The 54,457-nt window shown below is 64.4% G+C and carries 59 protein-coding genes (1 of these 59 running past the window's edge); 20 read left to right on the top strand and 39 right to left on the bottom strand.

The window, feature by feature from the left end; translation table 11 throughout:
- On the bottom strand, positions 1-178 hold the 5' end (the start) of the coding sequence (gene hemH / locus ASG57_RS21060; RefSeq protein ID WP_024337359.1) for a ferrochelatase. 860 nt of this gene lie to the left of the window's left edge; the window shows 178 of its 1,038 coding nt (coding positions 1-178); the start codon lies at positions 176-178; its stop codon lies off the left edge, out of view.
- A gap of 83 nt (positions 179-261) precedes the next feature.
- Here hemH and ASG57_RS21055 point away from each other — a divergent pair, with 83 nt between their 5' ends.
- The gene (locus ASG57_RS21055) at positions 262-660 is read left to right on the top strand and encodes an MAPEG family protein (RefSeq protein WP_024337358.1); all 399 of its coding nucleotides are present in this window, start codon (positions 262-264) and stop codon (positions 658-660) included.
- Between the two features lie 10 nt (positions 661-670).
- Here ASG57_RS21055 and ASG57_RS21050 read toward each other — a convergent pair whose 3' ends face one another.
- The 4 genes from ASG57_RS21050 to ASG57_RS21035 all read right to left on the bottom strand — a co-directional run bounded on the left by ASG57_RS21050 (position 671) and on the right by ASG57_RS21035 (position 5,075).
- Positions 671-1,108, bottom strand: a complete 438-nt coding sequence (locus tag ASG57_RS21050) for an acyl-CoA thioesterase (protein WP_024337357.1) — start codon at positions 1,106-1,108, stop codon at positions 671-673.
- A 117-nt stretch (positions 1,109-1,225) separates the two neighbouring features.
- Positions 1,226-2,359 carry a nickel/cobalt transporter gene (locus ASG57_RS21045; protein WP_200948574.1) on the bottom strand — a complete coding sequence of 378 codons (1,134 nt, stop codon included), beginning with the start codon at positions 2,357-2,359 and terminating at the stop codon, positions 1,226-1,228.
- Positions 2,356-2,994, bottom strand: a complete 639-nt coding sequence (locus tag ASG57_RS21040; RefSeq protein WP_024337355.1) for a DUF1007 family protein — start codon at positions 2,992-2,994, stop codon at positions 2,356-2,358. The genes ASG57_RS21045 and ASG57_RS21040 overlap by 4 nt, the downstream gene beginning before the upstream one ends.
- Positions 2,994-5,075, bottom strand: a complete 2,082-nt coding sequence (locus tag ASG57_RS21035) for a M3 family metallopeptidase (RefSeq protein WP_057197481.1) — start codon at positions 5,073-5,075, stop codon at positions 2,994-2,996. Before ASG57_RS21035 ends, ASG57_RS21040 begins: the two co-directional genes overlap by 1 nt.
- Positions 5,076-5,208: 133 nt before the next feature.
- Here ASG57_RS21035 and ASG57_RS21030 point away from each other — a divergent pair, with 133 nt between their 5' ends.
- From ASG57_RS21030 to ASG57_RS21010, 5 genes are all read left to right on the top strand, one after another.
- Positions 5,209-5,463, top strand: coding sequence for a hypothetical protein (locus tag ASG57_RS21030; protein ID WP_024337353.1), 255 nt, complete (start codon positions 5,209-5,211; stop codon positions 5,461-5,463).
- Between the two features lie 659 nt (positions 5,464-6,122).
- On the top strand, positions 6,123-7,265 hold the full coding sequence (locus ASG57_RS21025; protein ID WP_057197304.1) for a type III PLP-dependent enzyme: 1,143 nt from the start codon (positions 6,123-6,125) through the stop codon (positions 7,263-7,265).
- Between the two features lie 144 nt (positions 7,266-7,409).
- Positions 7,410-7,997 carry a GNAT family N-acetyltransferase gene (locus tag ASG57_RS21020; protein WP_024337351.1) on the top strand — a complete coding sequence of 196 codons (588 nt, stop codon included), beginning with the start codon at positions 7,410-7,412 and terminating at the stop codon, positions 7,995-7,997.
- Between the two features lie 146 nt (positions 7,998-8,143).
- A complete protein-coding gene (locus ASG57_RS21015; RefSeq protein ID WP_057197302.1) occupies positions 8,144-8,533 on the top strand; it encodes a RidA family protein in 390 nt (129 codons plus the stop codon).
- Between the two features lie 66 nt (positions 8,534-8,599).
- Positions 8,600-10,042, top strand: a complete 1,443-nt coding sequence (locus ASG57_RS21010) for a homospermidine synthase (RefSeq protein WP_024337349.1) — start codon at positions 8,600-8,602, stop codon at positions 10,040-10,042.
- Between the two features lie 130 nt (positions 10,043-10,172).
- On the opposite strand, the gene ASG57_RS38400 is transcribed toward ASG57_RS21010, so the two are convergent.
- The 11 genes from ASG57_RS38400 to ASG57_RS20955 form a co-directional block, all read right to left on the bottom strand.
- Positions 10,173-10,502, bottom strand: a complete 330-nt coding sequence (locus ASG57_RS38400; RefSeq protein ID WP_024337348.1) for a hypothetical protein — start codon at positions 10,500-10,502, stop codon at positions 10,173-10,175.
- A gap of 101 nt (positions 10,503-10,603) precedes the next feature.
- Complete coding sequence (locus tag ASG57_RS21000) at positions 10,604-11,320, bottom strand: MgtC/SapB family protein (RefSeq protein ID WP_024337347.1); 717 nt, start codon at positions 11,318-11,320, stop codon at positions 10,604-10,606.
- 30 nt (positions 11,321-11,350) lie between these two features.
- The gene (locus ASG57_RS20995) at positions 11,351-12,370 is read right to left on the bottom strand and encodes a WD40 repeat domain-containing protein (protein ID WP_057197300.1); all 1,020 of its coding nucleotides are present in this window, start codon (positions 12,368-12,370) and stop codon (positions 11,351-11,353) included.
- The gene (locus ASG57_RS20990; RefSeq protein WP_057197298.1) at positions 12,370-13,410 is read right to left on the bottom strand and encodes a CobW family GTP-binding protein; all 1,041 of its coding nucleotides are present in this window, start codon (positions 13,408-13,410) and stop codon (positions 12,370-12,372) included. Before ASG57_RS20990 ends, ASG57_RS20995 begins: the two co-directional genes overlap by 1 nt.
- A gap of 53 nt (positions 13,411-13,463) precedes the next feature.
- Positions 13,464-14,327 carry a metal ABC transporter solute-binding protein, Zn/Mn family gene (locus ASG57_RS20985; protein ID WP_024337344.1) on the bottom strand — a complete coding sequence of 288 codons (864 nt, stop codon included), beginning with the start codon at positions 14,325-14,327 and terminating at the stop codon, positions 13,464-13,466.
- Between the two features lie 2 nt (positions 14,328-14,329).
- Positions 14,330-15,199, bottom strand: coding sequence for a metal ABC transporter permease (locus ASG57_RS20980; RefSeq protein ID WP_057197296.1), 870 nt, complete (start codon positions 15,197-15,199; stop codon positions 14,330-14,332).
- A gap of 6 nt (positions 15,200-15,205) precedes the next feature.
- Complete coding sequence (locus ASG57_RS20975) at positions 15,206-15,961, bottom strand: metal ABC transporter ATP-binding protein (RefSeq protein WP_057197294.1); 756 nt, start codon at positions 15,959-15,961, stop codon at positions 15,206-15,208.
- Positions 15,962-15,963: 2 nt separating this feature from the next.
- Complete coding sequence (locus ASG57_RS39265) at positions 15,964-16,188, bottom strand: hypothetical protein (protein ID WP_035728841.1); 225 nt, start codon at positions 16,186-16,188, stop codon at positions 15,964-15,966.
- A gap of 43 nt (positions 16,189-16,231) precedes the next feature.
- Positions 16,232-16,732, bottom strand: a complete 501-nt coding sequence (locus ASG57_RS20965; RefSeq protein ID WP_024337341.1) for a hypothetical protein — start codon at positions 16,730-16,732, stop codon at positions 16,232-16,234.
- Positions 16,729-17,334, bottom strand: coding sequence for a permease (locus tag ASG57_RS20960; protein WP_024337340.1), 606 nt, complete (start codon positions 17,332-17,334; stop codon positions 16,729-16,731). The genes ASG57_RS20965 and ASG57_RS20960 overlap by 4 nt, the downstream gene beginning before the upstream one ends.
- Positions 17,335-17,587: 253 nt before the next feature.
- Positions 17,588-18,184 carry a superoxide dismutase gene (locus tag ASG57_RS20955; RefSeq protein ID WP_057197292.1) on the bottom strand — a complete coding sequence of 199 codons (597 nt, stop codon included), beginning with the start codon at positions 18,182-18,184 and terminating at the stop codon, positions 17,588-17,590.
- Positions 18,185-18,430: 246 nt separating this feature from the next.
- On the opposite strand from ASG57_RS20955, the gene ASG57_RS20950 reads away from it, so the two are divergent.
- Both ASG57_RS20950 and ASG57_RS20945 read left to right on the top strand, forming a co-directional pair.
- Positions 18,431-18,958 (top strand): GNAT family N-acetyltransferase, encoded by a 528-nt coding sequence (locus ASG57_RS20950; protein ID WP_057197290.1) that lies wholly within the window; start codon positions 18,431-18,433, stop codon positions 18,956-18,958.
- Between the two features lie 81 nt (positions 18,959-19,039).
- Positions 19,040-20,425 carry an MATE family efflux transporter gene (locus ASG57_RS20945; RefSeq protein ID WP_024337337.1) on the top strand — a complete coding sequence of 462 codons (1,386 nt, stop codon included), beginning with the start codon at positions 19,040-19,042 and terminating at the stop codon, positions 20,423-20,425.
- A 146-nt stretch (positions 20,426-20,571) separates the two neighbouring features.
- Here ASG57_RS20945 and ASG57_RS20940 read toward each other — a convergent pair whose 3' ends face one another.
- A complete protein-coding gene (locus tag ASG57_RS20940) occupies positions 20,572-21,723 on the bottom strand; it encodes a DUF3095 domain-containing protein (RefSeq protein WP_024337336.1) in 1,152 nt (383 codons plus the stop codon).
- 214 nt (positions 21,724-21,937) lie between these two features.
- On the opposite strand from ASG57_RS20940, the gene ASG57_RS20935 reads away from it, so the two are divergent.
- Entirely contained in the window at positions 21,938-22,336 is a 399-nt protein-coding gene (locus ASG57_RS20935; protein WP_024337335.1) for a hypothetical protein, read from the top strand.
- A gap of 4 nt (positions 22,337-22,340) precedes the next feature.
- Here the strand turns inward: ASG57_RS20935 and ASG57_RS38955 are convergent, their stop codons facing one another.
- The 11 genes from ASG57_RS38955 to ASG57_RS20880 form a co-directional block, all read right to left on the bottom strand.
- Entirely contained in the window at positions 22,341-22,550 is a 210-nt protein-coding gene (locus tag ASG57_RS38955; RefSeq protein WP_035697809.1) for a hypothetical protein, read from the bottom strand.
- A gap of 126 nt (positions 22,551-22,676) precedes the next feature.
- Positions 22,677-23,399: an SDR family NAD(P)-dependent oxidoreductase gene (locus ASG57_RS20925; RefSeq protein WP_024337334.1), complete on the bottom strand. Its 723-nt coding sequence runs from the start codon at positions 23,397-23,399 to the stop codon at positions 22,677-22,679.
- Positions 23,392-24,774, bottom strand: coding sequence for a class I adenylate-forming enzyme family protein (locus tag ASG57_RS20920; RefSeq protein WP_024337333.1), 1,383 nt, complete (start codon positions 24,772-24,774; stop codon positions 23,392-23,394). The genes ASG57_RS20925 and ASG57_RS20920 overlap by 8 nt, the downstream gene beginning before the upstream one ends.
- Positions 24,761-25,006: an acyl carrier protein gene (locus tag ASG57_RS20915; protein ID WP_057197479.1), complete on the bottom strand. Its 246-nt coding sequence runs from the start codon at positions 25,004-25,006 to the stop codon at positions 24,761-24,763. The genes ASG57_RS20920 and ASG57_RS20915 overlap by 14 nt, the downstream gene beginning before the upstream one ends.
- A 143-nt stretch (positions 25,007-25,149) precedes the next feature.
- On the bottom strand, positions 25,150-26,955 hold the full coding sequence (locus ASG57_RS20910) for a long-chain-acyl-CoA synthetase (RefSeq protein ID WP_156402760.1): 1,806 nt from the start codon (positions 26,953-26,955) through the stop codon (positions 25,150-25,152).
- A gap of 216 nt (positions 26,956-27,171) precedes the next feature.
- Positions 27,172-27,465, bottom strand: coding sequence for a DUF3551 domain-containing protein (locus ASG57_RS20905; RefSeq protein ID WP_057197286.1), 294 nt, complete (start codon positions 27,463-27,465; stop codon positions 27,172-27,174).
- A gap of 10 nt (positions 27,466-27,475) precedes the next feature.
- Positions 27,476-27,754 carry a DUF3551 domain-containing protein gene (locus ASG57_RS20900; RefSeq protein WP_024337330.1) on the bottom strand — a complete coding sequence of 93 codons (279 nt, stop codon included), beginning with the start codon at positions 27,752-27,754 and terminating at the stop codon, positions 27,476-27,478.
- A 179-nt stretch (positions 27,755-27,933) separates the two neighbouring features.
- On the bottom strand, positions 27,934-29,811 hold the full coding sequence (gene htpG, locus ASG57_RS20895) for a molecular chaperone HtpG (RefSeq protein WP_057197284.1): 1,878 nt from the start codon (positions 29,809-29,811) through the stop codon (positions 27,934-27,936).
- Between the two features lie 113 nt (positions 29,812-29,924).
- A complete protein-coding gene (locus tag ASG57_RS20890; RefSeq protein ID WP_024337328.1) occupies positions 29,925-30,347 on the bottom strand; it encodes a hypothetical protein in 423 nt (140 codons plus the stop codon).
- Between the two features lie 249 nt (positions 30,348-30,596).
- A complete protein-coding gene (locus tag ASG57_RS20885) occupies positions 30,597-31,196 on the bottom strand; it encodes a nuclear transport factor 2 family protein (protein WP_057197283.1) in 600 nt (199 codons plus the stop codon).
- Between the two features lie 133 nt (positions 31,197-31,329).
- The gene (locus ASG57_RS20880) at positions 31,330-32,136 is read right to left on the bottom strand and encodes a response regulator (RefSeq protein ID WP_024337326.1); all 807 of its coding nucleotides are present in this window, start codon (positions 32,134-32,136) and stop codon (positions 31,330-31,332) included.
- A 220-nt stretch (positions 32,137-32,356) separates the two neighbouring features.
- On the opposite strand from ASG57_RS20880, the gene ASG57_RS20875 reads away from it, so the two are divergent.
- Complete coding sequence (locus tag ASG57_RS20875) at positions 32,357-32,590, top strand: NepR family anti-sigma factor (protein WP_024337325.1); 234 nt, start codon at positions 32,357-32,359, stop codon at positions 32,588-32,590.
- Positions 32,590-33,138 carry a sigma-70 family RNA polymerase sigma factor gene (locus tag ASG57_RS20870; RefSeq protein WP_018316216.1) on the top strand — a complete coding sequence of 183 codons (549 nt, stop codon included), beginning with the start codon at positions 32,590-32,592 and terminating at the stop codon, positions 33,136-33,138. The genes ASG57_RS20875 and ASG57_RS20870 overlap by 1 nt, the downstream gene beginning before the upstream one ends.
- A gap of 83 nt (positions 33,139-33,221) precedes the next feature.
- Here the strand turns inward: ASG57_RS20870 and ASG57_RS20865 are convergent, their stop codons facing one another.
- The 8 genes from ASG57_RS20865 to ASG57_RS20830 all read right to left on the bottom strand — a co-directional run bounded on the left by ASG57_RS20865 (position 33,222) and on the right by ASG57_RS20830 (position 42,206).
- A complete protein-coding gene (locus tag ASG57_RS20865; protein ID WP_057197281.1) occupies positions 33,222-33,935 on the bottom strand; it encodes a nitroreductase in 714 nt (237 codons plus the stop codon).
- A gap of 109 nt (positions 33,936-34,044) precedes the next feature.
- The gene (locus ASG57_RS20860) at positions 34,045-35,289 is read right to left on the bottom strand and encodes an acyl-CoA dehydrogenase (protein WP_057197279.1); all 1,245 of its coding nucleotides are present in this window, start codon (positions 35,287-35,289) and stop codon (positions 34,045-34,047) included.
- Between the two features lie 9 nt (positions 35,290-35,298).
- Positions 35,299-36,546, bottom strand: coding sequence for an acyl-CoA dehydrogenase (locus ASG57_RS20855; RefSeq protein WP_024337322.1), 1,248 nt, complete (start codon positions 36,544-36,546; stop codon positions 35,299-35,301).
- Between the two features lie 118 nt (positions 36,547-36,664).
- Positions 36,665-37,792, bottom strand: a complete 1,128-nt coding sequence (locus ASG57_RS20850) for an acyl-CoA dehydrogenase family protein (protein WP_024337321.1) — start codon at positions 37,790-37,792, stop codon at positions 36,665-36,667.
- A 97-nt stretch (positions 37,793-37,889) separates the two neighbouring features.
- Positions 37,890-39,761 (bottom strand): AMP-binding protein, encoded by a 1,872-nt coding sequence (locus ASG57_RS20845; RefSeq protein ID WP_057197277.1) that lies wholly within the window; start codon positions 39,759-39,761, stop codon positions 37,890-37,892.
- A gap of 44 nt (positions 39,762-39,805) precedes the next feature.
- Positions 39,806-40,612: an enoyl-CoA hydratase/isomerase family protein gene (locus ASG57_RS20840; RefSeq protein ID WP_057197275.1), complete on the bottom strand. Its 807-nt coding sequence runs from the start codon at positions 40,610-40,612 to the stop codon at positions 39,806-39,808.
- A gap of 190 nt (positions 40,613-40,802) precedes the next feature.
- Positions 40,803-41,561 carry an SDR family NAD(P)-dependent oxidoreductase gene (locus tag ASG57_RS20835; RefSeq protein WP_024337318.1) on the bottom strand — a complete coding sequence of 253 codons (759 nt, stop codon included), beginning with the start codon at positions 41,559-41,561 and terminating at the stop codon, positions 40,803-40,805.
- 66 nt (positions 41,562-41,627) lie between these two features.
- The gene (locus ASG57_RS20830) at positions 41,628-42,206 is read right to left on the bottom strand and encodes a TetR family transcriptional regulator (protein ID WP_230646534.1); all 579 of its coding nucleotides are present in this window, start codon (positions 42,204-42,206) and stop codon (positions 41,628-41,630) included.
- A gap of 233 nt (positions 42,207-42,439) precedes the next feature.
- Between ASG57_RS20830 and ASG57_RS20825 the strand changes: the two genes are divergently transcribed.
- Both ASG57_RS20825 and ASG57_RS20820 read left to right on the top strand, forming a co-directional pair.
- Complete coding sequence (locus ASG57_RS20825) at positions 42,440-43,612, top strand: acetyl-CoA C-acetyltransferase (RefSeq protein ID WP_024337316.1); 1,173 nt, start codon at positions 42,440-42,442, stop codon at positions 43,610-43,612.
- A gap of 114 nt (positions 43,613-43,726) precedes the next feature.
- Positions 43,727-45,271 carry an acyl-CoA synthetase gene (locus ASG57_RS20820; protein WP_057197272.1) on the top strand — a complete coding sequence of 515 codons (1,545 nt, stop codon included), beginning with the start codon at positions 43,727-43,729 and terminating at the stop codon, positions 45,269-45,271.
- A 62-nt stretch (positions 45,272-45,333) separates the two neighbouring features.
- Here ASG57_RS20820 and ASG57_RS20815 read toward each other — a convergent pair whose 3' ends face one another.
- The gene (locus tag ASG57_RS20815; RefSeq protein WP_057197271.1) at positions 45,334-45,876 is read right to left on the bottom strand and encodes a methylated-DNA--[protein]-cysteine S-methyltransferase; all 543 of its coding nucleotides are present in this window, start codon (positions 45,874-45,876) and stop codon (positions 45,334-45,336) included.
- A 132-nt stretch (positions 45,877-46,008) separates the two neighbouring features.
- On the opposite strand from ASG57_RS20815, the gene ASG57_RS20810 reads away from it, so the two are divergent.
- Positions 46,009-46,827 (top strand): alpha/beta fold hydrolase, encoded by an 819-nt coding sequence (locus tag ASG57_RS20810; protein ID WP_057197269.1) that lies wholly within the window; start codon positions 46,009-46,011, stop codon positions 46,825-46,827.
- Positions 46,828-46,829: 2 nt separating this feature from the next.
- Positions 46,830-47,642 (top strand): alpha/beta fold hydrolase, encoded by an 813-nt coding sequence (locus tag ASG57_RS20805; protein WP_024337312.1) that lies wholly within the window; start codon positions 46,830-46,832, stop codon positions 47,640-47,642.
- Positions 47,643-47,690: 48 nt separating this feature from the next.
- Here ASG57_RS20805 and ASG57_RS20800 read toward each other — a convergent pair whose 3' ends face one another.
- Positions 47,691-48,146 (bottom strand): carboxymuconolactone decarboxylase family protein, encoded by a 456-nt coding sequence (locus ASG57_RS20800; protein ID WP_024337311.1) that lies wholly within the window; start codon positions 48,144-48,146, stop codon positions 47,691-47,693.
- A 99-nt stretch (positions 48,147-48,245) separates the two neighbouring features.
- Between ASG57_RS20800 and ASG57_RS20795 the strand changes: the two genes are divergently transcribed.
- From ASG57_RS20795 to ASG57_RS20775, 5 genes are all read left to right on the top strand, one after another.
- Positions 48,246-49,103, top strand: coding sequence for a sigma-70 family RNA polymerase sigma factor (locus ASG57_RS20795; RefSeq protein ID WP_057197267.1), 858 nt, complete (start codon positions 48,246-48,248; stop codon positions 49,101-49,103).
- 184 nt (positions 49,104-49,287) lie between these two features.
- The gene (locus ASG57_RS20790; protein ID WP_024337309.1) at positions 49,288-49,965 is read left to right on the top strand and encodes a GntR family transcriptional regulator; all 678 of its coding nucleotides are present in this window, start codon (positions 49,288-49,290) and stop codon (positions 49,963-49,965) included.
- A 141-nt stretch (positions 49,966-50,106) separates the two neighbouring features.
- Complete coding sequence (locus tag ASG57_RS20785; protein WP_024337308.1) at positions 50,107-50,907, top strand: phytanoyl-CoA dioxygenase family protein; 801 nt, start codon at positions 50,107-50,109, stop codon at positions 50,905-50,907.
- Positions 50,908-51,068: 161 nt separating this feature from the next.
- Positions 51,069-52,382 (top strand): NAD(P)H-dependent oxidoreductase, encoded by a 1,314-nt coding sequence (locus tag ASG57_RS20780; RefSeq protein ID WP_057197265.1) that lies wholly within the window; start codon positions 51,069-51,071, stop codon positions 52,380-52,382.
- Positions 52,383-52,558: 176 nt separating this feature from the next.
- Entirely contained in the window at positions 52,559-53,647 is a 1,089-nt protein-coding gene (locus ASG57_RS20775) for a TRAP transporter substrate-binding protein (protein WP_024337307.1), read from the top strand.
- Positions 53,648-53,793: 146 nt separating this feature from the next.
- On the opposite strand, the gene ASG57_RS20770 is transcribed toward ASG57_RS20775, so the two are convergent.
- On the bottom strand, positions 53,794-54,390 hold the full coding sequence (locus ASG57_RS20770; RefSeq protein ID WP_024337306.1) for a hypothetical protein: 597 nt from the start codon (positions 54,388-54,390) through the stop codon (positions 53,794-53,796).
- Between the last annotated feature and the right edge of the window lie 67 nt (positions 54,391-54,457).

The raw sequence follows: 54,457 nt of genomic DNA, 5'->3' as shown, positions 1-54,457 counted from the left end.
AGATCAGGCCCTGATCCTCGATGACGCGGGCGTCACTGAGGAACTCCTTGAGGTAGACCCGCACGCCTGGCGCATCGGCCGTGTCAGGCGTTCCGAGATTGACCAGGAGTACGCCGACGCGCGGCAGGGCGGATCGGGTGACCGGCTTCGCAGTCTCGGGGGGGGCGACGCTGTTCATGGCTGGTTGGGTCGCGCGTTGGTCCGAACTTGTCAAGATGAGCCGGGGTTCGCTAGGGTCGCACCCCGGCGGGGGGAGGAACGATGACGCTCGCAGAATGGTGCGTATTCGGAGCGCTGCTGCTTTATCTCGTAACGATCGCCTCGATCAAATGGATCAGGTTCGGCCGCTTCGATAATTCCCGGCCGCGCGACCCAGCCTTCTATGAGGATGCCATCGCGCAGCGCGCGCTCGGCGCTCACCAGAACGGCATCGAGGCTTTCCCGTTCTTCGCCTTCGCGGTGCTGCTCGCCGAGTTCAGAGATGCGCCGCAGCGGCTGATCGACGAGCTCGCGGCGCTGTTCCTGATCGTGCGGATCGCGTATGTGCTGACCTATCTCGGCAATCGCCCGACGCTGCGCTCGATCCTCTGGAGCGTCGGCTTCGCGATCAATCTCGGCATCTTCTTCCTGCCGGCTTTGAAGCGGTTCCTGCCGGTGTGAGGCGCCGGCCTCACGCCGTCAGATGACGCTCCCGCGTCGCGATCAGCGACCGCATCGATGCCGGGATCGTGACCGGACGATGGGTCTTCTGGTCAGTGTAGACCCAGACGATCTCGCCGGTCACCAGCGCGTCCGCGCCGCCCTTCAGGAAGATGGCGAGCTCGAACACGAGGCTGGAATTGCCGATCCGCGCTACGCGCACGCCGACATCGAGCTCCCAGTCGAAGCGGACCGGCGCCTTGTATTCGATGACGGACTTGACGACGTGGAAATCGATGCCGCTCGCCTGCGCGTCCGCATACTGGTCAAAGCCGAGCGCGCGAAAGTACCCGGTGATGGCGGTGTCGAAATAGGTCAGGTAATGGGCGTTGAAAACGACGCCCTGGCCGTCGATCTCGGAATAACGCACCCGAAACGGATGAAAGAACCAGAAATCCTCGCGCGACATGGAGACCCCCCGATAGGAACCTTCTTGTCTCAATAGCGGCCGGAGGGAGGTTCGCAAAGCGGCTATCACGCCGCGACGGGGTAGCTCTTAGCCCGTGGAGGAAGGGTCAGAACGAGCCTAGAAGCACGTGGTCCGTTCGGCGGCGATGTAGCCGAACAAGAGACCGACGCCGAACAGCAGCACGAAGCCTGCGGCGGCGAACTCGATGCCTCGCATGAACAGCGCGCCGCCGCCGTCGCGCCCCGCGCTGAGGCGGGCGGCGATGTCCTTGGCGGAAACGGCGACGACAGCGATCGCCGCGACCGTGATCGCGGTACCCAAACCCATCAGGAAGGTCGCGGCGATGCCGGCCCAGAACAGGCCCTGCGCCAGCGCGAATACCAGGACCAGGATCGCACCCGAACAAGGGCGGATACCGACGGTCAGGATCGCAGCGAAGCCGCGCCGCCAGCCGCCCGGACCGGCGAGCTCGCTGGGGGTGGGGCCGTGGGAGTGGCCGCAATGCTCGTCGTGGACGTGATCGTTCCCATGATGATGAGCGTGGTGATGATGGGCGTGTGCATGGCCCTGATCGTGGCGATGATGATCATGGCCGTCATGGTCATGCGCATCATGATGATGGTGATGACCGTGATCATGATCGTGCGGCACGCCCGCAATCGCCGGCACCGGTTGGGCGACCTGGAGCGCGCGGATGAAGGCGCCGCCCTTGACCCACACCAGTCTCAGACCGAATGCCGCAATCAGGGCGTAGCTCGCGATCTCGATCACCGCCTCCGCCTTGCACATGGTCTTGGCCGTGGCATTCAGCACCCAGGCCGAGATGCCGACGACCAGGATCGCGACCAGCGACTGCATCAGCGCCGAGGCGAACGACAACGCGATGCCACGCCGCGCGGTCTCGCGGTTGGCGACGAGATAGGAGGCGATGACCGCCTTGCCGTGGCCAGGACCGGCGGCATGGAAGATTCCATAGGCGAACGAGATGAAGAGCAGCGTCCACACCGCCGAGCCGTCGGACTTCGCGGCCCGGATGGTCGCCGACATCTGGCGATAGAATTCCGACTGTTTCGCCAGCAGCCAGCCGATCAGGCCGCCGGCCTCCGAATCGGCCGCCTGCGCCGGCCGCGGCGCGCCGAACGGCGTCTGCGCGAGCAGATGATGGAGCGCGGCATCGGCCACGCCAACGACGAGCAGAACGGCGGCGCAGGCGAGCAGCCCGCGCGCGAGCGGGGAGAGTTGCGGCTTCAAGGGCAATCCACCGTGATCTTGTTGGCGAACATCATGCCGAAATTCGAGTTCTCGCCGTTGAGAAAGGTCTGCTCGTTCAGCTGCTGCGCGCTGGCGGTGCCGTCGTTCGGCCGATCCAGCTTCATCTGGCAGCCAGAGGGCGCGCCCACCAGCTTGACCGGATTGTCCTTGGCCATCTTGAAGTCGATGAAGAAGGAGCGGTCGAACACTTCGAGCACCAGCTGCTTGGGCTTGACCGGGGCCTTCAGCGGCAGCGTGAAGTGCAGGGTCAGCACCGTATCCTTGTAGTCGAGGAAATAGTCGACTGGCTCCTGGAATCGTTCCTTCTTGCCGTCGGCTCGCGCGAAGGTGAAGTAGGCGTATTCCTTGAGCGACTCGACGTTGGTTTGCGCCAGCGGGCCGAGCTCCTCCCGCGTATAGGTCCCCTTGGTCTTGCTCTCGAGCCCCTGCACCGCATAGGCCGAGAACATGTCGTCGAAGGTCCAGGCGTGACGCACGCCGGTGATCGAGCCATCCGCCGCGTAGAGCAGCTCGCTGGTCGCGGTGATCCAGACATGCGGATGCGCATTCGCGGCACCCGCTGCCAGCGTCATCGCGGCAGCAAGCAGGCATCCGAACAGGGCGCGCATATTCATCAGGCCGCCTTTGCGTCGTCGAGCAGGCCGCGACGGCGGAGCAGCGCATCGGGCTCGGGTGGTCGGCCGCGGAAGGCCTCGTAGGCGGCTTCCGGATCGACCGATCCGCCGCTCGAATAGATGTCATCGTGCAGGCGTCTTGCGACCTTGGGATCGAAGATGTCCCCCGCCTCCTCGAAAGCGCCGAAGGCGTCCGCGTCCATCACTTCCGACCACATGTAGCTGTAATAGCCGGCGGCATAATGGTCTCCGGTGAAGATGTGGCCGAATTGCGTGGGACGATGACGCAGCGCGATCTCCTCGGGCATGCCGATCTTCTCCAGCTCGCGTCTCTCGAAGGCGCGCACATCCTGCGCGGCGGCAGCCGGCTGGGTGTGGAATTCGAGATCGATCAGCGCCGAGGAGACGAATTCGACCGTGGCAAAGCCCTGGTTGAATTTGCGCGCGGCAAGGAAGCGTTGCAGCAGCTCGTCCGGCAACGGCTCGCCGGTCTGGTAGTGGCGGGCGAACTTCTGCAGCACCTCGGGCCGCTCCTGCCAGTGCTCGTAGAGCTGGGACGGCAGCTCGACGAAATCCGTAAACACGGAGGTGCCCGACAGCGAGGGATAGGTCACGTTGGAGAGCATGCCGTGCAGGCCGTGACCGAACTCGTGGAACAGGGTGCGGGCATCGTCAGGCGACAGCAGCGAAGGCTCGCCGCCGGCTCCCTTGGCAAAATTGCAGATGTTGAGAACGAGCGGCGCGACGTCGCCGTCGAGCTTCTGCTGGTCGCGCAACGAGGTCATCCAGGCGCCGGAACGCTTCGACGGCCGGGCGAAGTAGTCGCCGTAGAACAGTGCCTTGTGCTTGCCGTCCGGCCCCTTCATCTCCCAGACACGGACGTCCGGGTGCCAGACAGGAACGTCCTTGCGCTCCTCGAACGTGACGCCGAACAGGCGGGTGGCGCAGTCGAAGGCGGCGGCGATCATGTTGTCGAGCGCAAGATACGGTTTGATCGCGGCGTCGTCGAAATTGGCGCGTTGAAGGCGCAGCTTCTCGGCATAGAAGCGCCAGTCCCACGGCGCGAGCTTGAAATTGCCGCCCTCTTCCGTGATCAGGGCCTGCATCTCGTCGCGATCGGCGAGCGCCCGGGCGCGGGCCGGCTTCCAGACCCGCTCCAACAGGCCCCGCACCGCCTCCGGCGTCTTGGCCATGGAATCCTCGAGCCGGTAGGCGGCGAAAGTCGGGTAGCCTAGGAGCTTTGCGCTCTCCTCGCGCAGCTTCAGGATCTCGACAATGGTTTCATTGTTGTCGTTGGCGTTGCCGTTGTCGCCCCGCGCGATGAAGGCCTTGTAGACCTTCTCGCGCAGGTCGCGCCGGGCCGAGCTCTTCAGGAACTGCTCGACCGAGGAGCGCGAGAGCGTGACGATCGCCTTGCCTGCCAGGCCGCGCTCTTCTGCCGCAGCCTTGGCGGCCGCGACGAAATTCTCCGGCAGGCCCTGCCGATCGCCCTCGCCGAGCTCCATGATCCAGTCCTGCTCGTCGCCGAGCAGATGGTGGCTGAAGCTGGTGCCGAGCTGCGCGAGCCTCTCGTTGATCTCGGCCATCCGGGTCTTGGCCTCTTCGGAAAGGCCGGCGCCGGCGCGATGGAAGCGGGTGTAGGTGCGTTCCAAGAGGCGCAGCTGCTCGGGGGTGAGTCCAAGGTTGGCACGGTTTTCGTGCAGCTGGGCGATGCGGCCGAACAGCACGGCGTTCATCATGATCGGATTCCAGTGTCGCGCCATCCGCAAGGAGACCTCCTTGTCGATCTCCAGGATGGCCGGGTTGGAATGCGCAGAGACCAGATCGTAGAAGACCGCCGCGACCTTGCTCAGGAGCTTGCCCGAGCGCTCCAGCGCCGTGATGGTGTTGGCGAAGTCGGGCGCGGCCGGATCGTTGGTGATCGCCGCGATCTCGGCGGCGTGGTCGGCGAAGGCCTGCTCAAAAGCGGGCAGGAAGTGCTCCGGCTTGATCTCGTCGAAGGGCGGGGCCGCGAACGGCGTCACCCAGGCCTTCAGCAGCGGATTGGTCTCGGCATCCGTAATTTGGCGGGATTCTGACATCACAAGTCCGATTTTCATGGGCGATTGTTGCGGCCAGCTATAGCACGCGATGGGGCTTTTTTGGGCCGTTTGCCCTTGCTCCGAGCCGCCTTTTCGGGGAGATTGCGGCCCTCGAAGCCACGGACCTCAGCTCATGAACGCGCCTGCCTCCTCTTCCCGCCAGATCGCCTGGCCGAGCGTCATCACCGTCATCAGCGCCGCCATCCTGATCGGCGCGGAGGTGTTCGGCGCGGCCTTCGCCGGAGGTTGGGCGCTGGCGATCCTGTTCGGACTCGGCGATCAGGGCGCGCACATCCTCCAGGCCGTGCTGTTCGCACTGGGCGTGCTGGTGATGACGGCGTTCGTCCGCGCCGCTCAGCGCATCGAGCCCTTCACCAAGCGCCGCTGACGCTTCCACGCGCGCGCGAGATATACGCGCTGCGTTGAAAACTTAACGCTCGTTCATCTTCTGCGTCGCTCGCGCAACAGCGCGCAAGCAGATGTTAGGCAATTCTGCTCGCAGCCTAAAAAAAATCTTGCGAAGCAGAGTCAAAACACTTATGTGCGGACTTGCCCAATTTCGCACGTGCCTGTGGTCGTGTGTCAGTCGGTAGGTATCCGGACAAGAGGCCGGACAGCCGCCAAGGGGTGAAGAAGCCGAGGGGCTCTTCGGAAGCGCGGAAGTCGAAAGACCGAGGCAAACCCGGAGCGCCCAGCATCTCTCTCAAAGGGATGCCATGTCGAAGGTGACTTCGCTCTTTGCAACCGTGACTGGCAGCCGGAGGCGAACCGGCGCACCCCGCTCTCAACGGGGGACGCGACTTAAAGCAACGACGGATCGGGCTTTTTTGGTCTCTACCGGCAGTCCAACGCCGGCGCGGGCTACTGAAAAGGCTTGTCCTTCATTGCCAGGTGTGCGGGCGGGAACACTCCCAACCAATCCACGGCAGCACAGTCTGATTTGAGTCTTGTGGCTTCGTCGCGCCTCCATCGCGCGATCGGCCAGAGCGCTCTTATCCGACGTCATGTTTTGAACGGGCCCGTCGCTGGGCCGTTTGGGAGAGTGCCATGACCGAACGTATCCAGGAATTCCTGCGCAACCGCCGCAAGGATGGCCTCGACACCGAGCCGTGCCTCGTCGTCGATCTCGAGGTCGTGCGCGACAACTACCAAAGCTTCGCCAAGGCGCTGCCCGACAGCCGCGTGTTCTATGCCGTCAAGGCGAACCCGGCGCCGGAAGTGCTGTCGCTGCTCGCCTCCATGGGCTCCTGCTTCGACACCGCGACGGTCGCCGAGATCGAGATGGCGCTGGCCGCGGGTGCGACGCCCGACCGCATCTCCTTCGGCAACACGATCAAGAAGGAGCGCGACATCGCGCGCGCCTTCACGCTCGGCATCCGGCTGTTCGCGGTCGATTGCGCCGCCGAGGTCGAGAAGGTCGCCCGCGCCGCGCCCGGCGCGAAGGTGTTCTGCCGCATCCTCTATGACTGCGCCGGCGCCGAGTGGCCGCTGTCGCGGAAGTTCGGCTGCGACCCGGAGATGGCAGTCGAGGTGCTCGACCTCGCCAAACGCCTGGGTCTGGAGCCGTGCGGCATCTCCTTCCATGTCGGCTCGCAGCAGCGCAAGGTGAAGGCGTGGGACCGTGCGCTGGCGATGGCTTCGCAGGTGTTCCGCGACTGCGCCGAGCGCGGCATCAACCTGTCCATGGTCAACATGGGCGGCGGCTTCCCGACCAAGTACCTGAAGGACGTGCCGCCGGTGGTGACCTACGGCCGCTCGATCTTCCGCGCGCTGCGCAAGCACTTCGGCAACCAGATTCCGGAGACCATCATCGAGCCGGGCCGCGGCATGGTGGGCAACGCCGGCGTCATCGAATCCGAGGTCGTGCTCATCTCGAAGAAGAGCGACGAGGACGAGGTGCGCTGGGTCTACCTGGACATCGGCAAGTTCGGCGGTCTCGCCGAGACGATGGACGAGTCGATCCGCTACGCCATCCGCACCCGTCACGACGGTGCGGACATGACGCCGTGCGTGCTCGCAGGTCCGACCTGCGACAGCGCCGACGTGCTGTACGAGAAGAACCCGTATCCGCTCCCGGTCACGCTGGAGATCGGCGACAAGGTTCTGATCGAAGGCACCGGGGCGTATACGTCGACCTACTCGTCGGTGGCGTTCAACGGCATCCCGCCGCTGAAGACCTATCACATCTGATCTGCCACATCAGATCCGCCTCTCGGTCTGAGGCCTGACGAACCCGGAGCCGGCTTGCCGGCTCCTCCCTCACATTTCGATTTCTGACGACGCCTTGAACCGGCGTGCTTTGCGCACGTCGGTTCAAGTGGGGACTGACGCGCCATGACTGCTCCTCGGAAGCCACAGATCGCCCTCACCTCGAAGGCCGCTCCGTTCGTGATCCGTGCGGAACGTGCTGCCGACGTCGCGATGCGTGAAGCGTTGCTCGATGCCTGCTTTGGCGAGAACCGCCATGGCCGCACCTGCCAGCGCCTGCGCGACGGACGTGCACCCGCTGCAGGCCTTGCCCTGTCGGCGGTGCGCGAGGGCAAGCTCGTGGGAACCGTGCGGCTGTGGCACGTCAGCGCCGGAGGCAGGCCTGCCCTGGTCCTCGGACCGCTGGCGGTGGACCCTGCCTGCCGCGAGCTCGGGATCGGCGCCGCGCTGATGCATCAGGCGCTGGCTGCCGCCCGAGCGCGCGGGCACGCCGCCGTGATCCTGCTTGGCGATGCCCCCTATTACGCCCGGTTCGGCTTCTCGACGGAGAAAACCGGTGCGCTGTCGCTGCCCGGCCCGTTCGAGCGAGACCGCCTGCTGGCAATCGAGTTCGCCGAGGGCGCACTCGATGGCTGCGTCGGGATGATCGTCCCGACCGGCGCTGCCCTGCCCAAACGGAGGGCGGTTCGCGCACCTGAGGCGCGCGCGGCTTAAGGGATCCCTTGCATCGCGAAGCCCCAGGCCGCGTTGAGCGGCAACGCCCGACCGCGCCTGCGCCAAGCCAGTTCCTTTGGGGTTGCGCAGGCGCCTGAAACGCCCTTTAACCCCGCGAAACATCCCCCTGGTCGAGGTCCGAGAGCATGTCCCGTCGCCTGATTTCCACCGGCTCCCCGTTCGAGAAGACCGCCGGCTACAGCCGCGCCGTGATCGACGGCGAGTTCGCCTTCGTCGCGGGAACCACGGGCTATGACTACACGACGATGACGATGCCGGCCGACGTCACGAGCCAGTCACGCAACTGCTTCAAGACCATCGAAGCTGCCCTGAAGGAGGGCGGCTTCGAAATGGCCGACATTGTCCGTGCGACCTACTATGTCACCGACACCAGCTACATCGATGTCCACTTCGCCGTCTGCGGCGAGGTACTCGGCGACATCAGGCCGGCAGCGACGTTGCTTGTCGTCAGCGCCCTCGCCAAGCCCGAGATGAAGGTCGAGATCGAAGTCACCGCCAAACGCCGCAGCATCTGAGAAGCGCCGCCGCGCCTGATCCGTCCCCCACCCTTTGTCTGCCAGCACGTTTCGGAGAACCATCCCATGAGCCCCGCCTCGCAGGTCTACGCGAAGATCACCGGTCCCATCGTCATGGTCGGCTTCGGCTCCATCGGCAAAGGCACCTTGCCGCTGATCGAGCGGCATCTCGACTACGACAAGTCGCGCATCACCGTGCTCGATCCGAAGGACGAGGGCCGGAAGGCGCTTTGCGAGAAGCACAATGTCCGATTCATCCAGAAGGGCCTGACCAAGGACAATTATCGCGAGGTGCTGACCCCGCTGCTCACGGAGGGCGGCGGCCAGGGCTTTTGCGTCAATCTCTCGGTCGATACCGGGTCGACCGACATCATGGAGCTCTGCAACGAGCTCGGCGCCCTCTATATCGACACCGTCAACGAGCCCTGGCTCGGCTTCTATTTCGATGCCTCGAAGGGGCCGGAAGCGCGCTCCAATTACGCCCTGCGCGAAGTGACGCTGGCTGCCAAGCGGGCGCGCCCCGCCGGCTCGACGACGGCCGTTTCCTGCTGCGGCGCCAATCCCGGCATGGTCTCGTTCTTCGTGAAGCAGGCGCTGCTCAACGTTGCCGCGGATTTGAAGCTCAACGCCCCCAAGCCGAAGACCAAGGCTGAGTGGGCGGATTTGATGCGGCAGGCCGGCATCAAGGGCATCCACATCGCCGAACGCGACACCCAGCGCTCGAAGAAGCCGAAGGAGCCCGATGTCTTCGTCAACACCTGGTCGGTAGAAGGCTTCCTCTCCGAAGGCGTGCAGCCGTCCGAGCTAGGCTGGGGCACTCATGAGAAATGGATGCCCGACAATGCGCGAACCCATGAGGCCGGCTGCGGCGCCGCCATCTATCTGATGCAGCCCGGCGCCAACACGCGCGTGCGCACGTGGTGTCCGACCCGTGGCGCGCAGTACGGCTTCCTCGTCACCCATAACGAATCGATCTCGATCTCCGACTACTTCACCGTGCGCGACGCCTCAGGCACGGCGATCTACCGGCCAACCTGCCACTACGCCTATCATCCGGCCGACGATGCCGTGCTGTCGCTGCACGAGATGTTCGGCCGCGCCGGGAAGATGCAGGAGAAGCACCACATCCTCGACGAGAACGAGATCGTCGACGGCATAGACGAGCTCGGCGTGCTGCTGTTTGGCCATGACAAGAACGCCTATTGGTATGGCTCGCAGCTTTCCATCGAGGAGACGCGCAGGCTCGCGCCCTACCAGAACGCGACCGGCCTGCAGGTGACCTCGGCCGTGCTCGGCGGCATGGTGTGGGCGCTGGAGAACCCGAACGAAGGCATCGTCGAAGCCGACGAGATGGATTTCGATCGTCTGCTCGAAATTCAGATGCCCTATCTCGGCCCGGTGAAGGGCTTCTACACCGATTGGACGCCGTTGACGGACCGCCCAGGTCTGTTTCCGGAAGACATCGACACCAGCGATCCCTGGCAGTTCAAGAACATTCTGGTGCGGTGAACGCCTGTCTGTCTCCGCTTGTCATTCCGGGGCGCGCCGCTTGGCGCGAGCCCGGAATCCATCGGGAGACAAAATGCGCGGAAATGGATTCCGAGCTCGCACTTCGCGCACCCCGAATGACCGTAGAAGCCTACTTCTTCTCGAGCGGCGGCGCGATCTTCTCCGCGGGAGCCGGCGGCAATGCCGGCTTGGTCGCCGCGCCCTGCGTCTGCGGATCCGGACGTGCGGGCTCGGGCGCCGGCGTGGTCGGCCGATCGCCGCCCGGCTTGGCTTCCGCGGGCTTGTTCTGATCCTCGGAAGGCGTGCCCTGAAGCGGCGGCGTTGCCTGCGCCAGCTCCATCCGGTTTTCGGCGCGGATTTGCGCGAGCGACATCACGGCGACCACGATGCCCGCTGCGAGCAGCGAACCAGCAATTGTCAGGTCGAGCTTCAGTCTGCGCTTGTCGCCTTGAATGGCCATGTCGATCACCGCCTTTGTCCGCAGGACAACGAAACCGCGACCTGCCGGTTCCGGCATTGAAGAACCGGGAACCCAGCCCTCTGCGCGCCAAAACGCCGCGCTCAGTCGGTGGTACTGACCTCCCAGGTGGCGTGTCGTACGCCCGGCAAATGCTGGAGGTCAGTCGCCACCGCGTTCAGCTCGTTGGGGTCGACTGCGGTCGCGACCAGTTTTGCGGCGATCTCCAGAACGTCATCGCCGATTTCGGCCACATCGATATCGGCCACCGAATATTTCGCGGTCTCGAGCTTCTCGACGAGCCGGTCGCGCATATCCGGAAGAGCATCGGCCGCAACGGCAAGCTTGAAATAGTAGGTTGCCTCCAGCGCCTTCTCGTTCAGGGGAATACGGTTGATTGCATTGACCAGCGGACGCAGCATGGTGTTGCCGGCGATCACGAACACGGTCAGCGCGGACGCCTGCGCGATCATGTCGGCGCCGGCGCAGGAGCCAACCGCGGCGGACGCCCACAGCGTTGCCGCGGTGTTGAGACCGCGCACGTCCATGCCCTGCTTCATGATGACGCCGGCCCCGAGGAAGCCTATGCCAGACACCACGTAGGCGATCACGCGCACCGCGCCGTCGGCGCCCGCCAAATTCATCGCGAGATCGACGAAGGCGGCGGCGCCGACCGCGACCAGCACGTTGGTGCGCAGGCCCGCCGTGCGCTGACGGTATTGCCGCTCGGCGCCGATCAGCGTGCCCAGCACGAAGGCCGTGGTCAGGCTGGCCAGCGTATCCGCGAAGTCGGCAAGCTGGAATGTCGTCAGAAATCGCATGGCCCCCTATAAGGCGGGAACCATGACAAATTAAAGCTCCAGCAGGCCGCCATCCCCATTTTCGTCCGCAAAGGCCAGCAGCGTGCCCTTGGCGTTCCAGCCGAGCGCGGCGACGGGCGGCGTGCCGTTACGGCGGACGAGGATTTCCGCGCCGTCCTCCAGCCGCAGCATCAGCACGGTGCCGTCGCTGTAGCCGGCGGCCAGAATATCGTTCTTGGGATGGCAGGCGACCACCGACACGCGTGCTTGCAGCGGCGCGAGCATCGCGGGCTCCTTGCCCATGGGGCCGTCCTTGCTGCCGAACGGCCATACGATCACGGTGTCGGCGCCTGACGTCGCGAGCCCCTTGCCGCCAGCGCTCCACGACATCGAGCGGACGCGACCGGGGTAGCCTGTCATGCGCATGTGCCTGTTGTCGGCGAGCCGCCAGCCATGCAGCGCCGGCTCGTGCATCGCGGTGACGAGAAACTTGTTGTCCGGACTGAACGTGACCGCGTGATGCGAACCGGCCCAGGGCAGGAATTCGGCCGATCCCGCCATGTTCGGAAACCACAGCGTCACGCCGTTGTAGTGCGCGATTGCGAGCCGCAGGCCCTTCGGGGCGAATGCGAGACCGCCGACGGTGGATGGCACTTCGATCGACTTCTCCTCGGCCTTGCCGCTCTTGACCGTGGCCGTCTTGCCGGCCGACCAGGCGAAGGTGCCGTCGGCGTGCAGCGCCACCGCGTCGATCCAGCGCCGCTTCGGATCGGTGGCGAGCAGCGTCGCCTCGCCCTTGGCGTCGAGCGAGACGACCTTGCCGTCATCGCCGCCCATCACGAGGCGCTTGCCGTCTGAGGCGGTCGAAAGAATGCCGCCGCTGTGCACGGCAACCGTAGTGGTCTCGCCCTTGCTATCGACGAACGCGACATTCTCCTCGCCACCGACGAAGGCGGCACGGCCGCCGAGGAAATGCACCGAGGTCACGGCCATGCCGAGCCCAATAGGCTTGACGCGATCGGTGACGGAGACGATCGAGGCTGAATCCGGGGCCGGCGCGAACTCTTTCATCACGAGACGATGCAGCTCTCGAAACCCTTGCGGATCGCCTCTTCCGGCAATTCGCGGCCAATGAAGACGAGGCGGCTCTCGCGTGGCTCGCCCTCCTTCCACTTCCGCTGATGGTTACCCTCCAGCATCATGTGGACGCCCTGGAAAACGTAGCGGTCGTCGTCGTCCTGGAAGGCGAGGATGCCCTTCGAGCGCAGGATCTTGCCGCCCTCGACCTGCACCAGGTTCTGCAGCCAGGGCATGAACACGTTCGGATCGAGCGGCTTGTCGGTCTTGAGCGAGAGCGATTGCATCTCCTCGTCGTGATAGTGCTTCAGGCCATGGCCGTGATCATGGTGATGGTCATGGGCGTGGCCGTGATGGTGGTCATGGTCGTGGTCGTCAGCTTCCAAGAAGTCCGGCTCGATGTCGAGGATGCGGTCGAGGTCGAACGCGCCGCGATCGAGCACATCGGACAGCGCCACCGAGCAGCGCTCGGTGCGGTGCAGCTTCGCGTAGGGATTGATGCCGCGGATGCGAGCCTCGACCTCGGCGAGCTCGCCCTTTGTGACGAGGTCGGTCTTGTTCAGGACGATGACATCGGCGAAGGCGATCTGGTTCTTGGCCTCGGGCGCATCCTTGAGCCGGTCGGACAGCCACTTGGCGTCGGCAACCGTGACGACCGCATCCAACCGCGCATTCTTCTGCACGTCCTCGTCGACGAAGAAGGTCTGCGCGACCGGCGCCGGATCGGCAAGGCCGGTGGTCTCGACGATGATGGCGTCGAACTTGCCCTTGCGCTTCATCAAGCCATCCATGATGCGCACGAGGTCGCCGCGCACGGTGCAGCAGATGCAGCCATTGTTCATCTCGAACACTTCCTCATCGGCACCGATGATGAGATCGTTGTCGATGCCGATCTCACCGAATTCGTTGACGATGACGGCGTATTTCTTGCCGTGGTTTTCGGACAGGATGCGGTTCAGGAGCGTGGTCTTGCCGGCACCGAGATAGCCGGTCAGCACGGTCACGGGAATCTTCTGGGAGGTCGCTTCAGACATAACAACTCCGGACTTCGGCTTGTCGCGCGACGCGAGGCGGGGTGGCCCCTGCCCTAGTGGTCAAGCGCGCTGGTCAGGGCCTTTATATTGTGCCTGACCATGTCAATGTAAGTGGGTGCAAGCCCCTTTTCGCCGGTCAAACCGTCCGAAATCAGGGTGCCGCCGACCTTGGCGCCTGTCTCGGCCGCGATCCGCCGGATCAGCCGATCATCGCTGATATTTTCCAGGAATACCGCCGGGATCCTCGCGGCCTTGATCTGGCTGATGATGGCGGCGATGTCGCGCGCGCTGGGCTCGGTTTCCGTGGAGACACCCAGGGGGGCGATGAACCGGATACCGTATTCGCTGGAGAAATAGCCGAAGGCGTCGTGGGTAGAGATCACCTTGCGCCGCTCGGGCGGGATTTTCACCACGGCCTGCCGGACCTCGCGGTCCAGCGTTTCAAGCTTTTCCAGATAGGCGCTCGCCTGGGCACGGAAGAACTCGGCGTCATCCGGAGCGGCCGCGGCGAGCGCATTGGCGATATCGGTGACGTAGATCTTGGCGTTGGGAATGGACTGCCAGGCGTGGGGATCGGCGGCCGCACCCAGTTTCAGCGGTGTGATGCCCGCGCTCGCGGTCACGACTTTCGCCTTGCTGCCGGCGGACTGCACAAGGCGCGGCAACCAGCCCTCGAGGCCAAGCCCGTTGACGATGACGAGCTTGGCGTCCGCGATCCGTTTCGCATCGCTGGGCGTCGGCGTATAGACATGGACGTCGCCGTCGGCGCCAACCAGTGTCGTCAGATTGATGCGGTCGCCGCCGACGTTGCGGACGAAATCGGCCAGAATCGAGAAGCTCGCGACGACGTTGAGCCGCTCCGCGGCCTGCAGCGGCGAGGCGATCAGCAACAGCGTACAAAGCAGGATGAATCGCATCGTCACGCTTCCAGATGCCGGCCGGGAAACAGTTGCCGGACGATGCCGCCGACGCGGCCGAACAGCACGGAGACCACGTAGATCACCGTCGCCACGAGAATGATCGCAGGGCCTGAGGGCACGCGGGTCTGGAACGACAGCACGAGGCCGGCATAGCCCGAGACGGCAGCAGCAATCACGGCAATGCATATCATGGCGGTGAGATCGCGCGACCAGAACCGGGCGATCCCGGCCGGCAGGATCATGAGGCCGACGGCGAGCAGCGTGCCGAGCGCTTGAAAGCCGTTGACCAGGTTGATGACGACGAGCGCGAGAAACGCGAGGTGCGCAGGTCCCCCCGCGCGGCTGACCGTGCGCAGGAACAGCGGATCGACGCTCTCGATCACGAGTGGCCGGTAGATCACCGCGAGCACCAGCAGCGTGATCGTGGCGTTGATGGCCACCACCAACAGCGTCTGGTCGTCCATCGCCAGAATGTTGCCGAACAGCACATGCAGCAGATCGATATTGGTACCCTTGATCGAGACGATGGTGACGCCGAGCGCGAGCGAGGCGAGATAGAACGTGGCGAGCGAAGCGTCCTCCTTCAGTCCCGTCGAGCGTGCCACCACGCCCGCGAGGATCGCGACCGCAAAGCCGGCGATCAGGCCGCCCGCCGTCATCGCGAACAGATTGAGGCCCGAGAGCAGGAAGCCGACCGCCGCGCCCGGGAGGATTGCATGCGCCATGGCATCGCCGACGAGGCTCATCCGCCGCAACATCAGGAACATGCCGATCGGCGCGCCCGCGAGCGCTAGCGCGATCACGGCGGCGAGCGCCCGCCGCATGAACTCGAATTCGGTGAACGGGCCGATCAGCACGTCATAGATCATCGGATATCAAGCCGCCCGCGAGCTGATATCATCGGCTGCGCAGGCCGCGGCGCTGTCATCGAACGCCTCGCACATCCGCATCGCAACCAGCAGATTTTCCGGCGTCAGCACCTCCGCCGTCGGACCCCACGCCACAGGGCCGCGGGCCAGCACCAGAGTCTCGGCGAAGTGGTTGCGCACCATCTCCATGTCGTGCAGCGCAGCGAGCACAGTCCGGCCTTCGCCGTGCCAGCGCTGCACCAGCGCGAGCAGGTCGGCCGTGGTCTTGCTGTCGATGGCATTGAAGGGCTCGTCGAGCACGATCAGACGAGCGTCCTGGAGCAGCACGCGCGCGAACAGCACGCGCTGCATCTGGCCACCCGAGAGCGTGCCGATCGGTCGGTTCTCGAATCCATTGAGTCCGACGGACGCGAGCGCGCGGAGGATCTTTTCGCGGGCAGCCTTGCCGACGCCACCGAACAGGGAGGTGGCGCGCCACAACCCGGTGCCGACGAAATCGAACACCGAGATCGGGAAGCTGCGGTCGATCTCGGCGCTCTGGGGCAGGTAGGCGATGTCCCTGCGGTCGAGACCGCCGAGATGGATGCTCCCGTCGAGCGGCTTGAGGATGCCGACGATGCCGCGCAACAGCGTCGACTTGCCGGCGCCGTTGGGACCGATCACCGCGACCAGCGCACCTTGTGCAATCTCGCCGTTGAGATGGTGCACGGCCGGATGCCGGTCGTAGCCGAGCGTGACGTTGTGGAAGTGCAGGGCCGCCATGGTCACCTCATCGCCAGCAAGACGATGCCCCAGAGAACGGCACAGACGCCGACTGCGGCCGCAAGGCGACCCGCCATGGTCATGCGCAGGATCGACCAGGGCGCCGCTTGGGCCGGATGCGGTGAGGCCTCATCATGGCTATGGGCGTGGTCGTGCGAATGCCTGTAGCCATGAGGGTGGCTGTGGGCATGGTCATGATGATCGGCGCGGGACGCAGCAGGAACCATGATGTGACGTTATATTATAACATTACCCCTGTCCACGCCCGGCTCACGGCTTGCCGATCACCATCGCGACCGCCGCGGCCACGAATGGAAACGGCACCGATACGGCGCAGCGGAACCAGACGAAACGGGCCGGCATGAACGGGATCTCCCACAAGATCACCCGCTGGAAGGCGAACAGGGCCCAGGCGACGACATAGGCGACCACCTGAGGCACGCCGCCACCGGACTTCAGCGCCACCGTGCCGATGGAGAAGCCAACCACAGGACCGCCGGGCGTCGCGGCGCCAGCGACCACGGCGGTCGCTACCCCGAGCCAACCGCTGTCCGGTCCGAGCCAACCTGTGATCACCTCCTGCGGTATGATGGCGGCGATGTAGCCGGAGCCGATCACACCGAGCGCGATCCGCGGCACGATGTTGATGAAGTCCATCGCGCCTTCTCGAAGCGAGGCTTTGAATACGGGAGGGCCGCGGCGGAATGCGATCAGGCCGACGCCTAGCACCGAGCCCCACAACAGGATGTCGATCAGAAGCGCTGCGCTCAAGTCTCGTCGTCCTTGATGGCGGGCTTCGGATACATCCTCACGTAGACGAAGCGGCCGAGAGCGCCTGCGAGCACCGGCAGCGGCAGCGAGATCACGATCCGCCACAAGGTGAAATCGGTGCCCATGATCGGGATCTCCCAGGCCACCGCCCGGCCGTAGCCGATCAGGGTCCAGCTCACGACCATGGCGATGGTGGCACCGAAATCGGCACCGACCGCGAGCAGCGCGCTCGCCACGGGGTAGGCGGTAAAGGGACCACCGGGCAGGATCGCGCCGAACGCGGTACCAATCAAAAGACCCATCAAGCCGGACTTCGGCCCGAGCGAGCGCGAGACTTTCTCGTGCGGCAGGATCTCCGAGATGAAAGCGCCGAGCAGGCAGCCGGCCAGCACGCGCGGCAGGATGCCGGAGAAGAGCGAGAGGTCGTGGGTCAGAATGTCGAGAACGCCATCGGTGCCGTCGCGACGCCAGACAAGGCCTGCGCTCACCGCCACCAGGACCGCGATGATGATAGTCGACCAGCCGATCGGCTTACGCACACGCCCCGGACGCGGCTCGGAGTCCTCGGCAGGCGCCGGCGTGTTCGGGGAAGGTTCTGACAATGGGTGTGGGGCGGCTCGAGGGTGAATCCTTTTCTGATTAAGGGCGCCGCCGAGGCGATGCAAACGGCGTGATGACAGACCCATGCGCGTACCACGCAGGGCAATTCCGCACAGCAAAAAGGCGGCCGCGCCAGCGACCGCCTTTTGTCAGTCTCGGGCGGCGCGCCGACGCCGACCCGGAACCCATCGGGCGCGAGCCCTAGCATTCGAATGAACTCCGGGCTCACGCTTCGCGCGGCCCGGAATGACATCGTCACGCCTTCTCGAACAGGGACTCCACGTATTCCCAGTTCACGAGGTTCTCGACGAACGCCTTGAGATAGTCGGGGCGACGGTTGCGATAATCGATGTAATAGGAGTGCTCCCAGACGTCGCAGCCGAGAATCGGGGTAGCACCGTGCACCAGCGGATTCTCGCCGTTCGGGGTCTTGGAGATCTCGAGCTTGCCGTTCTTGACCTGGAGCCAGCACCAGCCGGAGCCGAACTGGCCGATGCCGGCCGCCTGGAAGTCCGCCTTGAACTTCTCGAAGCCGCCGAGGTCCTCGTTGATCTTCTTCTCGAGCTTGCCGGGCAGCTTGGTGCCGCCGCCATTGGGCTTCATCCAGCTCCAGAAGTGAATGTGGTTGTAGTGCTGGCCGGCATTGTTGAACACGGCCGGGTTCTTGCCGAACGAGCCCTTGACGATCTCTTCAAGGGACTTGCCTTCCCATTCGGTCCCCTTGAGCGCGTTGTTGCCGTTGGTGACGTAGGCCTGGTGATGTTTGTCGTGGTGATATTCGAGCGTCTCCTTCGACATGTACTGACCGAGGGCGTCATAGGCGTAAGGGAGTGGGGGCAGCGTAAAGGTCATGGGTTCTTGTCCGCAACTGGTGGGGAACGAGTTCTAACGGTCACCCCTTATAGAAGGTTCCGCAGCCGTTAAATACCTCAGAATTTCGAAAACGCGTGGTGCCGACGCTTGGCACGATTGCATAAAATCGTCGCAGGACAAGGACATCTGCGGCAGTCGTGGCGGGCCGATGCAAAATACCATTGCCTTTGAAGCGCTTATGGCGGAACGAATGCCCTGCGCAGCGCCAGTGCGAAAGACGGAGCCATGAGCATCGAGATCGACATTCTGAACGGTGACGCCTCGTGGCCGATAGCGGAGCCGCTGCATCAGGCAGTGTGGGGACCACATGTGATTGCGGACAAGCCCTGGGCGCACGTCAAATGGGCCAATGCCGATCTGCGCGTTCTGATCGAGACGCCCGAGGACGGTCTCGTTTGCCATGTCGGCATCTACTTCCGAACCGTCACCTGGAACGGACAGAAGGTCCACATTGGCGGCATCGGCGGGGTCTGCACGCGCGAGGACCGACGCGGCCGCGGTTATGCAACGATCGCACTCGACGCGGCCGTGCACACGATCAGGGCCAACGAAGCGGTCCGCTTCGCCCTGCTGTTCTGCGAGCCGCACAATTTCGCATTCTACGAGGCCCGCAGCTGGCTCCCCTTCGAGGGCGAGGTCTATTGCGAGCAGCCGGAAGGGCGGATCCGCTTTACCCAGATGGCGCCCTACGTCTTCAACATCGTCCGCGCGCCGACGCTGGGCACCATCGACCTATGCGGCCTGCCCTGGTGAGCCCTGCGTGAGCAAGGGCTGCGCGGGTCGACCCACGTTCTATAATATGTCGACCATCATTTAATATTCCGCCCGGTGAACATGACGATCGATGCCCCCCTAGATGCCGTCCCGCCGGTTGCGCCGGTCGTCTCCCCCATCGCCAGCCTGCTGACCGCACCGATTCTCCCGACGCTGCTGCGGCTCGCGATTCCCAACATGATCGCGATGGTCGGCAGCACGCTGGTTGCGGTGGCCGAGACCTCCTATATCGGCCGGCTCGGCACCATTCCGCTCGCGGCGATCGCGCTGGTGTTTCCGTTCGCGATGCTGACGCAGATGATGAGCGCTGGCGCGATGGGCGGCGGCGTCTCCTCCGCCATCAGCCGCGCGCTGGGCGCTGGGAATCGCGACCGCGCTGCGACGCTGGCGCTGCACGCTGCCATCATCGGCCTCTGCGGCGGGCTGTTCTTCACGGTGATGATGCTCGTCTTCGGCCGCTCCTTCTTCGCGCTCCTCGGCGGACGCGAGCAGGTGCTGGAGGAGGCCAGCAGCTATTCGCAGGTGCTGTTCTCCGGCGCGGTGGCGATCTGGCTCGTCAACACGCTGGCCTCGGTCATCCGTGGCACCGGGGACATGCGCCTGCCTTCGATGACGCTGATCGGAGCGAGCGTGCTCCAAATCGCGCTCGGCGGCACGCTCGGGCTCGGGCTGTTCGGAGTGCCGCAATTCGGCATGCCGGGCGTCGCGAGCGGCCAGTTGATTGCGTTCAGCTGCGCGGCGATCTTCTTCCTCTGGTATCTGTTGTCCGGACGCAGCCGGCTGCCGCTGGCTCTTCGTGCCTTCCATTTCGAGCGCGCGATGTTCGTGGACATTCTTAAGGTCGGCGCGTTGGCCTGTCTGTCGCCGCTCCAGACCGTGCTCACCATCCTGATATTTACCAAGATCCTGGCGACCTTCGGCACCGAAACACTGGCGGGCTACGGCATCGGATCGCGGCTGGAATTCTTGCTCATCCCGATCACCTTCGCCTTCGGCATAGCCTCGGTGCCGATGGTCGGCATGGCGATCGGCGCCGGAGACGTGAAGCGCGCGCGGCGGGTGGCCTGGACTGCGGCGGCGGCCTCCGGACTCACCATCGGCCTGATCGGCCTCGCCGTTGCGCTCGCTCCGTCGCTGTGGGTCGGGCTCTTCACGCGGGATCCCGGCGTCACCGCGGCAGCGCACAGCTATTTCCATTGGGCAGGACCGGCCTTCGTGTTCTTCGGCATGGGCGTGTCGTTGTACTTCTCGTCACAGGGTGCGGCGCGAGTCGGCGGCCCCGTGCTCGCCTCCACGGTGCGGCTCCTGATGGTCGCGATCGGCGGCGTCGGACTGATGACCGCGCAAGCTCCGGCCTGGACTCTGTTCGCGCTGGTCGGTGGCGCCATGGTCGTGTTCGGACTGTCGACCGCGGCGTCTGTCGCCTTCGTGCGATGGGGCAAATGATCATAGGGCGGTAGGCGCGGGAATGTGATTCCAAGCCAGCGTTGCACTATCCTGCCGGGCTGCTATCGAGGCGCTCCATTCTAGGGCCCTTGTCCAGGCTGCGTCGGTGCGCTCTGCGGCGGCGAGATCTGGACGCGCGCCGGGCGCTAGCTCGCTGCCATCATCGCCTTCAACGCCGTCGCCGCCGAGGCATAGCCGCCACGCGCGCCGTCGATGAAATGGACGTGATCGCTCCGCAGCAGCGAGGGTGTGAAGCAGGTCATCATGGCCGCATCCTGCCGGTGGACGCCGTAGCGCACGATACCCTCGCGCGCCGCCGCAGCGAGACGATCGGTGAGGGCACGTTCAAGCTCGACCGTACAGTCGATGACCATGCGCAAGCCGTCATCATATTTCCTGAAGTCCGAGTTCTCAGCCACCTGACGCTTGTAGACGCCAGGCATGAAGCCGCCGGCCTTGAGGTCGAAGCGCATGATCAGATAGGCGAACAGCGTGTAGGCGAGCACGCTGACCCTGCGTGCGAGCAGCGAACCGCCACGCTTGGTGCGGGCCTCGAAGTCCACCCCCTGCGGCGGCCATTTCAGCGGCGGCCCTTGCGGCGGCACCGGGCGGCCGCCATCCGGACTGAGCTCGACCAGATCGATGACGTCCTCGATTACCTTGCGGAAGGCGCGCGGATCGGCACCCCGTGTCGGCATCACCAGCAGCGATAGGATCAATCCGCGGGAGGCCGGAATCACCTCGAATCGGCAGGACAGGCCCGACAGGTCGGGTTGCGTGCCCGCGGGCGCCGCCTCGACCGCAAACTCGCCGCGCTTCATCGCGGCCTCGGCCCAGGCGAGGCCGCCGCCCGAGAACATCGCATAGGACAGGTTGGCCGAAGGCCCGAACCGGGCGACGCGCACGTCCAGGGCCTGCGCACGAATGGCGCTGACCGGCACTAGTGCGACGCGCATGGTCAGATCGAGATCTTCCCGCACCCAGGTCGCAGTCGCAGCCAGCGCCTCGCGGGCCAGTTCGACATCATCCGGCGAAACCGCAAAGCTTGCGCCGTCGCCCCCGAATACGAAGGGAAATTCGCGTCCCGCCAACGCGTTCGTCACCGCCGCGATCACCGCAGCGCCTGCCATGTTCACCGCCTTGTAGCGCTGCGCCGCGATCGCCCTGGTCGAATCGACGATATCGGCAACGCCGATGCTCCAGTCGTCGGGCAGCGGCGAGTAGAGCGCGGGATCCATCAGGCTGGTGAAGCCTCTGAAGACGGGAATGCCGCGATAGAAAGACTCGCCTGAAATCATTCGGAATGCCGGGTGGTTGGAATGCGCGTCGGAACAGAATACGCGGCAGGACCGATCCGGGTTCGCCGGCCGGCAGCCTTTTCGATCATTTGGCCGAAAAGGACACGGACAACAAGATGCCGGCGCTTGCGATTCCGCGGCGGGTCATTGATCGGCGTCAAACGGCCGTCTGGGGAGACCGGATATCGTCATTCAGCTCAAAGGGGTGCATGGGATGATCGAGGTGTCCGACTTTGGCCGCAAGGACTCAGGCTCTCCAGTCCGCCGGCGCACGGGCATTGACCCAGTCAGCGCGGTGAAGATGCCCGAAAGACTGACGGCAGCCGTCGATGCCTGGGCCGAAGCTCATGGCCTGACCCGCTCGGATGCGATCTGCAAGCTGATCGAACTGGGCCTGAAGATGACGCCCCCGGTCGTCCCGCCGGTACACCCGACGGAATCGAGCGCCACCAGGATCGAGGAGATCGCAGTACACGAGATCGAGGCGCTGCTCGATCCCGCATTGCCGGCCGACGAACGCGAACGCCGCATTCGCCGCCTGACCGAGGGGCCGCCGGAATTCTCACAGCAGCGAATTGACCTGCCGAAGGACTCGCCGAAGCAGCGAACGTGAGCGGCTAGTGCAGCTTGTCCTCTTGACGCTTGCGTAGGCTGTCGAGCGACGCATCACGACAGCCGACCAGGCGCACGAATTGCTGTGGGTACATTTCATGGCCGTGACTGCCGGAATTCTGATGCGTCATCGGCGGACAGCGGACATCATCCGGCTCCGTCCGGGATTGCTCCGGCAGACTCCGGTGTGAAGCGGTCATGTTTGGCGGGGTCATGGACTGCTCCCTGTCGATTAGGGCAGATCGGTTGACGTAACCCAATCGATTGCGGGGCATCTTACGACCAGATCCGGACAGATATCATTGTGCCGGATCAACACGATCACGACGGGCGGGTTCCGCTTATGCCGTATTCCCCGCGTCGACGGTGAACACCGTCCCGGTGACATTGCGGCCGCCTTCCCCCAGCAGATATTCCACCATCCGAGCGATGTCGTCCGTTTCCGGCAAGCGGCGCAGCGCGCTGCGGCCGGCGATGCGCTTGCGGCCCTCGTCGGAGAGATTGTGGGTGAGTTCGGTGTCTATGAAGCCCGGAGCGATCGCGTTCACGGTGATGCCGAGCTTGCCGACCTCGCGCGCAAGCGAGCGGGTGAAGCCGGTGGCGGCGGCCTTGGTCGCGCCGTAGACCGACAAGCCGTTGTAGCCTGTGGTCGCGATGATCGAGGAGATGTTGATGATGCGCCCCGCACCATCCGCCATCATCTGCCGCGCAACATATTTTGTGAGGATGATCGGAGACAGCACATTGAGCTGCACCAGCGCCTCGATCTCGGAATTGTGCATGGTGGCAAGCAGGCCCTCGGTGCCGAGGCCGGCATTGTTGACGAGGCCGTAGATCGGGCCGAACTCGTCGCGCACGAGTTTCGCGAAAGCCGGAATTGCATCAATCACGGCGAGATCGCAGGAGCGGAAATGCAGGCGCCCCTCGGATTCGGCAATCGCGCTCTTGAGCTCCTCGCTCTCGCGCCGTGCGGCCGCAACCACGTTGAAGCCGGCGCCGGCGAGCCGCCTGGCGATCGCCAGGCCAATGCCGCGGCTGCCGCCGGTGACGAGAATATTATGCATCGGTGCGCGCCAGTTTTCCGGCCGGGGTGACATCGAGCGCCTCGACGAAGCGGATCACGGCCGGCACCTTGTGCGAGGCGAGCTGGGCGCGGCACTGCTCCAGGATCTGATCCCGGATCCCCTTCGCGTGCGCCGGATCGGTACCCTCGGCAAGAATTACATCGGCGACGACGATGCCGCCGGTGATAGGGCTGCGGCGAGACTTGGCGCGCGACATCCGCACGGCGGGATGGCGGTTGATCACCGCCTCGATCTCCTCAGGGTGGACCTTCAGCCCGCCGATGTTGATGATGCCGCCACGGCGGCCGACGAAGTAATAACGATCACCGCGCAGCTCGACGATATCGCCGGTGTCGACAAACCCCTCATCATCGGTGAGCGCCGCGGCGTTGCGGCCGATATAGGCGTGGGCTGTTCGTGTCGACCGGATCCGCAGCGAGCCGTCCACGACCTTCATCTCGACGCCATTGCGGTTGCCGAGATAGTCGGCCGGAAATCCCTCGAGCCCGTCATTGACGGCGAAACCGACGCCGGCCTCGGTCGAGGCATAGGCGTGGCCGACGGAGGCATGGGGAAACGCCACTTTGAGGCCGTCGAGCACGGCCTGGTCGGCGATCTCGCCGGAGAGACGGACGTAAGCCGGGGCGAACTGCGCGGCCGAGCCGCTCATCAGGAGCTTGCGCCAGTGCGAGGGCGTGCCGGAGATGTGCGACACGCCGCGCGCGTTCAGCCGCGCGATGTGATCGGTGAGTGCCTCATGGGGATCGGACAGCACCATCGAACCGCCGGAGAGGACGGCGCGGAGGAATATCTGCAAACCGCCATAACGGCGGATGTCGTAGAACGTCGCCCATACCGGCGCAGGCCCGCGTGCGGGGCCTTCGGCAACGATCGCGCCTGTCAGCGCTTCCAGCGTATGGCCGGCGATCTTTGGCACGCCCGAGGTGCCCGAGGTGAGCATCAGCCATTCGGTGGCGCGTTCGGTCCTGGTCCGCGCGGTGGCTTGAAGCGGCAACTGCGCGGTGACGACCAGCGGCACGCCAGTGCCGGCCCAACGATCCGGCTCGTCCGTCACGACGGCATCGATTCCGGCATCCGCGACCAACGCGTCGAGATGCGCCGGGTTGAGATCGGGCGGGCACAGCAGCATGCGACGGGCGACGCCGTCGAGTTCGATCATGGCAAGGCCCGACCGGAGCTGGTCCGACAGCTTGAGCAGCACGGCGCGGCCCGACAGCTCGCGCAGCCGGCCGCCCAGAACCGTATGCGACAGGATGTCGGTCAGCGACACGACGTCGTGCGCATCGGAGATCGTGCGGCCTTTCAGCTCCGCGCCGAGATGATCGCGAAGCGCGAAGATCTCACGCGGGGACATTTTCGTAGGCCCGCACGAAATCGCCGACGGTGGCGGGAAACGCTGCGTCCCCGGAAATGGTGAAGGGGTCGACGCCGGTCTCGTCCTCGAGACGCGCGACCAGGATCGCGAAGGCGAGCGAGTCGAAGCCCGTCTCGTGCAGGGACAGATCGTCCGAGAGCGCAGGAAGCGCGACGTGCTGTTCCTTGGCGATCTGCTGAATGGCTTCGATGACCTTTGACCTTACCGACATGGCTGGCTCGCTTTTCATTATCAATTCGTGTTACGGCGGCTCTTGATGACCGCCTCCCCATGACCGTCTGTTTACCCGACAGAAGTAAATGGCTTCTTGGACAATTCAGATAAAATTGGACCTATCTGCTGATTTCCGCAGGCCTACAGCCTGATCGTGCCGTCGTTGATGCGTGCATTGACCTCGGCATCCAGCGCGACGTAGGCGCCGGATTTCGGCTCGAGCATGAACAGCGGATCGGAGATCGCGCTGGGGTCAAACCCCTGCCGCGCGAGAACGCCTTTCTTCTGCTTGAACGTTTCGGTGGCGTCGAGCTCCCGCGAGATACGGATGAAGACCGGGCGGGCGTAAGCCGGGAGGCGAAGTGCGAGATGAGCAGGCAGCGCGGTGATGTCAAAACCCTCGTTCACGACTATCGCACTCATCCCGGCCCGACCGTCGGCGCCGGGTATGCTGACGCCATAGGTGGTGGCGTCGACCACGCCGGTGAAATCGCGCACGGCGTCGTTGACCTCCGAGGTCGCGACATTCTCGCCCTTCCAGCGGAAGGTGTCGCCGATGCGGTCGACGAAATGGAAAAAGCCCTTGTCGTCCATCCGCATCAAGTCGCCGGTGCGAAACCAGGCGTCGCCCTTGGCAAAGACGTCGCGCAGGATCTTCTTCTCGGTCTCGTCGGCATCGGTGTAGCCCTCGAATCGGCCGCCGCCCTGGTCCGCGGTGCCGATGCGGCCGATGGCCTCGCCGGCCTCGCCGCGGGCGCAGGCCATGCAGAGGCCCTCGTCACTGCGCAGCGGCGCGCCGCTATCGGGGTCGAGCTTGACGAGACTGGCCGGAAAGCGATGCGCGAGCAGCGGCGGGATGCGCCCGATTGCGCCAGGTTGCCCCTCGACATTGAACAGCGAGAAATTGCCTTCCGTTGCCGCGTAGAATTCGAGGATGCGCGGAATGGCGAAACGAGCCTGAAAGTCTTCCCAGATGTCGCCGCGCAAGCCGTTACCGCAGACCAGCCGTAGGCGATGGCGGTTCTCATATTCCGACGGCGGCGCCTTCAGCAGATAGCGACAGAGCTCCCCGATATACTGGAACAGCGTGCAGTCGTGGCGCACGATGTCGGACCAGAAGTTCGAAGCCGAAAACTTATCCGCAATCACCACGGAGCCGCCGGCAGCCAGCATGCTGCATGGGGCGACGATGCCGCCAACCGAATGGAATAGCGGCAGACAGTTGTAGAGCCGATCCTGCGGTGTCGCGCCTGTGAGACCAGCGAACCAGAAGCCCCAGTTGAGGATGCGGCGGTGACTGATACTGGCCGCTTTCGGCAGGCCCGTGGTGCCCGATGTGTAGATCAGCAGAGCGCGATCTTCGATGCTGACATCGCCGTGCTCGTCCGGCGCGAGCGGGCCGTCGTCCAGGACGGCAAGCGCGACGTCGATCGCACGTTCGCCGCGGGCATCGCCATGGGTCCAGACCTTGGCTTGCGTCTTCAGATGCGGCTTCGCGCTCTCCAGCACCTCCGAAAGATCATGCGCGACGATGATGTGTCGGGGTGCGGCGACATCGATGCAATGCGCAAGCGACTGCCCCACCAGCTTTGTGTTGAGCAGCGCGACCACAGAGCCGACGCGGCTGATGCCGAGCCATGCCGCGAGATAGTCGATGCCGTTCGGCATGATCAGTGCGACGGTATCACCCTTGACGAGGCCGACCGAGCGCGCCCAGCGCGCGTAGCGATTGATACGCTTCGACAGGCCTTCGTAATCGAGCGCGCCAATGTCGGTGACCAGCGCCGCGCGATCGGGCTGGCGTCGCGCCCAATCGTCGACGACGTCGGCGAACAGACGTCCCGGCAGCGTCTCGATCCGTGCGGTGAGCTCGATCGCCTTCAGCCAGATCTTCGACGCCGACGGCGCGCGCGCGGATTTCGCTTGCTCGATGACAGCGGTGGTCATGCTGTTGTTCTCTCGGGCCATGGCTGCTGGTTCGCCGATCTTAGCCCGCACCGCCCTGCCCAGGTGTTAAGGGGCAGGGTAAAAGCCGGTTAGTGCGCGATTAACGCTAGTCATTCCTTACCAGCCCGCCGGCTGCACGAGACGGCCCGCACAAGGCCAACGAAATTGGCGGCTCAGCTGTTACGCCAGCACCGGCGCCGAAACGCCAGGCAGGCGCTAGCCGCTTCGCCCGCGGCGCAAATGGCGCGGCGGTGCGTTGACGGGATAATATGGATTGAGGTCACAGGTCGCGGCGCGGCCCGAAGCGGTGGCGCGGCATTGCGGGATGGATGTGAAGGAGCAGTCGTACCACTCCCCGCCACCGCCATTCGCGCCGGAATAAACGTGCATGCAGACGGGGTAGCGTGGATCGAAGGTCTGCGCGTGGGAGGGCGCAATCACAAGCCAAGCGCCGACGGCGGGGAGCAGGGCGAGCGAAGCACAGGACGAGAAGATCCGAGGAAACCGCATCGTGGGACCGCTAGTACTGTTGCCTCTGTCGCTTGCGCGGGCGCGGCGGGGGTTGGTCGAAGGCGTAATAGGGATTCAGGTCACAGCTCGCCGAGCGGCCCGAGGCGGAGGCTCGGCACTGCGGCAGTGAGGTGAAGGAGCAGTCGAAATAATCGCCGCCGCCGCCGAAGCCGCCGGGCGTATAGACATGCATGCACACGGGATAGCGCGGATCATAGGTCTGGGCGCTGGCATCGGCCGCGACGAATAGGGTCACAATTGCGGTGACGGTCAGTATCGGCAAGCGCATGGAAAAAATCCTCGAATCGAACACGGCGCCGGCACGGATGCCGGTCACCTCAGTCACCTCATATGGCATAACACCACGCTGGAGGCGACTGTTCCTAGAGAGAGATGACGGCAAGGTGAGTGGAGCGCTCTCGCAGCACTCGCCCTCGCCATAGCCGGGGTTGACGGCCGAACCAGCGGCTACGCGCCGAGCCCTTGCAACACCAGCCGGTTCAGCCTTGCCGCGAACGCCGCCGGATCTTCCGGCAATTCGCCGTCCAGGATCTGCGCCTGCTCGAGCAGAAGCAGGCTGAGATCGTCCACGACCTTCGAGCCTGCTTGCGCCTTGGTGACCGCGGTAACCAGCGGATGCCGCAAATTGATCTCGAGGATCGGCTTGGTCTTCATGCCGCGGTTCTGCTGCGCCAGGATTCGCTCCAGCTCGCGGCTCGGCCCCTGGCTGTCGGCGACGAGGCAGGAGGCCGAGCTGGTGAGCCGCGTCGAGGCCTTGACGTCGCTGACGCGTTCGCCGAGCGCAGCCTTGATCACGGCGACGGTGGCGGCCTCATCCGCGGCCGGTTCTTCCTTCTTCGCCTCATCCTTGTCGTCAATGCGTGGGATCAGGTCGAGATTGAGATCGCCCTGGCTCAACGATTTCAGCGGCTTGCCGTCGAACTCCGAAGGCATCGAAGTCCAGAAGGCATCAACCGGGTCGGACAGCAGCAGCACCTCGATGCCGCGCGCGGTCGCGGCCTCGAGCCGTGGGTTGGATTTCAGCCGCTCGATGCTGTCGCCGACCAGGTAATATATTTCGGTCTGGTTCGGCTTGAAATCGGCGATGACCTGCTTCAGCGACCGCTTCTCGCCCGATGTGGTGGTGAAGCGCGACAGCGCGAGCAGCTTTTCGCGCCGCTCGAAATCCTCATAGATGCCTTCCTTTAGCACCGCGCCGAAGGCGTCCCAGATCTTGGCAAAATTCTCCGGGTCCTTCTCGGCAAGGCTTTCCAGTTCGGATACGACACGGGTCGCCACGGCTTTGCGGATCTGCGCGAGCTGCGGATTGTTCTGGAGCATCTCGCGCGAGATGTTGAGCGGAAGATCCTCGCTGTCGACGACGCCGCGGACAAAGCGCAGATAGCCCGGCAACAGATCGGCATCATCGGTGATGAAGACGCGGCGGACGTAGAGCTTGACCCGGCCCTTACGGTTCGGCTCGAACAGGTCGAACGGCTTGGTCGAGGGCGCGAACAGCAGCACGGCGTAGGAATACCGGCCTTCGGCACGGTAATGCAGCGTCATCGCGGGGTCGTCGAAGGCGGAGGCGATCTGATGATAGGCCTTCTTGTAGTCCTCCGCTGTCAGCTCGGATTTCGACCGCTGCCATAGCGCGCTCGCCGAATTGATCTGGCGCGGCTCGCCCTCTTCGGGCACGAGCTCGATCGGGAACAGGATGTTGTCGGAATAGGCCGTGACGATGCGCTCGATCTCGTAGGTCTCGAGATATTTCTTGGCATCGTCCTTCAGGTGCAGGACGATCTCGGTGCCGCGCGTCACGCGCGCGGCGTCCTCGTCGCTCGCGCGGGCGATCTCGAAGCCGGAGCCGCCTTGGGAGCTCCAGGTCCAGACGTCGCTCTCGCCGGCGCGGCGGCTGATGACGACGATCTTCTCGGCGACCATGAAGGCGGAGTAGAAGCCGACGCCGAACTGCCCGATCAGGCCGAGCCCGTCCTTGGCCTCTTTCAGCTTCGACACGAACGCCTTGGTGCCGGAGCGGGCGATGGTGCCGAGGTGGTCGATCAGCTCCTGCCGCTCCATGCCGATGCCGTTGTCGGCGATCGTGAGCGTCTTGGCAGTCTTGTTCGGGATGATGCGGATCTTGAGGGCGTCGCCCTCCCCCAGCAGGGCGGGACTGCCGATGGCCTCGTAGCGCAGCTTGTCGCACGCATCGGAGGCATTGGAGATGAGCTCGCGGAGGAAGATGTCGGTTTCCGAATAGACGGAATGCACCATCAGGTGCAGCAGTTCGGAAACTTCGGCCTGGAAAGGCTGCGTATGCACAGCCGTGTCTGACGTCGTCATGCGCTTACCCGGTCAAAACAAAAGGGAAGGAACCCGGATATAGCGCGAGGCAATGACGGATCAAGAGGATGTGAAGCGATCGCCCTGCGGTGCTGTCGTCCTGAGAGCGCAGATCAGGTCACGCAGCGGCCGGGCTGGAGAAGCTTGGCGACTTCGGTCAGGGAGCTCACCATCGGCTCGCAGGCGATCGTTGGCTTGCTGCGTACCTTCTTCTGGTTCTGGAGCAGCAGTGGCGGCTTGGCGTTGCCGGTCTCGATGGTCGCGGGGACCCGCAGCAGCACGGACGTCTCGGCGAGGTCGTTCAGCCGCATCGACACCGTGCGCGTGGCAACCGGCGCCGGCTTAAGCCCAGCGAGACGGTCCGCCTTCGCGGCGCGATTGACGTTCTGGCTGGGCGCGGAAATCGAGCTGTGGCTGGGGATATCGGCGACTGCCTGCCAACGGTCGGCCAGATCGTGCCCAGACGCCAATTGCACGGCACCCAGCGTCGCGACGATCGCGACGGCACCCAAAAAGACCTTTTGAATCTGTGACATGGCTGTCGATCCCTCGCCCCCATGGCGATCGCGGGAACAACGCCGCCGCAGGAGCGGGAGTTCTTGACCGTTACGATCACTTAACCGTGTGCGAAAAAGGCCGCAGGCACGCAAAATATTTCGCGCTTGGGGGAACGACTTTCGCGACCAGGAGTCGTCTCAGCAGCCGGCTATTCCCCCCTGCCCCATAGGCCGGCGACGTAGGGCGCGACTGTGGTGATGCCAGTCGCGCCTTACTTTTGTCTGGTGTCATTCCGCCGGCCGCGCCAGCCACGCCCGTCCTTCGTCATAGAGCTTCTCGACTTCGGGACCGGTGAGGCCCGGCATGTCGCGCTTGACCTTATAGCCGATCAGCTCCTGCATATAGGCGAGGTGACGGTAGCCTTCGGGCAGCACGGCGAGCGCCTGCTGATCAAGGCGCAGCGTCGCGGCGGGATCGACCGGATCCATCCGATCCTTCTCGTAGATTGGCTGGCGCCGGACGATGCCCCATCGACCCTGCCGCTTCTCCAGGAAATCATAGAAGCGCCCGGTGCAGACGACGTCGCAGAGCACGTCGTGGACGAGTGCGCGCTGCGAGATCGTCATCTTGGTCTGCGCGATGGCTCGCGCACCCGCAAGATCGATGCTGGTGCCGCCGAGGAAATGCAGGATGCGCACGCCTTTGGCAAATCCCTCCTGGCTGACACGCATGAAATCCCGCGCCGGCCCCTGAAACCAGGTAGCGGACATCCAGCCTTCCTCATGCCAGACGGTGGCGAAGCGCTCCCAGTCGCCAGCGTCGCGCCACACCGCCCAGTTTTCGACGAGGTCGCGGATGGTGAGACGATCAAGGAGCCGCTGGTCCATGGCAAATCTCCGACGGGGATCAAGGCATGAGGTATGAGCGGCGAAGTCGATCCGCGTCAAGCGCGAGCGGCGGCATGAAAAATCCGGCGTGCCTTGCAGCACGCCGGATCAGATCGTTTCGCGAAATGGCGCCTTATGCCGCCGGCGCTTTCGGCGTGCGGTTGCGCGAGTTGCGCTGGAAGAACAGGGCCTGGCTCGCGACCGCCGACACCATCGCGGGCTGGAACGGTTTTGAGATCAGAAATGCCGGCTCGGGCCGCTCGCCGGTGAGGAAGCGCTCCGGATAGGCCGTGATGAAGACCACCGGCACCTCGAAGGTGCGCAGCAGCTCGTTGACGGCATCGAGGCCCGACGAGCCATCTGCGAGCTGGATGTCGGCGAGGATCAGGCCGGGCCGCTTGTTCTTGGCGAGGGCCACCGCATCGGCATGGGTGCGGGCGACGCCGACGACGTTGTGGCCGAGATTCTTCACCAGGCTCTCGAGGTCCATGGCGATGAAGGTCTCGTCCTCGATGATGAGGACATCGGTCGCGATTTCGGCGGCCATCTCCCGTCCTGCAGCATCCGCGAGCCGCCGCGTCTCAGCGACGTCGGTCCCGAGAATGAAGGCAACTTCCTCTTCCGAAAAGCCCTCGAGCGAAAGCAGCAGAAAGGCCTGGCGCGGCAACGGCGTGATGTTCGACAGCCGCCGCTCCGGCGGCATCGGCAGGGTCGTCACCTCGGCATCGTCGTTGACGGAGACCGAATTCCAGATCTGCGTGAACAGCCGGAACAGGCCAGCCCTGGGCCCATGGCTCTCATCGAGCACCGACGGGTCTCCCAGCATGGCCTCCAACATGGCTGCGACATAGGCGTCACCGGAGGCCTGGCTGCCCGTCAGGGCGCGCGCGTACCGGCGCAACAACGGCAAGTGTTCAGCAACAAGCTGTGAACGGGACATCCCCACTCCATTCGTCTTCGGGCCAACCTTACACGACGACGCGTCACGCGGGGGGCCCAGGTTCCCCTGCTGGGCTGACTACGCCTCTGGCCGAGAAAAGTTCCGACGAACTGGGAACTTTTTAGCGCAGCTGGAATTGTGCCTATCCAGGGAACGGCTCCCGGTTGAGAAAACTTCTCGATTTCACAGTAACTTAACTCGGGGAAACGTGGAACAGGTCATGAAAGATCTCAAGTCTCAAGCCAGCAGAAGCACGACCCCCGGCAAGGGAGGCCTCACTCCGGAGATTCAATCCCGGATCGGGCACCAGTTGCGGGCCATGTACGATGATGTCGTGCGGCAAGGGGTTCCCGATCGGTTCGCAGAACTGATCAAGAAGCTTGATGCGCCAGGAGCGACTCCCCACGTGGAAAATGAGGGTGGATCCAACGACAACAACAATGGGAGGGATTAATGCCTCTCACGGACTCCCTGCGCAACGACATCTTGGCGGCCGTGCCCAGCCTGCGCGCCTTCGCCATCTCGCTCAGCGGCAATGCGGACCGCGCGGACGACCTCGTCCAGGAGACGCTGCTGCGTGCCCTCGCCAACATCGACTCGTTCCAGCCCGGCTCAAACCTGCCGGCCTGGCTGTTTACGATCCTGCGCAACCTGTTCCGCTCCGATTATCGCAAGCGGCGGCGCGAGGTCGAGGATGCCGAAGGCAACTATGCGAAGACTCTGAAGACGCAGCCTTCGCAGAATGCGCACCTCGAATTCGAGGAGTTTCGCACCGCGCTCGATAAGCTTCCGCAAGATCAGCGGGAAGCCTTGATCCTGGTCGGCGCGTCCGGCTTCTCCTATGAGGACGCAGCCTCGATCTGCGGCTGCGCGGTCGGCACCATCAAGAGCCGCGTCAACCGAGCCCGTTCGAAGCTCGCCGCGCTGCTCTATGTCGACGGCGCCGAGGATTTCGGGCCCGACGAGACGGTGCGCGCCGTGATCGGCGGCAGCGGCGGCTAAGAGCCGGAAATGCTGAAAGACGGCCGTATCGACGGCCGTCTTTGGCACGTCTACACCGACGGCGTCGAGCTCAGGGCAGGCGTTCACACATCCACGAACGTTACGGTCTCGCCCAAGCTCGCCCGCGAGGTGCGATAACTGTTGACCTTGTGCGCATTGTCCGCATAGCCGAACGAAATGCCGCAGACGACGCGGCGATCGTCGGACAGATTGAAGTGGCGGCGGATCAACCCGGAATGCCGCGCGAGCGCGGCCTGCGGTATCGTGCCGAGCCCGAGCGCCTGCGCGGCCAGCATGAAATTGCTGACATAGGCGCCGCAATCGATCGCACCGTAGATGCCGAGCGGCTCGTTGGTGTGGATGACGGCGACATGCGGCGCGCCGAAGAAATTGTAGTTCTCCAGCGCCTGCTTGGCATAAGCCATCTTGTCGCCGCGGGCGATGCCGAGCGTGTTGTAGAGCTGGAAGCCGCTCTCACGGCGACGCTCCAGATATATCCCGACATATTCGCGCGGCGGGGTGAAGTCGTAGTCATCACCGAGCCCCTTGGAGGCCTCCGCGTAGATCGCCTTGCGAAAGCGCTCCTTGGCCTCGCCGCTGGCGATGACGACCTGCCAGGGCTGGCTGTTGCACCATGACGCGGTGCGCTGCGCGGTGGTCAGCACATGCTCGATGATCGCGCGATCGACTTCCTTGGCAAGGAACGCGCGGACGGAGTAGCGCTCATTGAGAAGCTCTTCGAGCACGCCGATGCGGTCTTCGGTGGAGTAGTTGGCGTTGGGCCCTTTGGCGTCCATGACTAGTCTCGCTTTCGTGCCCCGCCGAGCCGAGGCCCATTGTGACTCCTGCATCCCCGCTCAGCGGAGCAGCACTTCGCGCCGCACCGCATCCGGGACAAAAGAGAGATCACCGCCCTTTGGTCGGGATCTTGTTGTACGGCACGTCCTTGTCGACGCGGATGTCGCCGGGCAGGCCCAGCACGCGCTCGGCGATGATGTTGCGCAGGATCTCGTCCGTGCCGCCGGCGATGCGCATCGAGGGCGCGGACAGCAGCATCTGCTGGAACTGGCCCTGCACAGTCTCCTCGTCATTGCCGGTGAGAACACCGGCCGCGCCCTGGAGGTCCATGGCATAGGTCGCGATGTCCTGGAGCATCATGCCGGAGACCAGCTTGCCGATCGAATTCTCCGGGCCGGGCCGCTCGCCCTTCGACAGCGCCGAGATCGTGCGGTAGCTGGTGTATTTAAGCCCATTCGACTTCGCCGCCCAGGTCGCGAGTTTGGAGCGCACGGCGGGATCGTCGATGGCAAGCCCGTCCTCGAGCATCAGGTTGGAGCAGAACTCGAACATCTCGGGGACACCGGTCGCGAGCCGCGCGCCGATCGACATGCGCTCGTTCATCAGCGTGGTCAGCGAGACGTTCCAGCCCTCGCCGACGGCGCCGAGCCGCTGGCTGTCAGGGATCACGACATCTGTGAAGTAGACCTCGTTGAACTCCTGCATGCCGTTGGCCTGCTTGATCGGTCGCACCTCGACGCCGGGGCTCTTCATGTCCAGGAAGAACATGGTGAGGCCCTTGTGCTTGGGCACGTTCGGATCGGTGCGCGCGATCAAAAGGCCATAGTCGGAATAATGCGCACCCGAGGTCCAGATCTTCTGGCCGTTGACGATCCAGTTGTCGCCCTTCTTCTCCGCGCGGGTGCGCAGACCCGCGACGTCGGAGCCGGCGGACGGTTCGGAGAACAGCTGGCACCAGATCTCCTCACCAGAGGCGAGCTTGGGCAAGTACCGCCGCTTGGCGTCCTCGCTGCCGAACGCCATCACGGTCGGCCCGCACATGCCCTCGCCGATCTGAAATGGTTGCGTCAGCTTGCCGTAGACGCCCTCCTCCTGCTGCCAGATCACCTTCTCGATCGGCGTCGCACCCCGGCCGCCATACTCCCTGGGCCAGTGCAGACAGGCCCAATTGCCCTCGAACTTCTTCTTCTGCCAGGCCTTGCCGACATCGACGATGTCGTGATTGGCCAGGCGGATGCGGCCGAGCGAGGATTTCGACAGCTCGGCATGGAGCTCCTTCGGCGCATTGGCCTCGATCCATTTGCGCGCGGTCTCGCGGAATGCGGCTTCCTGCGGGGTGTCATCGAAATTCATGGCGGACCTCTACCCTCTTCCCTTCGTCGGGATCTTGTTGAACGGCACGTCCTTGTCGACCCGGATATCGCCGGGCAAGCCCAGTACCCGCTCGGCGATGATGTTGCGCATGATCTCGTCGGTACCGCCTTCGACGCGGGTGCCTGGCGCGCGCAGCAGCATGGCCTGGAAACGGCCGGCCACTTCGGCGTCTTCGGGGCCGCTGACAACGCCCGCCGCGCCCTGCAAATCCAATGCGTATGTCGCCACATCCTGGATCATCGAGCCCGCCACCAGCTTGCCGATCGAATTTTCAGGTCCCGGGCGCTCGCCCTTCGACAGCGCCGAGATCGCGCGCATGCTGGTATAGCGCAGGCCGCTCGCCTTCACCGCCCAGTTCGCCAATTTCGAGCGCACCGCGCGATCCTCGATCGCCGGGCCGTCATCGAGCATCAGGCTCGAGCAGTACTCGAACAGCTCCGGAAAGCCGGTCGCAACACCGGCGCCGATCGACATGCGCTCGTTCATCAGCGTGGTCAGCGAAACGTTCCAGCCGTCACCGACCTCGCCGAGTCGCTGGTGATCGGGAATGCGGACATTGGTGAAGTAGACCTCGTTGAAGTCGGAGGCGCCACTCGCCTGCTTGATCGGCCTGACCTCCACGCCCGGACTCTTCATGTCGAGGAAGAACATGGTGAGACCCTTGTGCTTGGGCACGGTCGGATCTGTGCGCGTCAACAGGATGCCGTAGTCGGAATAATGCGCGCCTGAGGTCCAGATCTTCTGGCCATTGATGACCCAGTCGTCGCCGTCCTTCTCGGCACGCGTGCGCAGGCCGGCAACGTCCGAGCCGCCGGCAGGCTCGGAGAAGAGCTGGCACCAGACCTTCTCGCCGGACGCGAGCGGCGGCAGATAGGTGCGCTTATGCTCCTCCCGCGCGAACGCCATCATGGTCGGCCCGCACATGCCGTGGCCGATGATGAACATCTGCGAGAGCTTGCCGAACGGGCCCTCCTCCTGCTGCCAGATCACGCGCTCGATGGGCGACGAGCCACGGCCGCCATATTCCTTCGGCCAGTGCAGACACGCCCAACCTGCATCGGCCTTCTTCTTCTGCCAGGCCTTTGCGACCTCCAGAATGTTGGCGCTCTTCAGTTGCGTGCGGCCGAGCGAGGATTTGCGCAGCTCCTCCTCATATTGCTTGGGCGCATTCGCGGCGATCCACGCGCGGGCGGTGGCGCGGAATTCGGCTTCCTGCGGAGTGTCGTCGAAGTTCATGGTTTTCTTCTCTCTTCCGTCATTCCAGGGCGATGCGGAGCATCGAACCCGAAATCCGGAGGTTACCGACTCGTCTCGAGATCCGGGTCCGACGCCATCGCGCCGCCCCGGAATGACATTACGCCGCGTTCTTCTTCCGCATGCGGTCGATCAGCTGATCCTCCCAGTAGGACAAGCTACCCAGCCCAAGCGCCATCGCATTGGCGCGGCGATAGTACATGTGGCAGTCGAACTCCCAGGTGAAACCCATGCCGCCGTGAACCTGGATGTTGTTCTTGGCGCAATGCTGGAACGCCTGCGTCGCGCTGATGCGCGCAGCGGCTGCGGCTTCCGGCAGCTCGGCCGCATTGGTCGAGAGCGCCCAGGCACCGTAATAGCTGTTGGAGCGTGCCAGCGTCGCCGAGACATACATGTCGGCGAGCATGTGCTTGACCGCCTGAAACGAGCCGATCTGCCGGCCAAAGGCGATGCGGTCGAGCGCGTAGTCCCGTCCCATCTCCAGCGCGCGATCAGCACCGCCGACCTGCTCGAACGCGCACAGCACCGCAGCACGGTCGAGCACCTGGGTGAGGATGCTCCAGCCTTCGCCGACCGCGCCGAGCGGCTCCGCCTTGCAGTCCTTGAAGGTCATCTCGGCCTGCCCGCGGGTCGGATCGAGATTGGTGAGGCTCTTCACTTCGACCCCGCCGGCCTTGAGGTCAATCAGGAACAACGAGATGTCGTTGTCACGCCCGCTCGATGCCGTGCGCGCGGCAACCACCGCGAAATCGGCGACAGCACCATCGGCGACCGGCCTCTTGACGCCGTTGAGCACGCCGTTCGCAGCCGTGAGCTTGACGTTCTTCGGCGACGGATTGCCCTTGCCCTCGAACAGCGCCAGAGTGCCGATCGCTTCGCCGGAAGCAATGGCGGGCAACCATTTCTTCTTCTGCGCGTCGCTGCCGGCGATCAGCAGCGCCTCGGCGGCGAGATACACGGTCGAGGAGAACGGCACCGGCGCGTTGGCCCGTCCCATTTCCTCCGCAATCACGCAGAGCTCGAGATGGCCGGCGCCCGCGCCGCCGAACTCTTCCGGAATTGCGACGCCAAGGAAACCCATCTCGGCGAGGCCTTTCCACAGCTCCTTGTCATACGGCGCCTTGCCGTCGAGCACGACACGCACCGCCTTGGACGAACACTTCTCGGTGAGGAACTTGCGTGCCTGGTCGCGGAGCTGCTTCTGGTCGTCGGAGAAATCGAAGTTCATGGCGGGCTATCCTTGTCTATTCCTTGTCATTCATCGGTGCCGTCATTGCGGGGCTCGCGGAGCGCGAGCCCGGAATGACGTGGAGGGAGTTGCGCACTCATTTCAGCACAATCACATCCTGATCCGGCTGATCCGCGTAGAGCCGCTCCACCAGCGCAGCGCGGCGCTCCAAGCCGGCGCGCTGGTTGATGTACCCCTTGTCGGTGAGCTCATTGCCGTCGATCGAGGGCGGCTCGACCATCAGCATCGCGCGCGCGATGATGCGGCTGCTGGCGCCTTCGCATTCTCTGTTGTGCGCTTCCAGCCCACGGCGGAAGCAGGCGATCACCTCAGGATGCTGCACCGCCTCCGCAAAGCTCATATCGGCGTTGCCGACGAGCTGCCGGCAGGCATGCAGGTTCGGCCAGGCCAGCAGGCCGATAAAGGCACGATCCTGGCCTGCGACCAGCGCGTCGTGCACGACAGGAGACGCAGCCGCGATCGCGTCGGTGCGGAGCGAGCCGACATGCACGAACGTGCCGGTGGTGAGCTTGAAGTCTTCCACGACACGGCCGGCGAAGATGATGCCCTGCACCGGATCGGAATCGTCGACGAAGATCCCGGCGTCACCGATGCAGTAGAAGCCTTCGTCGTCGAACATCTTCTTGGTCAGCTCCGGCTGGCCGAAATAGCCGGGCGTGACGTTGACGCCGCGCAGGCGCAGCTCGTATTTCGAGCCGCACGGCACCATCTTCAACTCGACGCCCGGAAACGGCAGGCCGATCAGGCCGACGCGCTCGGTGTCCCAATAGGTGCCGGTCGAGGTCGGCGCGGTCTCGGTCGAACCCCAGCCGGTGTAGAACACGATGCGCTCGCCGGTGGTCTTCACCGCCAGCGCCTGCATCCGATCGTAGAGATCATCCGGCAGCCGCGCGCCGCCATAGGCCATGATCGACAGGTTCTTGAAGAAAGAGCGACAGAGCGCGTCGTCCTTCTCCATCGCCGCCGCAAGCGCGGCGTAGCCGGCGGGCACGTTGGCGTAATAGGTCGGCGAGATCTCACGGAGGTTGCGCAGCGTTTCCTCGAACTGACCCGGCATCGGCCGGCCATCATCGATATAGAGCGTGCCGCCATCGACCAGGATCGGGTGGAAAGCCGCGTTGCCGCCCATAGTGTGATTCCACGGCATCCAGTCCAGCATGGTCGGGATCGGGCCGCTGGGATCGCGCGGCCGCACCTGCATCATCATTGCCGCGTTGGCGCACATCATCTCCTGCGTGTTGATGACCGCCTTGGGCATGCCCGTGGAGCCCGACGTGAACAGCAGCTTGCCGACGGTCCGCGGCGTGATCTGCGCAATCGAGGCCTCGACATCGGCGGTGACAGGCGTCGCGGCAAGCTCGGCAAAGCTGACGCTCTTGATGCCATCGCAGGGCCGCGCGACATGAACGACGGTGACGCCGCTGAGGTCGAGGGCCTTCAGCGCCTTCTCGAAGGTCGGGCCGTCCTGGACCATTACCACGGCTGGCTTGATCAGGTCGAACAGGTACTTCAGCTTGAGGTGATCGTGGCTCATCAGGGAATAGGCCGGCGACACCGGAGCCGCGGGCGAACGCGCCTGCATCGCCGCCTGCGTCATCAGCGCATGCTCGATGGAGTTGCCGGAGAGGATCGTGACGGGCCGTCCCTCGAGCTTGAGGTCCAGCAGCGCTTGCGTCAGCGCATCGACGATGCGCTTGGCATCGCCGTAAGACACCTTGCGCCATTCTCGGTTTGGACCGCCGCGCTGCGCCAGCCAGATGCGCTCAGGCGTTTCCCGCGCCCATTTCGCTAGCGACGCCGGAATATGCTCCTCGTAGACCTGAAGAGGAATGCGCGACTTCAGCACCACCGTGCCGTCGGCGCGGCGCTCGACATCGATGTCGCGCTTGAGCCATTCGACCTTGCGAAAGGCGGGCTTCGTCATCACCGCCGCCGCGCTTCCACTCATTTTGCGTCTCCCGGAATTACTCGTCCTTTACGGATCTTCGTCGTTCAGCGCTTGATATAGACAGGCTTTCGCTTCTCAAGGAAGGCCCTGATTCCTTCCGAAAACTCTTCCGAGCGGCTGCACAGGACCTGGTTGCGGTCCTCCATCGCGATCGCCGCTTCCAGCGATCCGGCATCGACACTCATGTTGAGACATTCCTTGGACAGGCGCAGGCCCACGGGCGACGCCATCATCATCGCCTCGACGTAGGGCTCGGCCGCCGCATCGAGCTTGTCCTCGTCCACGACCTCCGAGACGAGACCGACCGCCATCGCGCGCTCGGCACCGATGAAGCGTCCCGTCAGTATCAGCTCCGATGCGACGGAGACGCCGACGAGCCGCGGCAGAAAGTAGCTGGTGCCGATGTCGCAGCCGCCGAGGCCGAGCTTGATGAAGGCGCAGTTCATCCGCGCCGATTTCGTCGCGATACGGATGTCTGAGGCGAGCGCCAGTGCAAACCCGCCGCCGGCTGCCGCGCCCTGCACCAGCGAGATGATTGGCTGCGGGCAGCGCCGCATCAGCATCACGATATCGGCGATACGCCTTTGTGAGTCCAGCGACTCCGTCACACCAGGCGGTTCCTGCTGCCCGGCGCGGCGCGCCATCGCCGCCTTGAGATCGAGACCGGCGCAGAAGTTTTTGCCGGCGCCCTTTAGCACGACGACACGCGTGTCGCGATTGCGCTGCAGGCCCTGGAAATAGTCGTTGAGCGCATCGATCAGCGCATGATCGAGCGCATTGAGACTCTCGGGACGATTGAGCGTCACCCGGTCGACGCCGTCGTCATGCTCGATCAGCAGCGGTTGGGACATGGGGGCCTCGCACATTGGTCATGAGCCGGATTGCCACCCTCCCCCTGGAGGGGGAGGGTCGATCACGCGCAGCGCGAGCGGGTGGGGTGATGGTCTCTCTGCACCGAACAATGCCCGAGTGGAGAGATCACCCCACCCCGGCGCGTCGCGCCGACCCTTCCCCTCCGGGCAGGGGTAAGGAGAGAGCCGCCTACCGCGGCGCCATACGGATCGCGCCGTCGAGGCGGATGGTCTCACCGTTCAGCATCGGGTTCTCGACAATGTGCACGGCGAGCATGCCGTATTCGTTGGCATCGCCGAGACGCGAGGGATGCGGCACCTGCGCACCCAGGCTCTTGCGAGCCTCTTCGTTCAATCCCATCAGCAGCGGCGTGAAGAACAGGCCGGGCGCGATGGTGTTGACACGGATCTTCTGGCTGGCGAGATCGCGTGCGGCCGGCAGCGTCAGGCCGACAACGCCCCCCTTCGAAGCCGAATAGGCGATCTGGCCGATCTGACCTTCATAAGCGGCGACTGAAGCGGTGTTGATGATGACGCCGCGCTCCTCGCCGATGGGCTCCGCAGTGACGAGACGCTCGGCGAACAGCCGCAAGCAGTTGAAGGTGCCGATCAGATTGACGTTGATGATGCGCGCGAACTTCTCGAGCGGGTAGACGCCGTCACGGCCGACGATACGCTGCGAGCCGCCGATGCCGGCGCAGTTCATCAGCACGCGCGCGACGCCGTGCGCGGCTTCCGCCTTCGCAATCGCCGCCTTGATCTGCTCCTCGCTGGTGACGTCGGCGTGGAGGGCAACGCCCTTCACCTCGGCGGCGACCTTCTCGGCGTTTTCCTTGCTCTGGTCGATCACGCCGATCTTGGCACCTTTCGCGGCCATGGCGCGGGCGGTCGCGGCACCCAGGCCCGAACCACCACCGGTGATGAGAACGGCTACGTCCTTCAACTGCATCGCTTGTACCTTTCCTCTACCTTTTCCTTGGGCGTTTCTTCTCTAGACTCTTAAGAGCTCGGCCGATTATCCGGCCGCGGCAGCTTCCTCGGCTTGCGTGAGGATGCCGCCACAGATCAGCGTTTCCATATGCTTGATGTACTGTCGGCAGACTTCGTCGGTGACCGGGCCGACACCGGTCGCGCGGGACATCGCATGCCGGCCGAAGAACAGATGATCGCAGGCCCCGATCAGGCTGGTGTAGAACAACACAGGATCGGTCTGGCGGAATTCGCCTCGACTGACGCCCTCGGCCAGCAGGCGGCGGTGGAAGTCCAGCAACGGCGCCACGAAGAATTTCGAGACTTCATCGGCAGAGCTCGCGCTGGTCTCGTGCAGCAGATAGTGGATCAGCCGGTTCATGTAGGGAAACCGGTGATAGGCGCGGATGATGCCGGCGATGTGCAGCTTCAGCTTCGCCGTCGACGTGATCGGTTGCGCCAGGAGAAATTCGAGGTTCGACATCTCGGTCGCAGCATCCCGCGCGAGCAGCGCCAGAAGGAGACCGTCCTTGTTGCCGAAGTGATACTTGACCAGCGCGGCGTTGGCGCCCGACTTCTGCGCGATATCGGACAGGGAGATCTCGATCGAAGAGCGTTCGATCATCAGCTCGCTCGCGGCCACCAGCAATTTCTCTGCCGTGGAATTTTTCCCTGCGGGGAGCCTGTTCGGTACGCTGGTAGCCACTGAAATCCCTGTTTGGCCGCTGGAGGCGCGGCGCAGATAAGCCCAAGCGGCGCCTCATCACAAGAGTTAATTGATCGATTGACTAAACGTCCTGGCGTCCCTTAAATCCGTCCCGACAACCAACCTCATCAAGAATTCAGGGAGAGACCGACATGGCCGAGGCATACATCGTCGCCGCTGCGCGCACTGCGGGCGGGCGCAAGGGGGGCCGCCTCGCCGGCTGGCATCCGGCTGATCTCGCCGCGAAAGTGCTGGACGAGCTGGTCGATCGGACCAAGGTCGATCCCGCCCTGGTCGAGGACGTGATCATGGGCTGCGTGATGCAGGTCGGCGAGCAGTCCAACAACGTTGCGCGTAACGCCGTGATGGCCTCGAAGCTGCCGGAAAGCGTGCCCGGCACATCGATCGACCGCCAGTGCGGCTCCTCACAGCAGGCGCTGCACTTCGCAGCGCAAGCCGTGATGTCGGGCGCGATGGACGTTGTGATCGCCGCCGGCGTGGAATCGATGACGCGGGTTCCGATGGGGCTGTCCTCGCAGCTGCCGGCCAAGAACGGCTTCGGCAATTACAAGAGCCCGGGCATCGAGAAGAAGTATCCGAACATCGTGTTCAGCCAGTTCACCGGCGCGGAGATGATGGCCGAGAAGTACGGCCTCTCCAAGGATGAGCTCGACGAATACTCCTACAACAGCCATCAGCGCGCGATCGCAGCGACCCAGGCCGGCCACTTCAAGAAGGAAATCGTGCCGCTCGAGATCACGCGCGCCGATGGCAGCAAGGACACCCACCATATCGATGAAGGCATCCGCTTCGACGTCAGCCTCGACGGCATCAAGGGCGTCAAGCTGATCGCCGAGAATGGCAAGCTCAGCGCGGCCAGCGCCAGCCAGATCTGCGACGGCGCCTCTGGCGTGATGGTGGTGAACGAACGTGGTCTCAAGCAACTCGGCGTCAAGCCGCTCGCCCGCATCCATCACATGACGATGACGGGCGGCGATCCCGTGATCATGCTCGACGCTCCGCTGCACGCGACCAAGCGCGCGCTGGAGAAGGCCGGCATGAAGATCGGCGACATCGACCTGTTCGAGGTCAACGAAGCCTTCGCGTCGGTGCCGACCGCGTGGCTGAAGACCACCGGCGCAGATCCGGAGCGCCTTAACGTCAACGGCGGCGCCATCGCACTCGGCCACCCCCTCGGTGGCTCAGGCACCAAGCTGATGACCACGCTGGTCCATGCCCTGCATCAGCGCGGCAAGCGCTATGGCCTGCAGACCATGTGCGAAGGCGGCGGTATGGCCAACGTGACGATCGTCGAGCGGCTCTAAAAAAAGCAAAAGCGAGTCGTGAGTGGCGAGTAGCGAAGGGTGAGTAGGCGAAGAGCGGTTTGCCCTTCCCTGTTCGCCCCTCACTACTCGCCATTCGCGTTTTGAGGAAACGCCATGACCCATCCGTCCGTCTACGCAAAGACCACGCCAAGCAAGATCGCCTACCAGATGGCCGGGACCGGCAAAGCGATCACCTATCGCGAGCTCGACGAGCTCTCGAACCAGGGCGCGCATCTGTTCCGCTCGCTCGGCCTCAAGGCCGGTGACCACATCGCGCTATTGATGGAGAACCGGCTCGCCTTCATGGAGATCTGCTGGGCGGCACAGCGCAGCGGGCTCTACTACACGGCGATCAGCCGCTATCTGAAGCAGGACGAGATCGACTACATCATCAAGGATTGCGGCGCCAAGCTCGTGATCACCACACCGAAATGCGCCGATCAGATCAAGGGCCTGATCAGGGGTACTCCCGGTGAGCCGATCTTCTACATGATGGACGAGCCGCTGCCGGGGTTCCGCTCCTACGACAAGGAAGCGGCTGCGCAGCCGATCACGCCCATCGCCGACGAGGTCGCCGGCTACGATATGCTGTACTCATCCGGCACCACCGGCCGGCCCAAGGGCATCAAGAAGGCGTTCGAGGGCAACAGGATCGACGTACCGAATGCCTTCCTGCGCGTGCTCTGCGCCGACATGTGCGGCATGAATGCCGACAGCACTTACCTCTCGCCGGCGCCGCTCTATCACGCCGCCCCCTTGCGCTTCAACATGATGGCAATCGTGCTGGGCGGCACCTCCATCATCATGGAGCACTTCGATGCCGAAGAATTCCTGAGGCTGGTCGAGAAATACAAGGTAACGCAGTCCCAGCTGGTGCCGACAATGTTCGTGCGCATGCTGAAGCTGCCGGATGAGGTGCGCACCAAGTACGACGTCTCCACGCTGAAGGGCGCGATCCACGCCGCCGCGCCCTGCCCCATCGAGGTCAAGGCCAAGATGATCGAATGGTGGGGACCGATCCTGATCGAATATTATGCAGGCTCGGAAGGCAATGGCGTAACCGTTTGCAACTCGCAGCAATGGCTGGAGCATCGCGGCAGCGTCGGCCGCGCCGTAGTCGGCAAGATCAAGATTCTGGACGAAAACGACGAGGAGCAGCCGGTCGGCGAAATCGGCACAGTCTATTTCGCCGACGCGCCCGCGTTCACCTATCACAACGATCCCGAGAAGACGAAAAAGGCCTACAATGCCAAGGGCTGGTCGACGCTCGGCGATGTCGGCTATCTCGACAAGGACGGCTTCCTCTATCTCACCGATCGCAAGTCCTACATGATCATCTCGGGCGGCGTGAACATCTATCCGCAGGAGACCGAGGACGTGCTGATCACGCACCCCGACGTCGCCGACGTCGCCGTGTTCGGCGCGCCGAACGAGGAGATGGGAGAGGAGGTGAAAGCGGTGGTGCAACCGCACGACCTGAGCCGCGCGGGCAAGGAGCTCGAGGCCGACCTGATCGCCTATTGCAAGACCCGCCTCTCAGCTATCAAGTGCCCGCGCTCGATCGATTTCGAAGCCGAGCTGCCGCGGACGCCGACGGGCAAGCTGGTGAAGCGGCATCTGCGCGACAAATATTGGCCGAAGACGGCCGCGAAGATCTAGAAGGGTTGGTAGGGGGGATTACGCCTTCGGCAAATCCCCCTACGGCGCTGGTGCAGACCACCTCAGTCGAACAGGCTCGGCGTGTGGTTCACTAGTGCGCCTTCGATCTCGAGCATCTTCAGCTTGGTCACCACGCCGCCGTTCGCCGAGAAGCCGCCGGGCTTGTTGCCGGCCGCCAGCACGCGATGGCATGGCACGACGATCGGGCACGGGTTGCGGCCGAGCGCCTGGCCGACGTCGCGCGACAGCTGAACGCCGCCAAGCTGCTTGGCGATGTCGCCATAGGTGACGGTCTTGCCGGGCGGTATCGCGCGGGCGATGTCATAGACGCCGCGGTTGAACTCGGGGACGCCGTCGAGATCGAGCAGGATATCGGTGAGATCATCCGGCTCGCCCGCGAGCAGCTTGACGATGCGGTCGATGGCCTGTTGCACCTCGACCGTCGGCTCGGTTTCGGTCGCCTCGGCATGGCGCTGGTGGATTCTGGTGCGGATCTTCTCTTCGCCGCCCATCGGCAGTTGCGTGCCGTTGATGCCGCGCGGGCCCCAAGCGATGGCGCAGAGGCCAATGCGGGTGTCGAACAGGGCAAAATGGTGGTCGGTCATGGCTGTCCTGGCTTGCTTCTCGTGCAGGCCCCCTCTTTCATCTCCAGCGAAATCTAGGCTTGGAAATAGTTGCGATCCACCCGGTTTCCGGGGATCGTGCACAGGAGTTCCTATTCCCTCGCGGGCCCCACAATGCAGAGCGTCCACGTCAACGGTTACGACATGTTCTATCTCGACGTGGGCGAAGACCGAGGCCGGCCGCCTCTGGTGTGCGTGCACGGCTCGCTCAACGACTTCCGCGTCTGGGGCTGTGTTCTCGGGCCATTGACGCAGCGACACCGGGTGCTCGCGGTCAGCTTGCGGCACTTCTTCCCCGACCATTGGGACGGCGTCGGAGACACCTATTCGATTGCCCAGCATGTCCAAGACGTCATCGCTTTCATCGAAAAGCTCGACCTCGGCCCGGTCGACCTGATGGGCCATTCAAGAGGCGGGCATATCTCCTTCCGCGTGGCGCAGCAGCGGCCGGATCTGCTGCGGCGGCTGATCCTGGCCGAGCCCGGCGGCGAGCTGGATGCGAGCCTCGATCCGGATTACGTGGGCGGTCCCTCGCCGCTGCTGGCCCGCTTCACCGCCTCGGCGGAGAAGATCGCGTCCGGCGATATCGACGGCGGGCTTGCCGTCTTCGTCGACACGCTGGAGGGTGCCGGCACTTGGCCGCGGCTGCCGGCAATGGTGAAGCAGAATCTGCGGGACAACGCCATGACGCTGATCGGCCAGATCCGCGACAACCGCCCGCCGTTCTCGAAGGCGGATGCGGTGTCGATCAAGATGCCGACCCTGTTCATCCTGGGCGCGAGGACCAAGGGGCTGCTGCCGAAGGTGCTGCACGCGCTCGCGGCGCATGTGCCCTATTCGAAGACGGCGATCATCCCGAACGCGACGCATCCGATGTTCGAGCAGGCGCCGCAGAAATATTCCGACGTCGTGCTGGACTTCCTGGCGAGCTGAACATGCAGAGCTTTCGTGTCAACGGTTACGACATGGCCTATCTCGAAGTGGGAAGCGGCCCGCCGCTGGTTTGCGTGCACGGCACGCTCAGTGATTTCCGCACCTGGTATCCGGTGCTTGGGCCGCTATCGAAGAACCATCTCGTGATCTCGGTCAGCCTGCGGCACTTCTTTCCGGAGCATTGGGACGCCGTCGGCGACGACTACAAGATGGCCCAGCATGTCGCTGATACGATCGCCTTCATCGAGCAGGTGCGGCCCGCCCCCGTCGATCTGATGGGCCATTCGCGCGGCGGCCACATCGCTTTCCGCGTCGCGCAGACGCGCCCGGATTTGCTGCGCAAGCTCGTGCTGGCCGAGCCCGGCGGCGATCTCGATGCCAGCCTGCCGCCCCCGGAAGGCACGCCCGCGCACCCCTCACTTGCTGCACGCACCGTGCGCTCGGTCGAAATGATCCGCGGCGGCGATGTCGAGGGTGCGCTTCAGAATTTCTATGAAGGCATCGAAGGCGATGGCTCCTGGCGGCGTGTGCCGGCCGCCGCGAAGCAGCAACTGCGTGACAACGCGCTGACCTTCCTCGGCCAGGTCAACGAGCAGCGCCGGCCCTACACGCTCGGCGATGCGCAGGCGATCAGGACGCAAACGTTGCTGATCGGCGGCGGTGCCACCACCGGCAGCCTGTCGGTGTTGTGGCGCGTGCTGGCCACGCACATCGCAGGTGCCAAGACGGCCGTGATTCCGAACGCCGGGCATTGGATGTTCGAGCAGGACCCGCTGGGGTTCGCTGAGGTGGTGAGCAGGTTCTTGGCGGAATAGGAGATCCTTTCTCCTCTCCCCGCATGCAGGGAGAGGAGAAGTGAGACCTCATACCTTCCACACGCCGACCGGCATCTTGATGGTCGCGTTCAGCCGGTTCCAGACATTGATGGTCGCAATCGAGAGAATCAGCGTCGCGAGTTCGCGTTCATCGAAATGCTTCGCGGCCTCGTCCCAGATCGCGTCCGGCACCGGGTCCTCGCGGTCGGCGAGGCGTGTGACCGCCTCGGTCAGGGCCAGCGCGGCGCGCTCGGGGTTGGTGAAATAGGGCGCCTCGCGCCAGGCAGACACGGCAAACAAGCGCTCGTCGGTTTCGCCCAGCTTGCGGGCGGTCTTGGGATGCATGTCGACGCAGACGCTGCAACCATTGATCTGGCTGGCGCGCAGGTGCACCAGTTCCAGAAGCTTTTCCGGCAGGCCCTGCTTGGTCAGACCGCCAAGGGACTGAAGAAGATTCATGGCCTCGGGCAGGACCATGACAGGGTGTTTCATGCGGGCGTGCATCGCTTTGGTCTCCATCTCACAAATCTCGAAGTTTCCGGTCACATCGGCCGGACTGGCTTCGTCATGGGCATGACGGATCGCGACGAGGGAATGTGACCGATGACCGAACAGATTTTTCTCGCTGAACAGTTCGAGGCCAGCCGGGACCATTTGCGCGCGGTCGCCTACCGCATGCTAGGCTCGCGCGCCGAGGTCGACGATGCCGTGCAGGAGGCTTGGCTGCGGGTCAGCCGCTACGACATGTCCGACGTCGCGAACCTGCGCGGCTGGCTGACCACCGTGGTCGCGCGCATCTGCCTCGACATGCTGCGCGCGCGCAAATCGCGCCGCGAGAGCCCGATGGGTCCGCATGTGCCGGAACCGGTAGACGAGACGCGGGAGCGCGAGGCGGAGATGGCTGATTCCGTCGGCGCGGCGCTGCTCGTCGTCCTGGAAACGCTGCAGCCCGCGGAGCGGCTCGCCTTCGTGCTGCACGACATGTTCGCCGTGCCCTTCGAGGAGATCGCGCCGATCGTCGGCCGCTCGGTCGAGGCGTCGCGGCAGCTCGCGAGCCGGGCACGGCGGCGCGCGCAGGGGGCGCCGGTGCCCGAGACCGACCTGTCACGGCGGCGCGGTATCCTCGATGCCTTCCTCAAGGCATCGCGTGAGGGCGATTTCGAAGGGCTTTTGGCCGTGCTCGATCCGGATGTCGTCTTCCGCGCCGATCAGGCCGCGGTGCGGCTCGGCACGCTGGCAGAAGTCCGCGGCGCCGAACGGGTGGCGCAGCTCTATAAAGGTCGCGCCCAGGCCGCGCGGACGGCGCTGGTCGATGGTGAGATCGGTGTTGCCGTCATCCTTGGGGGACAGCTGCGCGTCGCGCTGCGCGTGGCATTCAAGGGCGACCGCATTGCTGGGATCGAGGCGCTGGCCGATCTGGAGCGAATCGCCGCGCTGCATGTGGAGGTGCTGGAGGGCTGAGGCCGCCCGCAATATCGCGGAAACAACCCCATGCACAGTAGCGAGCCCCGCAAAATCAGAGGCTTAGCGGACCTGATGAGAGGTTATCGGCCACCCTGAGATACCGCTTGACGTCCGTGCTTACGAGACGTAGCTTCGAATACGGAATTCCGTATTCCTTTTTGGTTTTATCGGAGCTGCCGGCGTGATCCCTCTCGACCCGCTCCCGAATCTGATCGACCAGGTCTACGCCCGGATCCTGGAGGCGATCTCCGACCGCACGCTGCGCCCCGGCCAGCGCATCAGGCAGAACGAACTCGCCGACAGGCTCGGCGTCTCGCGCCAGCCGGTATCGCATGCGCTGCATCTGTTGCACCGGCAGGGTCTCGTGGCCGAGAGCGGCAAGCGCGGCTTCGAAGTCACCCAGCTCGACCCCTCACGCATCCGCCAGCTCTACGAGGTGCGCGGTGCCATCGATGCTCTCGCGGCCCGGCTTGCCGCGGAGCGCGCGGGCACCGACGCTGCGGGGCGCGCGCGGCTGAACGGGGCGCTCGCCGCAGGACGCAGCATCGACGGCGACACCACGCTGGCCGATCTGATCGGCCTCGACGTCGATTTTCATCGCGCGATCTACCAACTGGCCGGAAATCCCGTGATCGAGGAGACCATCGCGCCGCAATGGCCGCATATGCGGCGCTCGATGGCGACGGTGCTGTCGGAGCTCGACTATCGCGGCAGCGCCTGGGCGGAGCATGCCGATATCGCCGGACGCATTCTCGCGGGTGACGCGGATGGAGCCGAACGCGCCGCGCTGGCCCATGCGCAGACGGCGGGACGGATGACTGAGGTGCGGTTGCGGGCGGCGGACGAGGCGGCGGCGTAGCCGTTCGCGGCTGCGGCCCGTCATGGCCGGGCTTGACCCGGCTATCCCCGCCTTTGCCCGACGCTCGAAGAACTTGGGTGCCCGGGACAAGCCCGGGCACGACGAGAAAAGACCAACAAACAAGCTACAGGAGGACGACCCATGAAACTGTCTCAGGAGCAATTGGAGTTCTTCCATCGCGAGGGCTGGCTGTTCCTGCCCGAATTGTTCAGCCAGGAGGAGGTCGACCTGCTCGCGCGCGAGGCGGTCGGCATCTACGACGCCAACCGGCCGGAGGTCTGGCGTGAGAAGAGCGGCGCGCCACGCACGGCCTTTGCTGCGCATCTCTACAACGAAGCGTTCGGCATCCTCGGCGCCCATCCGCGCATGATCGAGCCGGTCGAACAGGTGTTCGGCGAGCCTGTCTACATGCATCAGTTCAAGATCAACGCCAAATCGGCCTTCACCGGCGATGTCTGGCAGTGGCATCAGGATTACGGCACCTGGAAGCGCGACGACGGCATGCCGGAGCCGCGGGCGATGAATATTGCGATCTTCCTCGACGAGGTGATGCCGATCAACGGCCCGCTGATGCTGGTGCCTCGCAGCCAGAACGCCGGTGATCTCGAAGCCTCGCACGACCTCGCCACCACGTCCTATCCGCTGTGGACGCTTGACGAGGATACGGTGACGCGCCTCGTCAAGCAGGGCGGGATCGTCGCGCCTACGGGCAAGCCCGGCGGCATGCTGATGTTCCACGGCAATCTCGTGCACGGGTCCAGCGGCAACATCACGCCTTATCCGCGCAAGATCGTTTATCTGACGCTGAATGCCGTCTCGAACCACATCCGTAACCCCACGCGGCCGGACTACATTGCGCATCGCGACTTTACGCCGATAAAGACGGTGGCGGACGACGCGCTGCTGCGGCTCGCACGTGCGCCGCGACAAGCGGCGGAGTAAGCTGTCATCCCGGAGCGACGCGGAGTGTCGGGCCCGGAATCCATCGGGCGACAGAGATTGTGGAAAAATGGATTCCGGACTCGCGCTTCGCGCGCCCCCGGGATGACGAACGTTGATAGTTCGCGTCGCCTAGCAGCCTTAACGCTCACGGATTCTTCTCCATGAACCTCTTCCGCCTCCTGCAGGCCCGTGCCGCCGCCGGCAAGCCGGTCCGCGTTGCGTTGATTGGCGCCGGCAAGTTCGGCTCGATGTTTCTGGCACAGGTGCCTCACACGCCGGGACTGGAGGTCGCTGTCATCGTCGACATCGACCGCGACCGTGCGCGCGAGGCGTGCCGCACCGTCGGCTGGGAGCCAGAGCGCATCGCCGCGACCGCCTTCACCGATGACGGTGTGCGCGCGATCGCCGGCGACGCGATCGACGTGGTGGTGGAAGCGACCGGCAATCCCGCCGCCGGCATCAGGCATGCGCGCGCCGCGATTGCGGCGGGCAAGCATATCGTGATGGTCAATGTCGAGGCCGACGTGCTGGCGGGCCCTTTGCTCGCGGATGAAGCGCGCGAGGCGGGCGTGGTCTATTCGCTTGCCTATGGCGATCAGCCGGCCCTGACGGCAGAGATGGTGGATTGGGCACGCGCCACCGGCTTTCGCGTGGTCGCGGCCGGCAAGGGGACAAAATATCTGCCGGCCTATCACGACGTGACGCCCGACGGCGTCTGGCAGCATTACGGCCTGACGGCGGGCGAGGCACAGTCGGCAGGCATGAACCCGCAGATGTTCAACTCCTTCCTCGACGGCACCAAATCGGCGATCGAGATGGCCGCGATCGCCAACGCCTGCGACCTCGATGTGCCCACGGACGGCCTGATGTTTCCGCCCTGCGGCGTCGACGACCTGCCGCACATCCTGCGGCCGCGTTCGCGGGGCGGCGTGCTGGAGCGGCCGGGACTGGTGGAGGTGGTTTCCTCACTCGAGCGCGACGGCCGGCCGGTGTTTCGCGATCTCCGATGGGGCGTCTACGTGGTGCTGGAGGCGCCGAACGATTATGCAGCCGATTGCTTCAGACAATATGGCCTCAAGACCGATGGGAGCGGCCGCTATGCGGCGATGTACAAGCCCTATCATCTGATCGGCCTCGAGCTGAACATCTCGGTGCTGTCGGCCGCGCTGCGGGGCGAGCCGACCGGGCAGCCCGGCGGCTTTCGCGGCGATGTCGCAGCGGTGGCGAAGCGCGAGCTGCGGGCGGGCGAGATGCTGGACGGCGAAGGGGGCTACACGGTCTGGGGCAAGCTTGTGCCGGCGGCAGCCAGCCTGAAGGCCGGCGCGCTGCCGATCGGCCTCGCGCATCGCGTGAGGCTGAAACGCGCCGTCGGCCACGGCGCGGTGCTGCGTTGGAGCGATGTCGAGTTCGACGCGGGCGACGAAACGGTGAAGACGCGCAAGGCCATGGAAGCCGCCTTCGCAGCGCAACATTGACCGGCTTGGCATCGCGCAACCAAAGCGCGCTTGCTTTGCGGTTCCCCTTTGGTCATGCTGGCGACGATCCGGGATATTGAACTTCGGACATTAGGAAACGTCGGCCACCGGCGAAGATAAAGCGGCGCAAGACCGCGATCCCTCGTCGAGGACACGACATCACAGGAGGGAAACGCATGGAACGTCGTAAGTTTCTGAAGGCGGGCGGACTGGGCCTTGCCGCGAGCGCAATCGCTGCGCCGGCTGTCGCGCAATCGATGCCCGAGGTGAAATGGCGGCTTGCGGCGAGCTGGCCAAAATCGCTGGATACGTTGTATGGCGGTTGCGAATATTTCTGCAAGCGCGTCGCCGAGATCACTGACAACCGCTTTCTGATCCAACCCTTCGCCGCCGGCGAAATCGTTCCGGGCCTGCAGGTTCTCGACGCCGTGTCGAATGGCACGGTCGAGATGGGCAACACTGCCCTGTATTATTATTGGGGCAAGAACCCGGCATTCACCTTCGGTACATCGCTGCCGTTCGGACTCAACACCCGCCAGCACATCTCCTGGCTGTTGTGGAATGGCGGACAGGAGATGCTCAACGATCTCCTGAAGGAGCACAAGGCCATCGGCGTGCCGACGGGCTCGACCGGCGCTCAGATGGGCGGCTGGTTCCGCAAGGAGATCAAGACCGTCGATGATCTCAAGGGCCTCAAGTTTCGCGTCGGCGGTTTCGCCGGCACCATCATCTCGAAGCTCGGCGGCGTGCCGCAGCAGATCGCAGCCGGCGACATCTATCCGGCGCTGGAGAAGGGAACGATCGACGCAGCCGAGTGGGTCGGGCCGTATGACGACGAGAAGCTCGGCTTCGTCAAGGTGGCGAAGTACTATTACTATCCGGGCTGGTGGGAAGGCACCGGCCAGGGCCATAACATCATGAACCTGGACAAGTGGAATGCGCTGCCGAAGCACTATCAGGCTGCCATCAGCGCGGCGTCGCTGGACACATTCACCTGGGTGACGGGCAAGTACGATTCGGTCAACCCGCCCGCCCTGAAGCGGCTGCTGTCTTCCGGCGCGATCCTCAAGCCATTCCCGCAGGAGGTGCTCGAAGCCTGCTACAGCGCGGCCAACGAGATCTACGCTGATCTCGCCAAGAGCAACCCGCATTTCGGCAAGATGTATGCGAGCCTGACCGCGTTTCGCAGCGAGTCGCTCGCCTGGATGCAGGTGGCCGAGCTCAGCTTCGACACCTTCATGATGCGGATGCGGACGAGGACGTAGCCGCGTCGCGCAACAGGTGGCAAAAACGACGAAAGCCCCGGAGACGCTTCCGGGGCTTTTTCTTGGCGCGGCTTGCAGCCCCGCTTGCATGGCCAAGCAATCCCCGGCGCACGCTCCGACGAAGGCGAACGCCTCTTCAGCCGTGCTCAGTTCTGCTCGTCCCCCAACGCGGCAATCAGTCTGTCGTAGTACTTGGCGACAAGATCGATATTGCCCTTATTCTCGACCTGGAGCGGCGCCGTCTTTAGGGCCTGGTTGAGCTCGTCGAGGGCTTCCTTCTTGTCCTTGGCCGGCATCTTCTTGTCGGCTTTGACCTGCGCGATCTGCGTCTTGATCACCGCTTCCGGGCCAACATACTTCTTGGTCGCGGGATCGAAGCCTCCGATGACGAGACCGATGTTGTCCACCACGTTGTTGTAGTCGTCAAAGCTGGCAAAGCCGTGCTTCTTCGCGACGTCCTCGAGCTGCGCCATGACTTTCTGATCGGGCGCCGTATTCTCCGGAAGTTTCTCCGTGATCGCGTCCATGTCCTTTTGCGCGGCGAGCACGCCGTCGAGCTGCTTGTCTGTGAGTGCGATCTGCTTCAGCGCGGGAGCTCGTTGCTCTGCGGGCGCAGCTTGCTGTCCCGGCGCGGGCTGCTGCTTGGCCTGCGCGAATGCGGCACCGGATAGTTGAAGCGATGCTGCGGACAAGAGGCACGCAAGGCCGAAAGCAGTGAGGACGGGACGAAGCAATACTGGCATGGAAGACTCCTCGGATCTTTGTTTGGCGCGAGTCGCGGCATGGGATTCCGACTGTCAGCCCGGACGT

It is taken from the genome of Bradyrhizobium sp. Leaf396 (assembly GCF_001424605.1).
GTDB classification, from domain to species: Bacteria; Pseudomonadota; Alphaproteobacteria; order Rhizobiales; family Xanthobacteraceae; genus Bradyrhizobium; species Bradyrhizobium japonicum_C.
The sequence above is the reverse complement of the archived record's forward strand: the minus strand, read 5'-3'. Positions and strand labels throughout refer to the sequence as shown.

Excerpts from the sequence above, each read along its gene's own strand:
- ASG57_RS21055 (WP_024337358.1), top strand. The coding sequence starts at position 262 with ATGACGCTCGCAGAATGGTGCGTATTCGGAGCGCTGCTGCTTTATCTC.
- ASG57_RS21050 (WP_024337357.1), bottom strand. The coding sequence starts at position 1,108 with ATGTCGCGCGAGGATTTCTGGTTCTTTCATCCGTTTCGGGTGCGTTAT.
- ASG57_RS21040 (WP_024337355.1), bottom strand. The coding sequence starts at position 2,994 with ATGAATATGCGCGCCCTGTTCGGATGCCTGCTTGCTGCCGCGATGACG.
- ASG57_RS21035 (WP_057197481.1), bottom strand. The coding sequence starts at position 5,075 with ATGTCAGAATCCCGCCAAATTACGGATGCCGAGACCAATCCGCTGCTG.
- ASG57_RS21030 (WP_024337353.1), top strand. The coding sequence starts at position 5,209 with ATGAACGCGCCTGCCTCCTCTTCCCGCCAGATCGCCTGGCCGAGCGTC.
- ASG57_RS21025 (WP_057197304.1), top strand. The coding sequence starts at position 6,123 with ATGACCGAACGTATCCAGGAATTCCTGCGCAACCGCCGCAAGGATGGC.
- ASG57_RS21020 (WP_024337351.1), top strand. The coding sequence starts at position 7,410 with ATGACTGCTCCTCGGAAGCCACAGATCGCCCTCACCTCGAAGGCCGCT.
- ASG57_RS21015 (WP_057197302.1), top strand. The coding sequence starts at position 8,144 with ATGTCCCGTCGCCTGATTTCCACCGGCTCCCCGTTCGAGAAGACCGCC.
- ASG57_RS21010 (WP_024337349.1), top strand. The coding sequence starts at position 8,600 with ATGAGCCCCGCCTCGCAGGTCTACGCGAAGATCACCGGTCCCATCGTC.
- ASG57_RS38400 (WP_024337348.1), bottom strand. The coding sequence starts at position 10,502 with ATGGCCATTCAAGGCGACAAGCGCAGACTGAAGCTCGACCTGACAATT.
- ASG57_RS21000 (WP_024337347.1), bottom strand. The coding sequence starts at position 11,320 with ATGCGATTTCTGACGACATTCCAGCTTGCCGACTTCGCGGATACGCTG.
- ASG57_RS20995 (WP_057197300.1), bottom strand. The coding sequence starts at position 12,370 with ATGAAAGAGTTCGCGCCGGCCCCGGATTCAGCCTCGATCGTCTCCGTC.
- ASG57_RS20990 (WP_057197298.1), bottom strand. The coding sequence starts at position 13,410 with ATGTCTGAAGCGACCTCCCAGAAGATTCCCGTGACCGTGCTGACCGGC.
- ASG57_RS20985 (WP_024337344.1), bottom strand. The coding sequence starts at position 14,327 with ATGCGATTCATCCTGCTTTGTACGCTGTTGCTGATCGCCTCGCCGCTG.
- ASG57_RS20980 (WP_057197296.1), bottom strand. The coding sequence starts at position 15,199 with ATGATCTATGACGTGCTGATCGGCCCGTTCACCGAATTCGAGTTCATG.
- ASG57_RS20975 (WP_057197294.1), bottom strand. The coding sequence starts at position 15,961 with ATGGCGGCCCTGCACTTCCACAACGTCACGCTCGGCTACGACCGGCAT.
- ASG57_RS39265 (WP_035728841.1), bottom strand. The coding sequence starts at position 16,188 with ATGGTTCCTGCTGCGTCCCGCGCCGATCATCATGACCATGCCCACAGC.
- ASG57_RS20955 (WP_057197292.1), bottom strand. The coding sequence starts at position 18,184 with ATGACCTTTACGCTGCCCCCACTCCCTTACGCCTATGACGCCCTCGGT.
- ASG57_RS20950 (WP_057197290.1), top strand. The coding sequence starts at position 18,431 with ATGAGCATCGAGATCGACATTCTGAACGGTGACGCCTCGTGGCCGATA.
- ASG57_RS20945 (WP_024337337.1), top strand. The coding sequence starts at position 19,040 with ATGACGATCGATGCCCCCCTAGATGCCGTCCCGCCGGTTGCGCCGGTC.
- ASG57_RS20940 (WP_024337336.1), bottom strand. The coding sequence starts at position 21,723 with ATGATTTCAGGCGAGTCTTTCTATCGCGGCATTCCCGTCTTCAGAGGC.
- ASG57_RS20935 (WP_024337335.1), top strand. The coding sequence starts at position 21,938 with ATGATCGAGGTGTCCGACTTTGGCCGCAAGGACTCAGGCTCTCCAGTC.
- ASG57_RS38955 (WP_035697809.1), bottom strand. The coding sequence starts at position 22,550 with ATGACCCCGCCAAACATGACCGCTTCACACCGGAGTCTGCCGGAGCAA.
- ASG57_RS20925 (WP_024337334.1), bottom strand. The coding sequence starts at position 23,399 with ATGCATAATATTCTCGTCACCGGCGGCAGCCGCGGCATTGGCCTGGCG.
- ASG57_RS20920 (WP_024337333.1), bottom strand. The coding sequence starts at position 24,774 with ATGTCCCCGCGTGAGATCTTCGCGCTTCGCGATCATCTCGGCGCGGAG.
- ASG57_RS20915 (WP_057197479.1), bottom strand. The coding sequence starts at position 25,006 with ATGTCGGTAAGGTCAAAGGTCATCGAAGCCATTCAGCAGATCGCCAAG.
- ASG57_RS20910 (WP_156402760.1), bottom strand. The coding sequence starts at position 26,955 with ATGACCACCGCTGTCATCGAGCAAGCGAAATCCGCGCGCGCGCCGTCG.
- ASG57_RS20905 (WP_057197286.1), bottom strand. The coding sequence starts at position 27,465 with ATGCGGTTTCCTCGGATCTTCTCGTCCTGTGCTTCGCTCGCCCTGCTC.
- ASG57_RS20900 (WP_024337330.1), bottom strand. The coding sequence starts at position 27,754 with ATGCGCTTGCCGATACTGACCGTCACCGCAATTGTGACCCTATTCGTC.
- htpG (WP_057197284.1), bottom strand. The coding sequence starts at position 29,811 with ATGACGACGTCAGACACGGCTGTGCATACGCAGCCTTTCCAGGCCGAA.
- ASG57_RS20890 (WP_024337328.1), bottom strand. The coding sequence starts at position 30,347 with ATGTCACAGATTCAAAAGGTCTTTTTGGGTGCCGTCGCGATCGTCGCG.
- ASG57_RS20885 (WP_057197283.1), bottom strand. The coding sequence starts at position 31,196 with ATGGACCAGCGGCTCCTTGATCGTCTCACCATCCGCGACCTCGTCGAA.
- ASG57_RS20880 (WP_024337326.1), bottom strand. The coding sequence starts at position 32,136 with ATGTCCCGTTCACAGCTTGTTGCTGAACACTTGCCGTTGTTGCGCCGG.
- ASG57_RS20875 (WP_024337325.1), top strand. The coding sequence starts at position 32,357 with ATGAAAGATCTCAAGTCTCAAGCCAGCAGAAGCACGACCCCCGGCAAG.
- ASG57_RS20870 (WP_018316216.1), top strand. The coding sequence starts at position 32,590 with ATGCCTCTCACGGACTCCCTGCGCAACGACATCTTGGCGGCCGTGCCC.
- ASG57_RS20865 (WP_057197281.1), bottom strand. The coding sequence starts at position 33,935 with ATGGACGCCAAAGGGCCCAACGCCAACTACTCCACCGAAGACCGCATC.
- ASG57_RS20860 (WP_057197279.1), bottom strand. The coding sequence starts at position 35,289 with ATGAATTTCGATGACACCCCGCAGGAAGCCGCATTCCGCGAGACCGCG.
- ASG57_RS20855 (WP_024337322.1), bottom strand. The coding sequence starts at position 36,546 with ATGAACTTCGACGACACTCCGCAGGAAGCCGAATTCCGCGCCACCGCC.
- ASG57_RS20850 (WP_024337321.1), bottom strand. The coding sequence starts at position 37,792 with ATGAACTTCGATTTCTCCGACGACCAGAAGCAGCTCCGCGACCAGGCA.
- ASG57_RS20845 (WP_057197277.1), bottom strand. The coding sequence starts at position 39,761 with ATGAGTGGAAGCGCGGCGGCGGTGATGACGAAGCCCGCCTTTCGCAAG.
- ASG57_RS20840 (WP_057197275.1), bottom strand. The coding sequence starts at position 40,612 with ATGTCCCAACCGCTGCTGATCGAGCATGACGACGGCGTCGACCGGGTG.
- ASG57_RS20835 (WP_024337318.1), bottom strand. The coding sequence starts at position 41,561 with ATGCAGTTGAAGGACGTAGCCGTTCTCATCACCGGTGGTGGTTCGGGC.
- ASG57_RS20830 (WP_230646534.1), bottom strand. The coding sequence starts at position 42,206 with ATGATCGAACGCTCTTCGATCGAGATCTCCCTGTCCGATATCGCGCAG.
- ASG57_RS20825 (WP_024337316.1), top strand. The coding sequence starts at position 42,440 with ATGGCCGAGGCATACATCGTCGCCGCTGCGCGCACTGCGGGCGGGCGC.
- ASG57_RS20820 (WP_057197272.1), top strand. The coding sequence starts at position 43,727 with ATGACCCATCCGTCCGTCTACGCAAAGACCACGCCAAGCAAGATCGCC.
- ASG57_RS20815 (WP_057197271.1), bottom strand. The coding sequence starts at position 45,876 with ATGACCGACCACCATTTTGCCCTGTTCGACACCCGCATTGGCCTCTGC.
- ASG57_RS20810 (WP_057197269.1), top strand. The coding sequence starts at position 46,009 with ATGCAGAGCGTCCACGTCAACGGTTACGACATGTTCTATCTCGACGTG.
- ASG57_RS20805 (WP_024337312.1), top strand. The coding sequence starts at position 46,830 with ATGCAGAGCTTTCGTGTCAACGGTTACGACATGGCCTATCTCGAAGTG.
- ASG57_RS20800 (WP_024337311.1), bottom strand. The coding sequence starts at position 48,146 with ATGCACGCCCGCATGAAACACCCTGTCATGGTCCTGCCCGAGGCCATG.
- ASG57_RS20795 (WP_057197267.1), top strand. The coding sequence starts at position 48,246 with ATGACCGAACAGATTTTTCTCGCTGAACAGTTCGAGGCCAGCCGGGAC.
- ASG57_RS20785 (WP_024337308.1), top strand. The coding sequence starts at position 50,107 with ATGAAACTGTCTCAGGAGCAATTGGAGTTCTTCCATCGCGAGGGCTGG.
- ASG57_RS20780 (WP_057197265.1), top strand. The coding sequence starts at position 51,069 with ATGAACCTCTTCCGCCTCCTGCAGGCCCGTGCCGCCGCCGGCAAGCCG.
- ASG57_RS20775 (WP_024337307.1), top strand. The coding sequence starts at position 52,559 with ATGGAACGTCGTAAGTTTCTGAAGGCGGGCGGACTGGGCCTTGCCGCG.
- ASG57_RS20770 (WP_024337306.1), bottom strand. The coding sequence starts at position 54,390 with ATGCCAGTATTGCTTCGTCCCGTCCTCACTGCTTTCGGCCTTGCGTGC.